We start from the raw sequence: 57671 nt of genomic DNA, 5'->3' as shown, positions 1-57671 counted from the left end.
TTTCTCTTTAATATTAAGGGGTTGTAGATATGCCTAAAGAGAGAAAAATAAAAGATGAATGGTTTAGTTGGTTTTTCGAGGTAGATGATTGGGAAGCTTATTATGGATTTGGAACTAATCAAGGAATTTATCGTAATAATGATTGGGAGTTTATATCTTATTACCAAAGACTTTCAATAATTTTGAAAGGGAAGATTGGAGAATTACCAGATAGATTGAAAATTTCAGAAGCTAAGGATATAGAACTTAAGATTTATTCAAGGTATGATTTAAACGAAGATAAAGAGAGGAGTTTTATAGGTCTTATAGATGATATGAAGGATTGTATTAGAATTAACTTATTTCTTCCTAAAGAAGCTTGTGATTTTATTTTGGGAATGTTGAATTCTAATAAAGTAAGATATGCTGTACTGAGTTCTAATAAATTGAGGTATAAATCTGGTATAGTAACGAGATTTAATTTATTAACCAATTTGGATCCAGATGAATTTTAGTATTTATCAAGTGTTATGATTTTTTAATAAAAATTCTAAAGAAGAAAATAATCTCCTTGTTTTTTTAAGAATACAAGAGTAGTCTTTTTATATTAACTAATAAGGGTTTAGATTATGGTAAATGTGCATGACGTAAAAGAAAAATTATCTATAGATGAGTGTGTTGATTTTATTATAGAGATGATACAAAGTGGTGTAATAAATATATCTACAAATAGGAATTGTGGATTTGATTTATGGTTGCCATATTTAGTTAAATGGTACTGTAATAATAATGGGATTACATTATCACAATCACCAGCTACCCAATATAGGGAATTAAAATTTTTATATCCTCAATTTTTAGACGCATTATGGTTATTAACAAATAAGGGTATTTTAAGACCTAATGAGACATCTATAGTTTCAAGTTATCAGAGTGTTAATTCAAATACATTAAATCATGGATATTCGTTAACATCTATGGGTAAAAAGTGGTTTGAAAATAAAGATGATATTTTATTTATAACTACTTCAAAATTTTCTAAAATATTTGGTGAATTTAAGGAATTATTTGGTAATGCATTTTATCAAAGATCTTTAGAGGCTATAAATACTTATGAACAAAATTTTTATACAGCAAGTTGTGTAATGACAGGTTCCGCATCTGAAGCTATATTGTTGGCAATAGCTAGTAAAAAAACTAAAACTGAAAAGTTAAATCGTGCTATTGAAATATATTCCAACACTGGGAAATTAAAAGAAATAAGAGACTGTACATTAGGAAGAACTGATAAGAATATTCAAGATATGTATGAGGCATTATCATTTTATATAAAAAAGTTTAGAGATAATGCAGCTCATGGAGAAGAAACAATAATATCTGAAAGTGAGGCTTATTTATCAATATTAAATTTATATAAGTTATCAAGCTTAATAAAAGATAATTGGGATAATATAATAAGATAAGGAGATGAAAATGATTAGTTATATATTAGGAATAATATTTTTGGGAATAGGTATGTTAAATTTATTTGTGCCAAATTCATTAATTATTGATAATTTTTTACCAATGATTGTTGGTCTACTATTTCTTATATTTGGAGTTTTGAGAGATATTGAAGTGAAAATTGAAAAGAAATTCAATGAAGAAAAGATTGGTTCTAAAAAATAAAATATAATTTAATGGGACACTGGTGGGACAGTAGAGCTAATAAATGAGAAAAAATAGTAAATATGGAGAATAAATAATAATTTTGTAAGTCTTTGATTTTATTATTATTGTTTGTTCTTGTTTGTTGTAAGTTTTTTATTTCCATGGGACTTGAAAACCGGCGTAGGGCAACCTACCGTGGGTTCGAATCCCACCCTCTCCGCCATTCTTATGTTCTCGGATTTTTTCGGGGATTTTTTTTATTTTCTTGGGATTTTAATTAATAATTTCTATTAAAAATAGATTGACATTGTTTGGAGTTGGTTTTACTATCAGCTGTATAAAGAAATTATTATTGGAGAAAGTTCATGGGAAAGAATTTAGTTGTAATACCTACTTATAATGAATTAGGAAATATTAGAGAAATTATTCAAGCTGATTTTGATTTAGGTTTGGATATTGATATTTTAATCGTTGATGATAATTCAAAAGATGGAACTGGTGAAGTTGTTGATGAACTTATCGCATCTAATAAATATAATGGTAGGCTTCATGTTATGCATAGAGCAGGGAAGCTTGGTTTAGGTACTGCTTATATTCAAGGTTTCGAATGGGGATTAGAAAAAGGATATGAAGTGTTTATTTCTCAAGATGCTGACTTTTCTCATGATCCTAAATATATTAAGACTATGTTAGAAGATATTAAAACTAATGACTTAGTTATTGGCAGTAGATATGTAAAAGGTGGTGCTGTTAAAAATTGGGGTTTGATTAGACGTATGATTTCTCTTGGAGGTTCTATATATGCTAGAACTTTATTGCTAACTAGAGTTAGAGATTTGACAGGTGGATATAACTGTTATTCTAAAAAAGCTCTTGGTAAGATTAATTTAAAATCTATTGTTTCTAATGGATATTGTTTTCAAATAGAAATGAAATGGCGTTGTGCTTTAGGTAAGCTTAAGATAAAAGAAACTCCTATTGTTTTTGAAGATAGACGTGTTGGTCAATCTAAGATGAGTAAGAAGATCTTTATAGAAGCTTTATTAAAAGTTTTCGTTATGGGTTTTTCTAGAAAGAAATTTAGAAGTATGTTAGGTAACTAACTTAATTTTTCCTTAAACGTTATTAAATTATTTCCGAAGAAGTTGAATAACATAGCAACTCCTATTCCGAATACTTGAGCGTATAACTCTACTATTTTAGAGATAGTTTTTACGTTAAGTATATCGGCTGTAAATAAAATTATAAAATCTACAATTTTAATATGTATTAGGCTAGGTATTATATAGTGGTTTGCTATAAATAGTGCTAGTAAGTTTATACTTAGAGAGGCTGTTGATATAGCCATGAATTTTAGGTAAAGTTTTTTTGAATGCTCGTATCCACGATCAGAGAATACCCATAGTTTGTTGAAGATATAGTTTGATGTTGCTGCTACTATAAATGATAGAGTGGAGCTTAGCATATAATGTAGACCTATATAATTATTGAAGATTATAAATATAATTAGGTTTATTATTGTGCCAGTTCCACCGACAATCATGAATTTTAAAAATCTTTTCATTTTATTTTAGACCTTGGTAGTTTTCTATTTCGTAAAAGTAGAAATCTCTTTGGAATTTTGAGTTATAAACATGAGTAGTTTTCTTTATTAATTTTACGTTATCATATTTAAATATTTTCTCAGGAGTTTGTTTTAATTGAGATCCTCCTCTGAAGTAAATTACGTTTTTACCAATTAGTTCTTGTGATGGATACCATAGTTGGAATTGATCACCTTTTCTATAATCCATAGAGTAGATTTTTTGTTCTGGCATATAAACGTTCAACATAGCAGTTGTTCTGTATCTTGGAGTTCCAATATATACAGGTTTGTTTTGTTCTTCATATGATTTTATTATATCTGATAAGTCTTCTGCAGCGTTATCGAATAAGTGGTGATCTAAGAAGTTTGAAGATTGTTTTAGTTTTACTCCAAATGGATGTAGGTAGAAAGTAGTACCTACTATTGTTACAAACACTGTAAATCTTAATACAAACTTATCGAATTTTCCGAATTGTTCTTTAGTACCGTAAAGACATAGTAATATTAGGTAAACTGATGCCCACCAGTTTTGCATTGATTTACCAAAGAATATATTTGTGAATGAGAATATGAATACTGCTGGAGCTATGAAATAAAATATTAATTTTCCAGTTTCAGTTTTTCTTTGTTTGAAAAAGTATGCGAATAACATTATTGGAACGAATATTCCCATAATAGCTATTTGGTTTCCAAGAAATTCTATAAAGTCCATTGGTACGAAAGTTATGTGACCTTGTCTTTGTACTAGGTGATATTGGAATGAAGCAAAATCATGGTTGAAGTTGTAAATTAAAATAGGAATAGTTCCTAACAGACCAATGAATGCACTGATATATAATTCTTTTCTTTTCCATAGAGGGTGTAATTTTTTCTCAAATATCATTGCTAATAATAAGGCTGGGTATACGAATACCATTTTGTATTTTGACATAATACCAAGTGCAGCTATAACACCTATTATGTAGAAATATTTAGGATTTAATGTTTTGTGTAGTTTAACAAAATAGTAGAATGACATTAGATAGAACATTAGGAATGGTATATCTGGAGTAAGCGCTTTTATTCCAAATGAACTTGCAATCCATGGAATGAAGTTAAAGATTGCAGTTGCATAGAAAGCACCTTTAGATGATCCATTTAATTCTTTAACTGTTTTATACAGGAATATAGATGTTATTAGGTAACACATAATTCCAGGGAATTTAATTGCGAAGCTATTCCAGCCGAAGATTTCAGTGGATAATCTAACTAAGGTTGAACTCATTAGAGGATGGTCGAAATATGATAATTCTAGCCTTGTCGACCACATTGCGTAGTAAGCCGGTCCACCGTCTAATCCTACAAATGCTGAGATTATAAGTCTTATTATTGTTAATGCTGATAGTAGTATAACAGCATTTTTTAGATACTTGTCATTTTTAATTTTTTCTAACATTTTAAATCCTCTATTTTTTTATAAAATATATTATGTAAAGATTTAATTCAAGGAAATAATAGATAATTATTTTATAAACTTTAAAAGTTTAGAATTTTAATTTTGTAATTTATTTTGAATGGACTTGTGGTTGACTTGTTACTGTATTTTGATAAATTATATTGTGTTAAAATTATAAAAAGGGGGAATTGTTATGAAGATGATAACTGCCGTTGAGTTGAAAAAAATCTATAATAAAAAAGGTGTAGTGATAATTGATGTTAGAGATGCATCTGAATTTTTTGTTGGTGCTATTCCTGGCGCTATAAATATTCCGTTGGATTCTTTTGAAGATAAAGTGTTGGAAAAATTATCAGATAAAAAAGTAGTTTTTCATTGCCAAGGTGGTGGACGTTCTGCTCAGGCTATGGAAAAAATTGAGAAGAAATTTGGTAAAGAAATTTTTGAGTTAGAAGAAGGTTTTAATTCTTGGGTTGAAGCTGGTGGAGAAATTGAAAAGAGAGTTTCTGCAGGACTTCCAGTTATGAGGCAAGTTCAAATGATAGCTGGTTCTTTAGTTGTTTTAGGTGTGGTTATGTCTATTTATAATGATGCTGCTTGGATTGGATTATCTGTGTTTGTTGGATTTGGATTATTCTTTGCTGGACTTACCGGTTGGTGTGGAATGGCAAGTTTGTTGAAAGTTATGCCTTGGAATAAAAGATAATTAATTAAATAAATTTAAAGGGAAGTGTTTTAAAAAAGATACTTCTTTTTTTATTACTTAAATTCTGTTTTTTTTAAATTATCTTTTTGTAATTTTTTGATTGCGATTTCTTTTGCCTTAGCTTCTATGTCTACGTGTAGATTTTTTATTTTTAATATCCAATCAGGAAACTCATTTTTATTTATGAAATCGTGGTGCGGTCTGGATTTTGATTGGGTAGTGTATCCATCTCTTGGTGTTGAAATATGAATTCTTTGATAGTCATAATTTTTCCAAGTTTCTTTTGCCCATTTAAAGTATTCTTTTTCATTACCATCTTTTGGATATTTTAGTTCAAAACATCTTTGGTGATGTATATCGTATATACATCTGATACCTAATTTTTTAGCAGTTTCATAAGTATCTTTTATGCTATAATTTAGTTCGTCATTTTCAATTGTTATCAAATTTAATTCTTTTTTTGTTAGGTACTTTTTTATGTTAGATATAAATCTTTTTAATGAAGCTTTTTTATCTCCATAACTTCCTCCAATATGGATGTTGATTTCTTTGCAGTTAAGTGGCTTTGCTACGAAGAAATGATATTTTAAATCTTGTATGCTATTTTTAACAACATCTTTATTAGGACTCCCGATGTTAACATGTTGTCCTGGGTGCATTGATAAAATAATATCGTAACTATTAATTTTGGATAATTCTTTTGTTATAGTTTTTAAAAAGCTTTTTTCTATTATTCCATCTTTTATGACTTTATCAAATTGAGGGAATAGATCACTGCTTACTCTATAACTTTTTATGTCGTTATTTTTACAATAGTTGATTGCCTGTTGTAATGTTTTAATATTATGTTTCCATATTTCTGTAACTTTTTTTCTAGCTGATTTAATTCCATTTTCTTTTTCTATTTTTTTAATGTTAGCGTAGGTGTAGCTTTTGAATTTTATTGGTTCTTTATAAAATAAACAACATAATCCGTATTCCATATTAATACCTTATTTTTATTATTGAATTAGGGTATATATATTTTATAAAAGTTTATTTTTAATGTGTCTATATAAAAAGGTTGTTTGTTAGTAAAATTGAGTTCACTTTTTATACGGGGAATTGAAATATTGATTGAATTGATTGTTATTTTTATAGGCTTATAATTTTCTTGTTAAGAAAAGTTTGGAGGCAATATGAATAGTAGCAAAATATACAAAGATTCTTTAAAGATGCACAGAGCTGGTAAGCCAGGTAAGTTGGAGATTTGTTTGACTAAGTCTCTTGAGGTTACTAATGATTTGTCTTTAGCTTATTCTCCAGGAGTTGCAGCTCCTTGTTTAGAAATTAAGAAAGATCCTAAGAATGCTTATGAATATACTGGTAAGGGAAATCTTGTTGCTGTAATAAGTAATGGTACAGCTGTTTTAGGTTTAGGAAATATTGGTGCTTTGGCATCTAAACCTGTTATGGAAGGTAAGGCTATTCTTTTTAAGAAGTTTGGAAATGTTGATGCTGTTGATTTAGAGTTGGATACAAATAATGTTAAAGAATTTGTGAATGCTGTGAAAGTTATGGAGCCTACTTTTTCTGGTATAAATTTGGAAGATATAAAATCTCCTGAATGTTTTGAAATAGAAAAGAAATTGCAAAAGGAAATGAATATTCCTGTTTTTCATGATGACCAACATGGGACGGCTATAGTTACTTCTGCTGCTTTAATTAATTCTTTGAAATTAGTTGAAAAGGATATTGGTAAAGTAAAAATTGTGGTTTCTGGAGCAGGTGCAGCAGCTTTGGCATGTATTGATTTGATGGTAGAGTTGGGAGTTAAAAAGAAAAATATTAAAGTTGTAGATTCTAAAGGGGTTATTTATTCTGGAAGAGAAGAGGGGATGAATAAGTATAAGAAAAAATATGTAGTTAAAACAGATGATAGAACCTTGGAAGATGCTGTTAAAAATGCTGATGTGTTTTTAGGACTTTCTAGAGGTGGAGTTTTAAAACCTAGTATGTTGAAAACTATGGCAAAAGATCCTATTGTGTTTGCTTGTGCAAATCCTGATCCTGAGATTCTTCCGGAAATTGCTTTAGAGACTAGAGATGATGTAATTATTGCTACTGGTAGGTCAGATTATAATAATCAGATAAATAATGTTTTGTGTATCCCTTATATATTTAGAGGGGCTCTTGATGTGAGAGCGAGTGAAATTAATTTGCCTATGAAGAAGGCTGCGGTATATGCTTTGGCTGAGTTGGCAAGAGAGGAAGTGTCTGAAAAGATTAAAGAACTTTATAGTTGGGAAGGTATGGAATTTGGTAGAAATTATATTTTGCCGAAACCTTTTGATGATAGGTTGTTGCCAAGAATAGCGGTGGCAGTTTCTGACGCGGCTATAAAAAGTGGGGTTTCGCAACTTTAAATTCTTGTTTTAGTCTCTGATTTATGATATTATCTTTTGAAATTATCAATACATTCGGAGAGGTTTTATGAGAAAAGTATCATTCTATACTATTTTATTATCTATGGCATTTACTGGAAATTCTAATGCGGAAGTTTCTTGGACGTTGGGAACTACAGGTGATTTGCAGAACAGTGAAGCCACGGTAGTTGCTAATATGGAATGCACTGATGGAGTATGTAATTTAAATAAAGTTGGTGATACTTTGATTACGGAGCAATTGACATTAAATGGAGATGCAGTTGTTAAAGATGTTAAAGTAATTAATATTAACGGTGTTGATGGAAAGAATTTAGTTGAAACCACAGATCTTAAAAAAACTTTGTTTCTAACTGGTGAATTTACGAATGATACTGTCGGTGAGAATGTTGATATAAATATTTATGCTGATTTATTTTTTGATGGAGATTTTACTGGAGGGGAAAGACAAGGAGTTTCTTTTGAAAATGCTATAGTAGATGGAAATGTTTCTATGTATGGTGATGTTGGATATAATGCTACTGGTAATAAACATTATGGTTTTGCTATTTATCAATCTACTGTTGAAGGGGATGTAAATAGTTATGGAAATTTTGATATAGCATCTAGTAATAATAGAGCTGCAGGTTTTTTACTTGAAGATTCTACTGTGAATGGGAATGTTAATGTTAAATCTGATATAGTTGCTGAAGCTTCTATGCACGCTACAGGAATTTTCTTTTCAACTCTTGATTTAGCTGGAGATATAGATATTAAGTCAAATATGGATTTGACTTCTACTGCAAATAATGCAAATGGAATTCATTTAAACAATAATAGTGTTATCGATGGAGATGTTAATGTAGTAGCTGATGTGAAAATGAAGTCAGAATTAACAGGCGCTGGATTTTATCCGGCAAATACTACATTTAATGGAGATGTAAATCTACATATGAATATGGATATCTTTTCTGAAAATAAATATGCTTATCCTTTGATGTTACAAACTAGTACTTTTAATGGAGATTTTTATTTCGATGGTACAGTTAATTATGAAGCTAGAAATAGTGCTGTTATGGGTTTATATATTTATAATTCTAATTTTACGAATTTTACATTGGCAGGTGATTTTAATGGTAATGGTGTTAATGCTTATGCATATTATTTTAGAAGAGGTTCTGCTACTGGAGATGTGAATATTTTAGGTGATGCTGATATAACTGCTAGAGGTGATTATAGCTTTGGTGTTATTGCGGAATCTTTTACTTTTGATAAAGGGATTAATCTTTCAGGTAATATTAAATTAAATTCTGTAAAAACAGAACCGACAGGTTATATATATGGTATTTATCTTTATTCTAATGCTAAGGTTTTGGATGACTTAAATATAAGTGGAGATATTATAATTGAAGATGCTTCAGACACTTTAACTAGAGGTATGTTTGTACAAAGTGGATCTTTTATAGATGGCGATATAAATTTAACAGGGGAAATTAGTGCTGAAAAAGGTATTGTATTTGATGATACAGCTTATTTAACAGGTAAATTTAATAATAATGGAATTGTTACAGCATCTAAATCTTCGGCTATAGAATATTATGGTTCAGATAATGTTTTTGATTATTCCGGTAATGGTAAATTAAGTAGTGCTACTTATGATATAGATATGGGGGAAGGTGATGATGTTTTAAATATGACTAATGTTCATGCTGATATGCCATCAACATTATCTGCTGAAACGGTTAATATATCTGCGTCTGATTTGGATTTATATTTAACAATGGATAATAAAGATACTTCTCTTATGAACTTAGATGGTACTACTACTTTGACTATGAGAGATACAAATATGGACACTACTGCTGAGTATAGTGCGATTACTTCTTTTGAAAAAGGTGATAATCTTGTTATTTCAACAGCAGATGCATCGGGTTCTGATTTATCTTCTTTAACATTTGATATTGAAAATTATAATATTGATGGGACTTTACAATTAGTTGGAAACGAACTTGTTTTCACTTTTGATGAAACTCCTTTCTTTGAATCTACTGAAGCTATAAGTCCTGTTCAAGCTGTTCAAGTTGACGTTGCTACGGCTGTTAGTGGTGCTGCTTCCTCTTTAAGTTCGGCAGTGTCTAATTCTTCAGTTACTATGGGAATTGTTCAAGACAGACAAGTTGCTCAGAAGAAGAAAGAGTTCTATGAAGAAAATCAATTTGCTATGGCATTTCATGTTACTTCTGACGTAGCATCAATGATTGATTTTGATGATGAAAAAGATAGTGGTGTTTGGTTACAAATTATGTCTCAAAGTGATAATTATGATGGAGCTTTGAATGCTGCTAAAAATAATATTACTTCAGCTGGATATGATTCATCTTCAACTGGTGTTACTGTTGGTTATGATACTAAGATAGATGAAGATATTTTAGCTGGTTTTGCATTAAGTTATGCATCTGGCGATGTTGATGGAAACAATAATTCTTTTGTTACAGATATGACATCGGTTCAATTAGCTTTATATGGAACTTATAAGATGGAAGATGATAGTTTCTTAGATGGTATTTTATCTTATGGTTTTGGTTCTTATGATCAAAAGAGAAATACTGGTACAGATATTGCTAGTGCAGATTATGATTCTGATCAATTATCTTTACAATTGAATTATGGAACTATTTATCAAGATGGGGATAATATGTTTTGGATGCCATTTGTTAAGAGTACTTATATAACTGTTAATCAAGATAGTTATGATGAAAAAGGAAGTGCTAATAATTTGCATGTAGAGTCTGTTAATATGGAGTCATTCCAATTAGGTGCAGGTGTTGAATTCTCTTATTTGTTTGAAACAGAACAAGGTGAACAATTAATACCTCATATTAATTTAGAATATGCTAATGAAATGGGTGATAATGCTTTGCCGATTGATACTACTATTTTAAGTACAGGTTTAGCGGGAACTTCATTTACCTCTCCAGATATGGGTAGAAATATTTTAAGAACTGGATTAGGTATGAGTTATATAAATAAAGAAGGTCATCAAATGTCTTTCGATTTTGAAAAAGAAATTAGAGAGAATTTTGACTCAAATAGTATTTATATAAAAGGTAAATATATGTTCTAAATTTAAAAGAAGATATTATCTTAAAAAAAGAGCTCCCGATAGGGGGCTTTTTAAATGTCAGCTTGTATTTTAGAGTTTTAAATTCTTGTTTTAAATTTGTTTTTGTGATATATTAATTTTATATTATCAAGGGAATTGGAGAGTTTTTATGAAAAAAATATCGTTGTATACGATTGTTTTGTCGTTAATTTCAGTAGGAAATGTTTATGCAGATGTAAATTGGACTTTAGGTACTTCTGGTGAATTACAGGATAGTACAGGTAAGACAGTTATTACTGCAAATTGTGCAGATGGTGTTTGTGATTTAACAAAAGTTATTGATGAAGCTATCGATGAGAAACTTACCTTGACAGGTGATGTAGCTGTAACAGATATTACGGAAGTTAATTTGTATGGTTATAAGGGTAAATATTTATCTGATACGGATGCAATAAAAAGTCCTGTTTATGTTACAGGTTCTTATACTAATGTAACAGATGGTATCAATCTTGATATGAATATTTATGGAGATATTAATAATTCAGGAGATTATACAGATGGTACAGGTGTTTTAACTTTTAATGATTTTATTTTGGATGGAAGCTTAAGTTATGAAGGTAGTATAGTTACGGATCATGAGAGAAACGAAGTTTATGCTTTTTATTTAGAAGATTCTAATATAGGGGAGGATTTATCTATAAAAGGTAGCTTTGAAGTAGTAGCTTATGATGATAGAGATATTGGTATTTTATTATATAATAGTATTATTGATAACAATATTAATATTGAAGGTGATATTAAAACTATTGGGCATAATCCAGCAAGTGGAAATTCTGCTTTTGGTATATTTGGACATACTTTAACAGTTAATGGCGATCATAATATTAATGTTGATTTTGATATTCAATCAAATAAAAGCCTTTCTTATGGCCTTTATTATTGGACAAAAATTAATTTTAATGGTTCTTATAATTATACAGGTGATATGAATCTTTATTCTGAAAAAGGTGGTTTTGTTGGAATAAATTTTGATGATGCAAATACACAAGGAATGAACTTTGATACAAATATAGTTGGAAAAGGGGTTCTAGGAGGTTTTGGATTTCATATGAGAAATTCAACTATGACTGGTGATTTAAATATTGATGGAACTATGGATTTGTATGCTCCTTATGTATCTGGTGTTGTGGTAAGAGATGCGACTATTAATGGAGATATTAATATAGGATCTGATATGTATTTAATATCAGAAGGAGATTCTGGATATTCTAATGCTATATATTTAAGAGGGGCTTCAGTGTTAAATGGAGATTTAAATATAGCTTCTGTTATCGAATCTTTTAAACCGTCTGAAACAGTTTCTTCTGCAGGTGTTTATGTTGCAAATACAGCTTCCCTAAATGGAGATATTAATGTAACAGGTGAAATTTATGCAGATAAGGGAATTACAGTTGCTCCTACAGCTAGCATGACAGGTAAAATAAATAATGCAGGTATTATTGAAGGGTTAGATGGACCTGCAATTGATTATTACGGTTCTGATAATGAATTAACTTATACTGGTGATGGTGAATTGATTTCTTCTACTTATCAATTTGAGATGGCAGATGGTGATGATACTTTAAATATTATTAATGCTAAGATTGATAACATTAGTGTTAACTCTGCAGAGACTTTGAATATTACAGATTCTACTATGAATTTAACATTAAATGCTGATACTAAAGATAGTTCTTTAATGCAAATTACTGGAACAACATCGCTGAACTTTACTAATACTACTTTAAATATTAATGCTGATTATGCTACTATAACTTCTTATGAAGGTGGCGAATATTTTGTGATTGCTGAGGCAGATACAATTTCAAGTGATCTTTCAGAATTGACTTTAAATATTAATAATTATGATGCTGATGGAACAATTTCTATTTATAATGATGGTTCTGGAGATCAGTTGATTTATACATTTGCAGAAGCTCCAGTTTTTGATGATGACTCTGGTGCTATAAATCCAGGGCAAGGAGCTCAAGTTGATTTAACTTCAAGTGGAGTTTTCCAATCTTCAGTTACTTCAGCAGCGGCTGTATCAGCGGCAGTTCTTGATGTTGTTCAAGGAAGGCAAATGGCTAGAAAGTATGATGACATTTTAAGTGAAAATTCTCAATTAGCTTCATTGGATGCAGTAATTATGTCTGATGCCGGAAATATTTTAGGTATAGATGAAGAGAAAAAGAATGGAGTTTGGATGCAGTTAACTTCTAAGAAAGATTCTTATGATGGAGCCGTTAAATCTGGTAATAATGGTTTAAGTTCTACAGGGTATGATTCAGATAGTTTTGGTATTACGGTTGGTTATGATCAAAAATTATCTAAAGAGTTGTTGGCTGGTGTGTCTTTAACTTATTCGATAGGAGAAGCTGAAGGAAGTTCCAATTCGTTTGAGACTGATATGGATTCATTACAACTTTCATTTTATGGTTCTTATCTTATGGATGATAGAACTTTTGTAGATGCTATTGTTGGATATGGTATTGGATCTTACGATCAAAAGAGAAATACTGGTTCTGATATTGCGAAAGCTGACTATGATAGTACTCAGTTATCTTTAGCCGCAACAGTTGGTAAAGTTTATGTTCATGGTGATAGAATGTTATTAACGCCATTTGTTAAAGGTTCTTATATTAATGTGAAACAAGATGCTTATGATGAAACTGGAAGTACTGCCAACTTGTCAGTTGAAAGTGTAAGTTTTGATAGTTTTCAAGCTTCATTAGGTATGGATTTTGGTTATGTGTTCCAACTTGATAATTATGGAACTATAATGCCTACAGCTAAGATTGAGTTGGCTAGAGAAATGGCGGACAATGCATTTGCTATAGATTCAACAGTTAGAGGTACTGGTTTGGCAGGTGCTAATTATACATCTCCAGATATGGGTAGAAGTATTTTGAGAATGGGAGCTGGTGTAACTTATCTAAATGAAAAAGGTCATGAAATATCTTTCGATTATGAAAATGAAAGTAGAGATAATTTTGATTCAAATACTTTATACTTAAAAGGTAAATATATGTTCTAATTTTTAAAAGGTTTTGAATTAGTAGATAAGCTCTCTGTTGAGAGCTTATTTATTTTTCTAATATATCTTAATAGTTGTTTTTACTATAAAATTATGTTAACATAGTTTTATATTTTAATAAAATTGGAGAGATTTTATGAGAAAAATATCTACTTATACAGTGTTTTTATCACTTGCTTTTTCTAGTCATGCTAGAGCTGATATTGAATGGATCTTAGGGACTTCAGGAGATTTACAAAATAGTAATTCTGAAGTTGTTATGAGTGCAGAGTGTGTTGATGGAGTTTGTAATTTAATAAAGACAAAAAAAGGTCGTCTTGTAGAAGAAGTACATTTGGATGGAGATGAAGCAGTATTAAATATTAATACAATTAATCTTTTTTCAAAAGATGATTCTAGTGTTGGAGATTTTTTATCTGAAGTAGTTATATCAGGAACATTTAATAATGATACAGATGGAGAAAATGTAGATATAAATATTTATAAAGATTTTGATGCTGATGGAACGATATTAGCAAGTAATACATTTATAAGATTTCTTAATACTAATATAGATGGAAATATTTATTATGAAGGTGAAATGAATGCTCGTGCTAAAAAAGATTCTACTGCGAGTCATTTTAATAGAGTTCTTTCTAGTGCTACTATTTTAGGAGATGTTACTTTAGTTGGAGATTCATATCTAGATTATAAGGGGACAGATTGGATAGTTAATAGTTATTTTTATAGAACTAGGATTGAAGGAGATTTAAAACTTTCTGGGAATTATTATACTGAAAATGTTTCAAATCAGGCAAATACTATTATGCTTAGAGATACAAATGTTTTAGGTTCATTTATGTATGATGGAAATATAGAAGTTAGATCTGGAGGTTTGGCTACTGGAGTTTGGATGTACAGAGGTTCTATTGGTGAAGATATAGTTTTTAATTCTAATATAAAATCTGTTGGTGGTAGTGCTTATGGATTTATGACACATCCTACTTTGGCAGTTACTGGAGATTTAAATTTTACTGGAGATTTTGATATTAAAGCGACAGGGGCTGGAGCAGGTTTTATATTAAATGGTTTAACGGTTGATAATGTTAATGTAAATTCTGATATGGAAGTTATTTCAGGTGAGAATTCGAGATCATTTTATTTTTCTGGGTCAACTATAAATGGGGATCTTAATTTTGATGGATCTATATATTCGGTTGCAGGAGGAGATTCTTTTGGTTATATTATGAAAAATACAAATATGGCTGGAAGTCTTTTTATTGATGCAGATTTATATTCTAAGTCTAACTCTGATGATGCAGAACTTAATTCAGATGCTATTAAAATTACAGAAACGTCTAGTGTTGGTGGAAATGTTCAATTATCTGGAAATATTAAAGCTCTTGCAGCTTCAGATAATATCGTTTCTAAGGCTTTTGCAGTTGAAGAAACTTCAAGTGTTGTAGGTGATGTCACTTATAGTTCTGGTGCTATGAATGCTGAAACAGCAGTTTATGTTGATGATACATCTTTTATAACAGGATTATTTACTAATAATGGTTCAATTAAATCTACTTTAGGTTCTGCCATAGAGTATTATGGTTCTGATAATGCATTTACTTATTCAGGTAATGGAGAATTAAAATCATCAGTTCATCAAATTGATATGGGTGAAGGTGTTGATACTTTAGATATTGTTAATGCAACTATTGAAAATATTAATGTTAATTCAGCAGAGACTTTGAATATTACAGATTCTACAATGAATTTATCTCTTACAGTGGATAATAAGAGCGGAGCTTTGATGCAAACTTCTGGAACAACAGCTCTTAATTTTACAAATGTTACTTTGAATATTAATCCTGATTATGATGCTATAACTAGTTATAATATAGGTGATACTTTTGTTGTTGCTGAGGCAGATACTATTTCAAATGATCTTACACAATTAACATTGAATATAAATAATTATAATGCTGATGGTACTTTGTCTATTTATAATGATGGATCTGGGGATCAATTGATTTATACATTCTCGGAAATTCCAACTTTTGATACAGAGTCAGGTGCTATTAATCCTGGCCAAGGTGCTCAAGTTGATTTAGCTTCAAGTGGTGTTTTTCAATCTTCAGTTAGTTCTGCAGCTTCAGCCTCTGCTGCTGTGCTTGATGTTGTTCAAGGAAGACAAATGGCTAGAAAATATGATGATATTTTAAGTGAAAATTCTCAATTTGCTTCTTTAGATGCTATTGTTATGTCTGATGCTGGAAATATTTTTGGTATTGATAAAGATAAAAAACATGGAGTTTGGATGCAGCTAACTTCTAAGAAAGATTCTTATGATGGTGCTGTAAAATCTGGTAGCAATGGTTTGAGTTCTACAGGTTATGATTCAGATAGTTTTGGTATTACCGTTGGTTATGATCAAAAGCTATCTAATGAATTGTTAGCTGGTGTATCTTTAACTTATTCAAAGGGTGATGCAGAAGGTAAATTTAACTCGTTTGAGACTGATATGGATTCAGTACAGTTATCTCTTTATGGTTCTTATTTAATGGATGATAGAATGTTCTTAGATGCTATTGTTGGTTATGGTATTGGATCTTATGATCAAAAGAGAAACACTGGTTCTGATATAGCTTCGGCAGATTATGATAGTACTCAAATATCACTTGCTGCGACAGTCGGCAAAGTTTATCTTCATAAAGATAGAATGTTATTAACTCCATTTGTTAAAGGTTCTTATATCAATGTAAAACAAGATGCCTATGATGAAACTGGAAGTACTGCCAATTTGTCAGTTGAAAGTGTTAGTTTTGATAGTTTCCAAGCTTCATTAGGTATGGATTTTGGTTATGTATTCCAACTTGATAATTATGGAACTATAATGCCTACTGCTAAAATTGAATTAGCTAGGGAAATGGGTGATAATGCATTTGCTATAGATTCTACGGTTAGAGGAACTGGTTTAGCAGGAGCAAGCTATACATCTCCAGATATGGGTAGAAGTATTTTAAGAATGGGTGCTGGTGTAACTTATTTAAATGAAAAAGGTCATGAAGTATCTTTCGATTATGAAAATGAAAGTAGAGATAACTTTGATTCAAATACTTTATACTTAAAAGGTAAATATATGTTCTAAATTAAAAAAGAAATATTATCTTAAAAAAAAGAGCTCCCGATTGGGAGCTTTTAATTTATTTATTTTCTAATCCAGCTATTAGAGTTATCAAAATATTATTTATATATTTTTTTTGATAAGCCTTGTTGAATTGCTCAGGCTTTTCTCCATAGATTAAATATCTATCTTCAATTTCACCTTGTGGAATATGTAATATTATTTTTGAGATAACTTCTGGGTCAACATCATTTCTTATATATTTTCTTTTTTGACCTTCTTTAATAAAGTTTCCAAGGATATGTATGAATTTATCAAAGAATTCACAAGTATCTTTTTGTAATTCTTCTCTTAGGAAATATATGTTGCTGAATATAACTACAAGAGAATCCCAGTCTTTTTCAGCTATTTTGAAAAATGTTTCAAAAAGAATTTTCATTTTTATTTTAAATTCTTCAAAGTCATCGGCTGGGTCTTCTATAACACTTAATATGTTTGCTAGGCATTTTTCACTAACGTTATCGATAATCTCTTGGAATAAATTTAATTTTGATGTGAAGTGGTAATTTACAGCACTTATATTTGCATCGGCAAGTTCACAAATATCTTTTACAGATGTTCCGTGAAATCCTTTTTCAGCAAATAATTTTTTTGCTATTTGGATAATTTTATCTTTAGTTTTTATATTATTATTAGTCATATTTTGCTCCTTGGTATAACTATATAATATGGAAGGTTGCTAGTCAATGGAATTTTTAAAATGTTTATTTAAAAATTTCAATTATTTTTAGTTGAATTTATATAAAAAAAGACTACTGTTTTTGCAGTAGTCTTATTAGTAAAATTTAATTAGATTAAATTAATTTCTTTCATTGCCGAAGAAATTTTATTTTTCAGCTCTTTAGCTTCTTCTTCATTCATTCCTTTTTTGAATTGAAAGGTTTTTCCAAAAATATCTGACCAGTTATAAGACGCATCTGAAAGTATGTCATAAATAGATAGTAGTTTTAAATTTTTATCGAAAGGTTTAATTTCAATAATGTTTGTTTTGTGGTTTAAAAATAGGTTGAGCTTGTATTTTATACTGTATTTATTTACTTGTCAATAAATAAGGTGTATATTTTTGAAATTGATAAAAATGTGTAATTGTGTTATTATTACTCCGAGTTAAGTTAAAAGGAGATTCTTATGATTAAAAGAAATGAAAAAGGTCGTTCTATGATTGAGATGCTTGGTGTTCTAGGTATTATGACTGTTATAGTTGTGATTGGAGTTATAGCTTCACAAAGTGTTTTCAAAAGTAATAAGGCTACGGAAACAAAAAATGATATATCTATGATTGCTAGTCATCTTAGAAAGATTTATGTTAAGAATGGTTATACTGCAGATGGTTATGTTTTAGGAGAAGATGAAACGTTCCAAACTTTATTTGTAGATAGCGGTATTAGAAAAAACTCTACAACTCCTTTTGGTGGTGTTTATGAGTTGTCGGCTATTACGAAGGATAAATTTCAATTAGCTATAACTGGTATAGAAACAGAAGATTGTAATTTACTTATGAACAATATGAATTTTTTGGATGAATATCCTGAAGTTGAAGTTGCTTGTGGTGATAAAGAAGGTGATACTCAGTTAGCTAATAAATATGTTGATACAAGTGATGGAAATTCTATTTTAGATGATATTAAAGATCCTTATAATGGATATATAGTTTCAGATGATTTACAGGAAGCTATTGATAATGCTACAGAAGCTGAATTATATAGTGCTTGTAGAACAACTTCAAACCCAGCTATTTGTGATGAGTGGTTAAAGACAAATCCTTCTCTTGCTGAATTGAAAAATGCTTGTGCTACGGGTCCAACGCCTTATGTAAATGAAAAAAGATATGATACTGCAGTTTGTAATGCCTATATATCTCAAACTAATGAAACTCATGGTAGTTTTGGAGGTTTAGCTTGGTTGTGTGAAAGAGCTGTTACTGAGGCCTGTGATGCTTTAATAACTCATCCTAATACAAAACCAGAAGAATTATTAGACGCTTGTGATATGGGTTATTCTAAGGCTGTCTGTGATGCGTGGTTGGCTACAAATCCAACAGATCAAGCTCAGTTGGCACAAGGTTGTAGAGGTGGTATTGCTTCGGCCTGTGATGCTTTTATGGCTACAGACCCAAGTACAGATTTGATATCACAATCATGTTCTCCAATATCTCAAGAGATGTGTTCTAAATTGGAAGAGTATATTGGAACAGGTATTTTAACTTCAGAAGATTTAAGTAATGGATGTAAATCTGGTAATGCCGCTTTGTGTAATGAATTATTAGCTCAAAACCCTACAGGGGAGGATTTATATTCTGCTTGTAGATATGGTAGAGGTACTAATGATGCAGTTTGTCAGGCTTATGCAGATTATGTAGATCAAAATCCAGATTCTGATGTAGCTCATGTGGATATGATTTATCACGTATGTAGATATTCAGATAATGATGCTGTTTGTGATGAAGCGTTTGAGCAATCTCCTTATACTATTAAATGGCATTGTAAAGATGCTACTGTAGGTGAAGATGCAGTTTGTAACGCTATGGCAGAAAAATACTTGTCTGGAGAGTCTCCAACAACTTCTGCTGAAGTTGCATGGGCTTGTGGATATTCTGCTAATACAGAGTTATGTAGAATTGCTTGTGAAGAAGGAAATAATTCTGCATGTTTGTCTTATCAAGCAACTAAGGATGCATTTTAATTAAGAGCTTCTTGAGAAAAAGTCCTCAGTATTTTACTGGGGATTTTTTTATTGCTTGTTTTGTTTTTAGTTAGCATTTATATTTATTATTGAGAGTGAAATTGTTGAGGTGATTTAATGAATAAATACGAATATATATTTTCTAGTAATATTGGAAATATTAGAATAGAAGTGGATGATGATAAAATTTATTTGCTAACGGGAACTGATAAAAAAATATCAGGCTCTTGTCCTAATGGATTAGCTAAGAAGGTTGAAGAAGAGGTTTCGGATTATCTTGATGGGAAGTTGGAGAAATTTTCTATTAAGACTTTTTATGATAAGACGCCTTATGTTAATAAGGTTGTTAGTGAAATTGCTAAGATACCTTATGGGCAGGTTATTACTTATAAAGATATTTCTGATAAGATTAAGTCTCATCCTAGGGCTGTTGGAATGGCGTGTGGTAAAAATCCTATTCCTTTGATAATTCCTTGTCATAGAGTTGTTGGAATGTCTGGAAAGTTGACTGGCTTTTCTATGAAAGGTGGTGTTGAGGTTAAAAAGAGATTGCTTGATTTAGAAGGGATAAAGCTTAATTAACTTGACAAATAAACTGATTATTAATATGCTTTTATCTAAATATTAATTTAAACCTGTTTAAAATGAAAAAGTTAATTGTATTTTTATTTATTGCATTTTTGTTTAATAACTTATTGGTTTTGGGGCAAAAAAAGAAAGTTGATTTTTTAGAAGCTGATAGTTTGGTTTCTTCCTCAGCTTTTAACATAGAAAGAGTAAATGAATTTGGTAAGAAACAAACTATGTATCTTACTAAGAGATACTTTCAAACCTTTGATAAGTTTAATATTTGGGAAAATTTAAATGGCTATAAGATGGTTATTTCGGGAGATGTTAATAAAGTTTTGCAGAATGGTGTTCTTGTAAACAATGTTATATTAACAGTGAAATCCTGTCGGAGTGAAAAGTTTTGGAAGATTAATGTTCCGAAAAATTCTAAAATTTTTGTTAAGGAGAAGGAAGTAGTAATTTTCTCTGAGCAGAATACTACATTCTGGAAACCAAAGAAATTAAATAAAAAAGAAAATAGCAGTGATACATAACTCACTGCTTTTTTGTTGACAAAGTGATAGTGTTGTGTTTTGTATTAGGATGAAATTACTAATTTGAATATTAATTATTTAAACCTAATTAAATGGAAACAATTGAAAAAGAAAACAATGTTGAGACATTAGATGTTAAAACAAAGACAGTTGTATTTTTAGCAGAGAATGAAGCTGCTTTTGATACATATGTTAAAATTTTTAAGGAGATGGCTCCTGGCTTGGTTAAGCCTTTGCCAGTTTATCTTCCCAGTGAAATTAAGGAGGCGAAGAAAGCGCCTTTGGAGAAATGGCCAGAGGTTGTTTACCCTTTAATAAAATATTCTTTACATAAACTTGAAGGAGAAGCGTTGGATGCGCCTATTGTTCTTTGTTCTAATGATTTGGGCTTGTTGGAAGACTTGATTATTGAACAGGATACGGCAAATCTTATTTCATTGAAGCAATCAATAACAGACTATCTTGAAAGGGTAGAGCCTTCGTTTGAAGCTTCACTGGCAATAGTTGCCACTAGAAATTTTATGAATGCTTCAGGATTTTTAGGATACTTTGAAGATGGCATAGATTCATTAGTGAATTTCACCGATGATCAGAAAGAAAACATAAATAGTTTTATTTATGACTCATTGGTGCCGGGTAAAGAAATAGATTCATACAAGTTTCTTTCAGTCATGGATTCGCTGTCTAAGACTTCAGGTAAATTATTTGTTATATGTGCTTGTCGTCTTATAACCACTTTTATGGAAAGAGAAGGGTATTTATCTGAAAAAATTGACGGTATTAAAACTTTGGCTGATGGAACCGTTTGGGTAGATACCATTCGGACTGTAGCTGCTTCAACTATAAAAGAGTTGGAAAGTAGAAGTTAAAGATTTCTATTCTTATAGAAGAAGATCTGCATTTTATGTGGGTCTTTTTTTGTGTTTATGGGAAAATAAATTATGGATTTTTAATGCAGTTGTTAGTATAATTTGTTTTGTAATTTATGGAGGTAAGATATGAGTTCTAAGAAAGAGCAATTAGAGATTTTAAAACAAGAAGCTGAGAAGTGTAGAGATTGTGAGTTGGGTGGGCTGCGCAATAAATTAGTATTTTCTGATGGAAATTCTGATGCTAGAATTGTTCTTATTGGAGAAGCTCCTGGAGCAGAAGAAGATAAGACAGGCTTTCCTTTTGTTGGGAGAGCTGGGAAGTTGTTGGATGAATTTTTGAACTCAGTTGGAATTACTAGAGAGAACGATATTTATATCATGAATACGTTGAAGTGTAGACCCCCGCAAAATAGAGATCCTTTACCTTCTGAAAAGGTAGCTTGTAGAAAGTTTTTTGATAAGCAGTTGGATATTATAAAACCTGATATAATTTTGCTTTGTGGTGCTGTTGCTATGAAGTCGTTGATGGAAGGTAAATTAGCTATAAGTAAAGTTAGGGGACAATGGTTTGATGGTCCTGGTGGAGCTAAAATGATGCCTATATTTCATCCTTCTTATTTGTTGCGAAATCATAGGGTCGTTGAAGGTAGTCCTAGATGGTTGATGTTTGAGGATATGAAAGAAATTAAAAGAGTTTATGATGGGGTAGAATAGATAGGAGTTAGTTTTTTGCTTTTTTCACTAGATTGACTTTTGGTTGAATTTTTAGTAATATATTTATATGTGGAAAAAGGAGGAGAATTATGGCTACTAAAATTATAATTGGTCCAGGGAAATATATTCAAGGACCTAATGAATTAAAAAATCTAAAAAAATATACGAAAGATTTAGGGAAAAAGATTTTCGTTATTGCTGATGAATTTGTTAAAGGGATGACAGAAAATACTGTGTCATCTGGTTTTGCGAAGAAGTCAGATTTTGTTTATGAAACTTTTAATGGAGAGTGTTCTAAAAAGGAAATTGATAGATTAAAGAAGATTGCTTTGGATAAGAAATGTGATTGTATTGTTGGTATTGGTGGAGGTAAAACTCTTGATACTGCAAAGGCTATTTCTTTTTATATGAAAGTTCCTGTTGTTATTGTTCCGACTATTGCTTCTACGGATGCACCTTGTAGTGCGTTGGCTGTTTTATACACAGAGAAGGGTGTGTTCAGTAAATATTTATTATTACCTAATAATCCTAATATTGTTTTAGTTGATACTACTATTATTGCTAAGGCTCCTGTTAGATTGTTAGTTTCTGGTATGGGAGATGCTTTGGCAACTTATTTTGAAGCTAGAGCTACTTATCGTTCTAATGGTAAGGCGATGGCTGGCGGTACTCCTACTTTGGGTGCTATGGATTTGGCTAAGTTGTGTTATGAAACATTATTATCTGATGGTTTGAAAGCTAAGTTGGCTGTTAATAAAAAAGTTAGTAATTTAGCTGTGGAAAATATTGTCGAAGCTAATACTTATTTAAGTGGAGTTGGTTTTGAAAGTGGTGGCTTGTGTGCTGCTCATGCTGTTCATAATGGTTTAACTGCATTGAAAGGAACTCATGAATTCTATCATGGTGAAAAAGTTGCTTTTGGAACTATTGTTCAGTTGGTGTTGGAAAATGCACCTATGGAAGAAATTAGAACAGTTATTGATTTCTGTAAGAGTGTTGGGTTGCCAACTAGTTTGAGTGATTTGAATATCGCTGATGCTTCGAAGAAGGATTTGATGGCTGTTGCTAAAGCGGCTACTGCGGAAGGTGAGACTATTCATAATATGTCGTTCCCAGTTACTCCGGAATTAGTTTATGCGGCTATTGTTACAGCTGATCAATTGGGTTCATAGATTCAGTTGTTTTGTGAAAAGAAAGGCGGCTTTTATGGGTCGCTTTTTTTGTTTTTGGATCGATTTATTGTGAATAAAAACTTAGTTTAAATTTTTATATTAATTTAATGTAATTTTTTTAAATCAATTCTTGATTATTTGAGTGCTGAGGAGTATACTTTTTTCAAAGAAAATTAGGAAAAGGAACGTGTTGTTATGGCTAAGAATTCATCATCGGATTTATCTATTGAAAAAGTATTGTTTGCGGGAGCTGATAAGTTAAGAGGAGCTATTGATCCATCTGAGTATAAGTATGTTGTTTTAGGGCTTATATTTTTGAAATATATATCAGATTCATTTGAGATTAAGTATAATACTCTTGTGGAAGAAGGTTATGGTTCAGAAGAAGATAGAGATGAATATTTAGCAGATGGTATTTTCTTTTGTCCTGAGATTGCTCGTTGGAGTTATATATCTAAATATGCTAAGTCAGATGACATTGGTGAGATAATAGACAATGCTATGATTGCTATAGAAAAAGAGAATTCTAATTTGAAAGGAGTTCTTCCTAAAAATTATAATAGAGCCTCGTTGAATAAAAATAACTTGGGTGGTTTGATAGATCTTTTTACCAATAATATTTCTTTTGGAGATTTGAATGAAGAAAAAGATGTGCTTGGAAGGGTTTATGAATATTTTATTTCTAATTTTGCTTCTACGGAAGGTAAAAGAGGTGGGGAGTTTTATACACCCAAATCAATAGTTAAAACACTTGTGGAAATTATTAAGCCTTACAAGGGAAAGGTTTATGACCCTTGTTGTGGTTCTGGTGGGATGTTTATTCAATCTGAGAAATTTACTGTTGCTCATGGTCATAGAGTTCAAGATATTTGGATACATGGTCAAGAGTATAATGAGTCTACAAGAAGACTTTGTTTGATGAATTTGGCTATTAGAGGGATTAATGGAAATATTGGAGAGAGTTCGGATGACACTCTTAGGAATGATTTACATAAGACTTTAAAAGCGGATTATATTTTGGCTAATCCACCATTTAATCAAAGTGAGTGGGGGCATGATATATTGGCGAATGATGTTAGATGGTCTTATGGTTTACCTCCTAAAGGAAATGCTAATTATGCTTGGTTGCAACATATGATACATCACCTTAATCACAATGGAGTGGCAGGTGTAGTTCTTGCAAATGGTTCAATGTCTACGGCTACTAATGGTGAATTGGAAGTTAGAAAGAATATGATTAAAGATGGGGTTGTTGAAGCTATAGTTGCTTTGCCTGGGCAGATGTTTTTCTCTACTCAAATTCCAGCTTGTTTATGGATTTTGAGAAAAGGTAGAAGTGCTGAAGAGAAGAAAAAGACTTTGTTTATAGATGCTAGAGAAATTGGGTTTATGGCTGATAGAGTTCATAAAGAATTTACTGATGAGGATATAGCTAATATTTCTACTACTTATGATAAGTGGAAATCTAAATCTGTTAGTGCAGGATTGTCTACAGGTTCAGGTCTTTTTTATGATGCTAAAACAACAAGGGTAAAAGGACATGTTTTGGTTAAAGATGATTATAAAGACATTGCTGGTTTTTGTAAGTCTGCTAGTTTAGAAGAAATTGAAAAGAATGATTGGGTTTTGACTCCAGGTAGATATGTAGGTATTGCTGAGAGTGAAGAGGACTCAGAACCTTTTGAAGAGAAGTTTCCACGACTTTTAAGTGAGTTGAAAGTTCAGATTAAAAAAGAAACTGATTTGAATGAAGAGATTTTAAAACAAATGAGTAAGGTTGAGGTGTAGTTATGAGAGATCTTAAAACAAATATTTACCATTATTTAAGAAAAAATCATATAGGAATTATAAGTATATTATTGACTGTATTAACAATGGTTATAAGTTTTTATCCTAAAGAAAAAATAAAGCCAAATAAATTGATTATTGGTAGTTCTTATAGTTATAAGTTAGATGATTTTATATCTTCAGATTCTTTGAAGTTGTTATCAAATAAGAAATTTTTTAATGTAAAAGATGTTTCTTCAAAGATTATTTATATAAGGAATATTTCTGCTTTAGATATAGCTAAAGATGATTTTATTAACTCTATAACTCTTTATGATAAAGATAATAGAATAATAAATGTAGAAGCTTGTTCTGATGTTTATTTTAAGAATAAAAAACCAGATGATTTAACAAGAGATAATATCGTATGGAAAAAGAAAAAAAATTGGATGCTAGAACCTTTTTATTTAAAGGCTGGTAAGGATTTTTGTACATCTATTTTGTATAAAAAACTAGATGGAAAAGAACTTGATATATCCGTTAAGGGACTTATTAAAAATTTTGATATAGAATATTTTGAAAATATAGATAGTTGTGTTAAAAGTTTTGAAGAGAAAAATACTTCTATTTGGAAGAAATTTTTAAATATTTTTATAGTAGAAATTCATCTTTTTGGAAAAGGTGTTTATATTTTCATATTGATCTTTTCAATTTTACTTATCAACTATGTAAATACTTTTGTAAAAAGGTATGGATCTTTTCAAATAGAAAAAGGAGGTATTTATAAATTTTTGTTTATGCTTCTAATTTTATTAGCGATAGCTGAAAGCTTGACTTACTTGTTACTTATTACAGAGTATAAAAAATATAGTAAATTTGGAATTACTATTAGTCCACTTGTTTATCTTTTTGTTATTTTACTATTTATATATTTGTTTTATGTATTATTTAATAAATTTAAAGGGAGAAGCAAGTAATGATACAAGTTTGTAAAAAGTGTAGTGCTAAAAATTTAGTTAAAGAAGATTCTTGGGGTGATGGAATGGGGTCTACAGAGAATGAATTAGTGTTGTGTGCTAAGTGTGGTTATAAGATGGGAACTATAAGAACATCAGGTGTTGTAAATACATTTTTAGTTGAAGAGGAAAAATAATGATTAAGTGGATTGAGACAACACTAGGTGATGTTTGTGATATAAAGCATGGTTATGCTTTTAAAGGAGACTTTATTACTTCAGAAAAGTTTAAAAATATACTTTTAACTCCTGGTAATTTTTCTATAGGTGGAGGGTTTAATTCTAAAAAATTTAAGTATTATTCTTCTGATGATTTTCCTAAGTCTTATATTTTAAAAGAAGGTGATTTACTTGTTTCGATGACAGATCTAAGTAAAAAGGCTGATACATTGGGGTATCCTTTAAAAGTTCCTAATAGTAATGAGTTTGTTTATTTACATAATCAAAGACTTGGTTTGGTGGAAAATCTTAATTGTGAAAAAATTGATAAAGAATTTCTTTATTGGTTAATGAGAACTTCTTTTTATCAGCGATATATTGCTAATGGAGCTACAGGTAGTACAGTGAAGCATACTAGTCCTTCTCGTATATTACAGTTTTCTACTTTTATCCCTGAGGATGTGGAGATCCAGAGGGAGATTGCAGGGGTTTTGTCATCGCTAGATGATAAGATTGAATTGTTGCAAGAGCAAAATAAAACTCTAGAAGAATTAGCTCAAACTATCTTCACTGAAACCTTCATTACTAACCCAAATTCAGATTGGAAAGAAGGAGTGTTGGATGATGTGTCAGATTTTAAAAATGGTTATCCATTTTCTAGTAAAGAACTATCTAAGGATAAAGTTGGAATACCAGTTTTAAAAATGGGAAATATTTTAAAGGGTGGTGGTTTAACTTTAGAAAAATTTGTTTCTTATTTTGCTGGAGATGTTTCTAATAAAATTTCGAGTAATTTTGCTGAAAAATATGATATATTAATGTGTATGACAGATATGAAATCTTCAATGAACTTACTAGGACATACAGGTATTATGTTTGAAGATAAAAAATATTTAGTAAATCAACGTGTTGGAATTATTAGACCTAAAAATGGTTATAATTATTTTTTAAGTATATTAACTAATACGTCAGAATTTATAGAAAATTTGAGGGGGCGCTCAAATAGTGGTGTTCAAGTTAATTTATCAACTTTTGAAATAAAAAATTCTAAAATTTTAATACCTGATGAGGGGAGTATGAAAAGGTTTAATGAAAAGGTTGAACCTATGTTTGAAAAGATTTCTGCTAATATTAAGCAAATAGCAACTCTTAAAGAAACTAGAGATACACTTTTACCAAAACTAATAAGTGGTAAAGTAAAACTAAAAGGAATGTAGAGATGGTTAAGGTTTTAGATAATAAATTTGCTATAGAAGATTATATAGAAGGTGTTAAATTTCGAAATTATGATCATGGAGTTTTAGAAGATTTTGTTATTGATGATATAAAAGAATTAGTTTTGAAGTTTTCTGAAAGAGATCCTGTAGTGAGGATGTATAGAGGTGTTACAGCTAATGTTGTTTGGTTTTGGATTAGAGGAAATAAATATCTTTTAACTTAATAATGGTTATCTTGAGTTGAAAAATAGAAGTCTAAAGGATGAGAAAATTTTAATGAAGATTAAAGATAATACTAAAGAGTTTAGGAAATTTTTGAAAGGATTTTAAATAATGGATTGGGCAACTATTTGGACTATGTTTTTTGGAGCTTTATTTGCTGTTCTAACAGGTTTTTTAAATGAAATTTTAAGAGAGTTTATAAATTATAGGAAAGAGAAAATAAATAAAATCAAACTATTAGAACAAATATCTTTTGATTTGGAGAATATGGTTATGTTTATGAATACATCCCATGATGTTATAGAAAGAGATGGAAATATTAATAATTTATTAGATGTTATTAAACCATCTTTCTTGATAGAAGATGTTAGGGTTTTATATGATGTGAAAGTTCCAAGTGTTGTAGGTGTTTATCAGGATTTTCAATTTCATTTAAATGCTATAAATGATTATGTTCTTAATGATAATTTTGATAAAAATGCTATACTGTCTCTTTCATCTGACTTTAATAAAAATATAAAAAAAGAGTTAAAGATGATAAAACTAATACTTAGGAAGAAGGAAAGTAAAAATGCAAAAAGATAATTTTAAAAATCCGTTTAATGAGCAGATGGTAGAGGATTATGCTATTGGTATTTTTCAAGATAAGGGATACCAATATTTATCAGGAGAAGAGATTAATCCTTTAGATGAAAATGGAAGTTGTTTGAGAAGTGATTTTGATATTGCATATTATCTATCTATTTTTAGAGATGTTGTTTTTAAAATAAATTCTGATTTGTCTAGTGAAGTTATTGAAGAAGCTATTAATGAGGTTATAAGAAGTAAGCATACTAATCTTGTTCAAGAGAATAAGAGGATTTTCCAGTTATTAACTGGTGGGGTTAAGATAAATCATAAAGATAGAACTTTGACTGTTAGGTTAGTGGATTTTGAAAATGTTGAGAATAATTCATTTGTAGTTTCTAATCAGTTAATTTTAAAAGAGCATAATAAGCATAGAAGACCTGATGTTATGATTTATTTAAATGGTTTGCCTATTTCTATGATTGAGTTTAAAAATCCAGCTGATAAGAATGCTACTTTGAAGAATGCTTTTAATCAGTTGGAAACTTATAAGAGGGAGTTTCCTCAAGCTTTTTATTTTAACCAGTTTAATATTATTTCAGATGGATTTCATAGTAGGGTAGGTTCTTTGTCTGCGGGTTATGATAGATTTAATCCATGGAGAAGTGAAGATGATGATAAACTTGAATTTGAAATTGAAGGATTGATTAGGGATTTATTTGATAAGAAGAAATTGTTACATTATATTAAGAATTTTGTGACGTTTATAAATTCTAAAGGTAAGGATGTTAAAATCTGCGCAGGGTATCATCAGGTGAGATGTGTTAATAGTTCGTTAGAAGCTATTAAAAAGGCTGTAGATGGTGATAAACGAGGTGGTTTGGTTTGGCATTCTACAGGTTCAGGGAAGTCTTTTTCTATGATGTTTTTAGCTGGGATGATTGAGAAGGATTTGAAATTGGAAAATCCTACGATACTTGTTGTTACTGATAGAGTTGCTTTGGATTCCCAATTGTTTAAGACATTTAGTTCTGGAGAGATGATTTTAGGTTCTAAGCCTGTTAATATTCAAAGTTCAGGTGAGTTGAAGACTAAGCTTGAGGGTATTAAAGCAGGTGGTGTTTATTTTTCTACATTGCAAAAGTTTGGTATTGATAAGAAGGGTAGATCAGAGTTGGTGTTTAAAACACTTTCAGAAAGAGATAATATTATTGTTATGGTTGATGAGGCTCATAGATCTCATAATGGTATAGATGATGGTTCTGCAAGATATTTAAGAGATGCTTTTCCTAATGCTACATTTATTGGGTTTACAGGAACTCCAATAGAGAAAGGGAATAATGATACTAGAGCTATTTTTGGTGATGATAATGATGTTTATGATATGGCTCAGTCTGTAATTGATGGAGCTACGGTTCCAATTAGATATGAGGCTCGTTTAGCTCAGGTGAAGTTGAATGATGATAAGATATCTGAAATAAATAAGTTATTTGATGAGATAGAAGGCATTACTGATTTAAGTTATAGTGAGAGTTTAAAAAGTAAGAATGCTAAGTTGGAAGCTATTTTAGGAAGTCCTGAAAGATTGAAGTTGTTAGCGAAGGACATTAGTAAGCATTTTGGATTAAGAAAAGAGGTTTTGCCGTTTTCTAAGGCGATGATTGTTTGTTCTACTAGAAATGTTGCTGTTAAACTATATGAAATGTTAGTTTCTCAAAATCCAGAATGGCATAGTGATGATGTTGATAAGGGTAAAATAAAGATGGTTTATTCTTCATCGGCTTCTGATAGTGAAGATTTGCTGAAATATAAAACATCTTCTGCAGATAAAGAGGTGATTGCTAAGAGACTTGAAGATGAGAATGATGAATTAGACTTTATCATAGTTTGTGATATGTGGTTGACAGGATTTGATGCTCCTCCAATTAATACAATGTATTTTGATAAGCTTATAAAAGAACATAATCTTATTCAGGCTATTGCTAGGGCTAATAGGGTTTATAAAGAAAAACCAGATGGCTTGATTGTAGATTATATTGGTATTCTTGGAAATCTTAAAGATGCATTGGCTATATATTCTCCTAGAGATAAAGGAGTTGTAGGTGAAAATATTAGAGAGAAGGCTGTTGATACTATGATGGCTAAGTATTCTAATATTTCTGATTTATTGTTTGGATTTGATTATAAGGATGAGTTGTTAAGGGCTTATAAGAACAATGATAGCAAGATACTTTTTAAGTTGAAAAAGGACTTGTTTAATTTTATTGTTGGTTCGGATGATAAGGAAAAGAGTAAGCAGTTTGTTAAATGGACTACTGATTTTCAAAAGTCTTATAGTTTGTGTGCTACTACTGATAAAGCTGAAAGTATTAGGTATGAGTTAGTATTTTTCTGTGCAGTTAAAGAGTTGATTTTGAAAAATACCAATATTTGTAACGAAAGAAAGCTGAAGCTTGAGGATATTAACACGAAGATAGGAAATCTTGCTTCTCAAGCAGTTGAGGGGGTTAAGATATTTGATCTTCTTGATTTGGCTAGTATTAACAAAAATCAGATAGATATCTTTTCAGAAGACTTTTTAAATGAGATAAAGAAGTTTAATAATAAAAACTTAGCTTTAGAGATGCTGAAGAAACTTATTAGTGATGATGTAAAAGAAAGAGCTAGACATAGTGTCATTGAAGCTAGAAATTTTGGTGAGATGTTGAAGGAGCTTGTTTCTAGATATCATAATAATCAAATAGATTCTACTCAGATGATAGAAGAGCTTATTAATTTGAGTAAGCATATTGCTTTATCTGATGAAAAAAAGAAAGAACTGGGTTTAACAGACGAAGAAATACAGTTTTATACAGCACTAGCAGATAATAAGTCTGCAGTTGAAGTTATGGGTGATAATAAGCTTAAGGAATTAACAAAAGCTCTTGTATTTAGATGTAAGAGAAGGGTTAACTTTAATTTCTTAGAAAGAAGTGATGTTCAAGCTAGATTAAGGGTGGAAGTTAAGAAGCTTTTGAAAGAGTTTGGTTATCCACCTAATATGGAAAAATTAGCAATAGATAATGTTGTAAAACAAAGTATGCTTATTGGTATGAATATAGTTGGATAATGTTGTGGAAAAAATTAATAAATCAAATAAGTTTTAAGTTTTTGAAAATATTCATAGTGGTTTTTACTAGACATATCAAATAGAAGTGTAATGAATGTAGATAGAAATATTTTGTTTGAGGAAGATGTTTTTATAAAAGCAGATTATGAAAATCTTCAAGAAATTTATGATAAGATTGATGAAAATTATAATTTATTGGAAGTTTTAAAGGGAAGTTTCTATAGTTAAGTGAATTGATAATAAAATTTGAATAGCTTTTTATAATTTTCCATTATTTTCTCTCTTTTACTAGTTGTTTTATTTATGTTTTGCATCGGTGGAATTGAAGTTTATCAAGGGAAATCTGGTTAGTCTACTAAACTTTACAAAATAATTGAAAAATATTTTCTTTGACTTTTTTATGTTTTAAATCAATAATATTTTGATCATTTAATAATTTAAATTATAAATGATTTTGCAAGGGACTCCATATCTATCTCGGTCCCTTGTTTGATTTATATGACGGGTAAAATATTGTTAGGAAATAATTCCTTAAAGTTGTAATTTTATTATATTGTACATAAAGTGATTGACTTTTAATATAAATTTATATTAGACTTTTTTATTATTATAAGGGGAAGTGTAATATATGATAATCGTTAAAAACTTTGTAGAAGAGTTAAAAGATTTAAATGACATAGATAGTATGTCTAAATTATTTTTTCAGTATCTTGATAAATATATAGGAAGATGTTATGTCGCATATCTAAATTTTGATGATTCTGATACATCAGATTTTCAACCAATTTATAAGTCAAATTATCCTAAAGAGTGGATTGAATATTACTTGGGAAAGAATTTATTCTCAACAGATCCTGTTGTTAAAATGGGAGTAAAAGAATGGGAGCCATTCTTATGGGAAAAGACAGTTAAGACTAAAGAGGATAGAGAATTCTTTGATATTTCTTCTAAGTTTGGTATATCTTTAACAGGTATGTCTATACCAGTTATTTCTGATAAAAAAAGAAAAGGGTTGATAAGCATTTATTCTTATTTGTCTGAAGAAGAGTGGGGAAAAGTTTCTTTTGATGTTCTTTATGATCTTCAGATTATGTCAATATATTTTCATCAAATAGCTTCAAACTTTATAAATTTTAAGACTTCAATATCTAAGGTTAAATTAACTCAGAGAGAAAAAGAGTGCTTAAAGTGGATTTCTATTGGAAAAACTTATTGGGAAATATCAAAAATTTTAGATATTAAAGAAAGAACAGTTTCCTTTCATATGAATAATGTTAAGTCTAAGCTTGGAGTTTATTCAAATACTCATGCAGTTGCTAAGGCTTTATTGGAGAATATTCTATAATAAATTTCAATTATACCTGTAAGAAGTGTCAGTTACTTTTTAAAAAAGGATAATATATTCTTATTTTATAACTAAGTTAAATTTTTTAAATTATGAACGAGAAGGAAGTATTATTTAAGGTAATTGCAACAAAATCTAAGGATGTTGAAAATTTTTTACAAAAATTAGTTTGCGAATGTGAGTTGACTGAAAAAGAAGAAGTTTTAAAAGAAATGTTAAGCTTGAGATATAAAATTTATATTGAAGAGTTGAGCTGGGTAGAAAAAAACAAATTTTCTAACTTTGAGATAGAGGTAGATGAATTTGATTCTCAGGATGATATAATTCATTTAGGTTTATTTGAAGGTAATGAAGCTGTTGGTTATATAAGGCTATTAAAGCATAGGTATATGATTAACGAGATTTCATCTTTTAATAAGATAATAAAGTCAATAAAGCATATTCCTCAAAAAAGGGAAATGGAGAGTACTAGATTTTGTATTTCTTCAAAAGCGGATCGATTAACATCCTTTTCAAGGATACTTGTTGGATTAATCACGGTGTGTGTAATGAATGGAGTTGTTTCTATAACAACATTATTGGAAAGTATAGTTAGGTTGACCGCTTATAGGAAAGGTTTACCAGTATTGCATACATTAGGAAAAGGAGGGATTAACAATTTACCTGTTGAAATTGTTAGTTTTTCAATGTCAGAAGATAATTTAGAAAATATTAAATCTAAAAATCCCAAATCTTTAAAAGACATCAACAGTTTTAAATTTGAATTTTTTATGGATGAAAGTGTTAAATTTCTTTCTTTTAAAGAAATTTGGCAAAGTATCAAAGGAGGAAAATAATCTCTTAGTAACTTGGTGGTTGATATTAATTCAATCACCAAGCCTAAGTTTTAAAATTAAAAGTAAGGATAGTAATTAATTCTTAATTTAATAGAAGGGGAAATAATATGAAAGATAATATAAATATAACAATTCCTGATAATATAGAAGTTCTTCAAGATATAGAGGAAAATATTTCTAAAATTGATTTTTTTTCTAACTGTTTTTCTGCGTCATTTATAAATGATGATAAATTTGTTTATTGCAATATTTATAAGGCAGATAATAAGGTTATTATAGCTCCAACAGTTTCTATAAAGAACTCAAAGGAAAATAGTTCGCTGTTAGTTACAATTACAAACTATAAAGAATATAGGGATATTACTTTAATAATAGAAAATGCAGATCATTCTATAAGTTTTAAAGAAGGTAAAAATATTGGAGATGATGTTTGGGAATTTAAGATTAAAAAAGAAACAACATCTTTAGAGTATGTTATGAACGAAATTGATAAGGAACAAATTCCTATAACATTAACTGTTATGGGTAGGAATAAAGTTTTAGATAAGAATTTTGCGACTACATGTGATATAAATCTGTTTGGTTAAGAAGGTTCAGGAGTATAGCATATTTTTAGCATCTTTAGGAATATATTGTTAATTTTCTTATTTATTGGAGTTTTTAAGAGGAAGTTTCTATAGTTAAGTGAATTGGTAATAAAATTTAAAATATTTTCACTAGTTTTAAAAAATCTTTAAAAGTTGAAATTTGATACAAAAAAAGCTTCCTTTCGGAAACTGTCTAACTCTTTGTTTTCTCTAGGAAATTAAATGGTGGGTGCTACAGGATTCGAACCTGTGACCGATTGATTAAAAGAAAATATTGATGAGAGTTAGTCTCTAACCTTGAACTTTTGTAAATCTTTGATTTTATTGTGTTTTTAAGATTGTTTTGTTTTCTGTATTTTTATCTAAAGTATATATGAGTATATATAAATCTATATAAATATAACAATAATTCTTAAAAGTTTCTTAAAAGTTATTACTTATGTAATGACTTCTTTATTATATGCCTTTTATGTGGTGAGATTACGAACTAAAACTAATTTTTTATAAATACTTTTAATGTCGCATATGTGATGAATTTAAGTATTAAAGGAGAATTAGAAATGGCTTCAATTGTGTTGAATAAAAGTAATTTAGAAAAGGTAATTAATAAAGTTAAAGAAAGTGGAAAGAATGTGACTTACTCATGTTCTAATGCTTCTAGTCTTTATGTTAGAATTGGAAAGAGAGATGTATTATTCTTTGTAGATAAAAGATTTAAAGGAATTGATTATAGAAAAGACATAGGGCATTACCCTTATATCTCTATAAGTCAGGCTAAAGATGATTCTGCTAAGATTTTAGCAGATATATTAAATGGAAAATATAAAAGAAATGATTTGGGTAATAAGGTTGTAATGAGATTTGATGATTTATTTAATTTTTATTATGAGAAACATGCAAAACCTAATAAGAAAAGTTGTGAACATGACAAGCAACTTTATAATGCATATGTAAGACCTTTTATGGGAAAGAAGAAGGCGGATAAAATTGATAAGGATTTAGTATTAAGAGTTTTGGATAATGTTAGAAAGACTAAGAGTGTTTTTAATCATATAATTTCTTTATTAAGTAAGGTATTTAATGTTTTGATAGAGAATAATTTGATGAGCGAAAATTATGTTAAAGGGATATCTAAATATCCAGTTAAGGGAATAACAAGATATTTAAGTGATGCAGAGTTAGCATCTTTAAAAAGAGTTTTAAATAGTGAGAAGTATAATGGACATTATATTAAGTTATTTACTTTAATAGCTTTAAATACAGGTTTAAGAAAGACTAATATATTAAGTATATTAAATGAAAATATTGACTTTGAAAAGGGTAATATATTTATTGAAGATACTAAGAATGGAGAAGGTATAACAGTTCCTATATCAAATGAAATTATGGAATTGATAAGAGAATATCAGGCTTCTTGTAAAAAGCCTTGTAAGTATCTATTTTATAATAGATGGTATAATGGATATATCACAGATCCTAAAAGGTCTTGGGGAATACTTATGGATGACGCTGGTATTAGTGGTTTTAGAATGCATGATTTAAGACATACCTTTGCTACTTATTTAGTTAAGAATGATATTCCTTTATCTAAAGTTCAAAAGGCATTAGGTCATAAGACTATTTCTATGACTTTGAAATATGCTCATTTGAGTAATAGTGATATTAAAGATGATATATTAAATACAGTGAGTTGTTTTAATATATAAAAGGTATGTAAATTTATATTAATATATGGTAAGGTATTTATACAGGAGATAATAATGAAAATTAAAAGAGATACATTAAAAATTACGTTAAAAGCTTTAGTTAGAAATTTTAGAAATAGAGATACTCTTGTGGCTTATATTTCTGAAACGGGAGATAAGCATAAAAATTTATTAAATTTATATGGTAATGATAATCAAGAGAAGCTTTTTTTTCTAATTATAACAAAAAAATTTACAACGTTAGAAGTATTAAAAGAGGCTAGGAAACGAATTAATTTAGTAAACCCTAAAAATGTTATAATAGTTTTAGAAGATAGAAAAATAGATAAACGTGTTAAATTAGACAAGGTTACTTCTGATTTTTTAAAATTTTATGATAAAACAGTAAATAGAATTTATAAGAGTTTATTTTCTAGGGGTGGAAGTAAAATTAGGGTCGTTAGATTTAAGACTAATGAAGGTATTATTGAATCTTCAGCTCCAGAATTAATGAATGTAATTGAAAAAGCAATTGTAGATGATAAAAAGGCAAAGAAATTAGACAAACTTTATAAGAATGAAGATAATGTATGGAATATGACTCCAGATGAATTTCTGAAGTCATTGAAGTAGTTTTGAAATTAAAATCACTTATATAGATATTTTTATATATTTAAACTATAGGAGTTTCTTCTACTTCTATATAAAATTTATTTATTATATCTAAGTATTTAATCCAAAGTTCAGCATATTCACCTATTGATACTCTAGATATTTCTTTTAAGTGAAATTTATCATTCATCATTTCTTGATAAGTTTTTAATTTAATAGTTAAATCTTCTTCGCTTAAATATGTTTTTTTGTTTAGAGGATGATTTAATAATTGATTAAAATAATTTTTAATATCTTTAATTTTTTCTAAGTTTGTGACTTTATAAAATTCAGTTATGGTAGAATTGAATAGGCGTAGCCATTTTGGAGCATTTTTATTTAGTTTAATTAATGTTTTATCTGATTTTGAATCATCATTATAAAATTTAGCTAATTTATTTTTTATAGAAGAGATTAAAGTTTCATTATTTTCCTTGAAAAAATCTTCTCTTAATAAAGAAGCTCTATAAATATTTATTTTTATTGGCTCTTTAAGAAATGATGTTAATAAATATAAATTCATTTGTATTAAATCTATAGAGGAATCAACTTCCATTATTTTAAATGATTTATTTAATATTTTTTTAGAAATTGTACTTTGATTCGAGTTGAAATCTTTAATTTTCTGTCCAGAAAATTTATATTTTAAATATTCATAATCTTTGTCTTTAAAAACTTCTCTTAAATTTTCTATTATTTCAAAAAATTCTTTTTTATTTTTAAATTTATTAAAAATATATTCTCTTAGGTGACCTTCTGATTGTAGCTTTTTCTTTTCTATAATTTTATTAGATATATGAAAAGGTATGGTGCTAATTTTATAAATAAATTTATCTATCAAATTAAATTCTTCGAAATTTTCACTTTTATAATTCTTTAAATTATTAATTATAAGCTGAGAATATTTTTTTAAGTAATTTTTATTATATTTTTTATCAAAAAGTAGATTGAAAACTAAAAATTTTTCAATAAATTCTTCATATAATCTATATGTATTTATTTTTATAAAATTTTCAATTTTATTTTTATATTTTATATCATGAAACATTAAACTTGTTACATAGTTTTCACTATTAATATTTTTTATTAAATGATAAGTTGAAAAAGAATTTATTAATTCACTTCTATAAATTTTATTTATTAGTTCTAATAATTTTAAATTATTATTGGTTTCAATTGTAAAATCTATTCCATTATCAGAGCTTATAAATATATTTTGTTTTTTAAGTATATTTTGAATTTTTTCTAAATTAGAAATACTAGTTTCTATTATTGGATTTTTTTTATGATCTGTTATTATATTTTTTTTATCTTTTCCCCTTATTAATAAAAGAAATCTCTTAGATTTTGAAATTACTATATCATATAGTTCATTAAGTAATTTAAAAAATTCATCTCCATTATCACCAATAAATATTAAATTATATATTTCTGGATTATAGTAATGAAGGATTTCAGATAAAAATATATTTTGATAGTTTATTTCTTCATTGTAGTATAAATGAAAAGGAATTAATTCTAAATTTATTTCAATGTTGTTTATTATGTTTTTTATATCTCTTGGATTGTCTTTAACAAAGGCTAGTAAAATATCTTTAAGAACATCTTCATTTTTATTAGTCATGTTAACTTCCTCTTTTTGTCAAATTAAGATTATTATTTTTTACTAAAGTTGTTATTAAATTATATTTATCCTTATGCTCCATTTTTATATATAATTTATAATTTATATATTTTTCAAAGAAATCTTGTGAATATTTCTCATTTTCTTTATAAGATAATAATTCTGTCATTTTTTGAGTATCAAATAAATATATTATAATGAAGTTCTTATTAAAATTTTCTCTACAAACTTTAAATAAATCCATTAAATATTTGTGATTTGTAATTCTATCAACATCATCTATAAAAATTATATTTTTTTTAGTTTCATCTATTAAATCTGAAGGTGATATTTTGATAAATCCTTCGAAAATTTTATATGGGGATTTTGAATTATAATATAGTGCTGTTAAGGTAGTTAATTTAAAACTTTTAATACTAGTAAAGTATATTAAAATTATAAGAGATGTAATATAAATAATATTGAAATAAATACTGTTAAAACACAGCTGTCCGTTAAAAATTATATTTAAAAAATTACATGTTGTTTTATATGCAGATGAAGGGAAAAGAAAGATTTTTATGAGTATTGATAATGTGAAAAGATAAATTAAATTTAATGTAAAGATATAGGAACTTTTTTTATTTTTATATATAATTTTTTTTAAAATCCCTAAATTTAATTCTTTAGAATTTCCGTATTTAGATGCATCGATATCTAATATATTATAATTTTTAGATATTTTTTTATTTTCAATGTCATCAATAAATAGTTTTTTTACTGATGATTTTCCTATTCCCCACTTTCCATCTATTTGTAAAAAACCACCACCAGCTTCAGAATACTTTAAAATAGCTTTTTTTAAAGGTTTTAAATACCTTTTATAATTTAGTAAATCATTTTCTGATGAAGTTATAGGTTCATCTTTTATATGCATAGGTTCTTTCATTTTATATCTTTCCCAATTTTTTATAAATATGTTGTATCAACTAAGAATAGTAATTGCAAGAGTTTAATGCATTTAAGAAAACCTTCTTAAATATACTTTTTATTTGAATTTGTTTTGAAAATATATTATAATTTATTCAGATTGAGTATAATACTCGATTGGGGTGTCGTAACCTCTAAATACACGGTCATGAGCAGTGTCTGAAAAGATGAAGACCGAAATCAAAAAACTGCCTTCTTTGTTCTTAGGGACTGGGAGGCAGGGTTATGTCCAGGCGTAAGCTAAAAGCCCGCACTGTTGTATTTCAGTTACGAACTCCCAGTCCACTAGTATTTTACTCGTGGATTTTTTTTTATATAAAAGGAGTAAAATTATGGACAATATAAAAAAATTTAACTTAAAGGCATTTATATTTCAACCTATGTATTTTTCAGGTTATGGAGAATTGTTTATAGCAAATACTATGTTATGTTTATTTACTTTACTGTCAGTAATAGGATTTATTTTGCAGATTGAAGGATATGTAAACTTTGCTTTTTATGAAATAATTTTATATCTTTTATTTGGTTTTTATTCAGCTATTAAAGCAGAAGATGCTATTGATTATAGAAATAAATTTAATATATTTAAAGTAATATTTTTTGTAGTAATTAGTCCTATAGTGATATTATTGTCGGCACTTATAATTTTATGGATTATTAATAGAAGATGGGGATAATAAGATTGTTTTTAGGTAGAGATAGTTTAGATTGGAAAAAGAATATTAACGATTTAAGGTTAAAAGACTTGTCCCCTTCCGAGAAAAAATTGATTTCTAAAAATATTGCTTCAACTTGGTTAAAGATAGAAAATGATGTATTCTTAAAATTAACGAGAAAACTTGAGAATACATCAATATCTTTAATCAAAACTGAAGATAGTTTAAAAAACATTGAGAGCTTAGTGAGAACTAAGTATAAATTAAAATCCACTTACTATATCTTAAATAAAAATAAACCTTCAGATAAACAAGGTAAAACTAAGATTATAAATGAATTAGATATTCTCCTTAGACGACAAACTATTTATATAATTAATTCAGAAGGTCAGTTCAAAGAAATAACTGACCTTCATAGAAATTTTAATAAATATGCTAAAGTTGTTAAAAAAATTTTTTATAATTTAAGAAATATCAATTTCTAGATCCGACCTTTCATTAGAAAATAAATTTCTTCCTGTTAGATTTAAATCAAAAATTCTATTTTCAAAATTCCATATAATACTAATTTTATAATTTCTTTTTTTAAAATCATCTATTATTTTACTCGTTGTCCCACTAAGATATTGAGTTGCTATTAAAGTTGGGTAGAAATGCTTTTTTTTCTCAAAATTATCTGGCAGTTTTCCCTTTAAGAAAAATGGTTGTAGTTCATGAACTATACCAACAAACTGAGCTAATAACATAGGATAAACTACTAATTTTTTAACCTCTATAAATGTTATTAAATCTTTATTTTTTATTGCTTTAATAACACCTTTATCCAAAGAAGAAAGCTCTTCTACTTTTTTTGAATTACAAATTCCAACGTCAACAACATAAACTCCATTTTCATTATATCCATCATAAACTGATAAATTAGAATGAATTTCAAATTTAATATTATCTTTTTCACATGTAAACCAAGAAAAATTATAAGGATTACCTCTTGCTCCCATTTTGACTTTAAAATTACCATTTTTTAAATTTTTTGTAGATACTAAATATCCATTATTTTTATAATATTCTGCGGTTGTAGCTAAAGCACCTATTTCTAATATAGCAGTTTCTCTTTTAGGAATTTCTTCAAATTTAGATTTATGCTTTCTTATAAATTTTTTTAATTCTTTAGTTATTTTATTTAAATCCATGTTATAATTCCTCATAAAGTATTTCTAAAAGGTTGGAAGGTGAAGACGAATAAATATAATGATTTAAATCTAACTTTAAAATTAAAGAGTCAAATTCCATTTCTAATTTAGATAACTCTTTAAATTCCTTAGATGATTTACTATAGATCTTTTTTCCTGTTTGAAAGCCAAAATTATTTTTTATATCTTTATTAGATATAGATAAGCTATTACTTAAAATTAAAATTTGAGTCTTTATAGTTGCTTTTATTTTTCTAAGTAATATTAAAAATAAAAATTTATCAACAATTTCTTTATTTATATTTTTTTTTGAATTATTAATGAATGGTAGAAAGATTTCATCTAAACTATTTTCTATGGATCTCATATATCCATCTATATTAGTTTTTAAATTAAGAGGCAATTCACTTAAAATATCATTTAAATATTTATTATTTATCATATTAATTTTCCTCATATATAAAATTTTTCCAATTTTCTGGAAAGTTTTTATTTTCTATAACTGATTTAGGTATTGCTAAACACAATAAATATTTAGGACGAGAAGCCGCTACATACCAATTTTTTATTCTTTTAAAATTATTTTTCCCAAACTTTTTATCATCATTTTTATAATTTCTTTTTTCAATAATTTTCTCTATATCAAATCCATCATTTTCAGTCGTTAAAACTAATGTAGCATTATGAGTTTGTCCTTTAATTCCATGAATTGTATCAAACTTAATTTTAATATTATCTTCTTCATAAATATTATTTATATGATCATTATCATCAATATCTGAATCTTTAAATTTAAAATACTCTTTATTAATATCTATATTAATAAAATCTTTAATTATATTTAATTTTTCTTTCCATAATTTTTCACTTTTTTCAAGACTAATTAATTCAAATAAAATTTTATTAAATTTAAACAATTTATCTTCTGATTTTAAAAAATTCTTTAATTGAGATGTTGTTTTAATATTCTCCAACAAAGAATTTTTAGCTAACGTATCTATTATAAGATCATAATATTCTTTGAAATCATTTTTTTCTTTTATTTTTTTCTCAATTAAATAAAAACAATCTATCCAATACTTAGGACGAAAATTTTTTTCTGATTTCTTTTTATCATAAGTATCCAAATATTTTTGTATATGAATTTTATCTTTATCTTTACCTGATGCTCCAATAGAAAAATATTTTATTTGACCATCTTTATCAAAATTAAAATCTTGAACTTTATCTGAAAAGGTTTCTTTAATTATTTTAATATATTTATTTTTAATATCTATTAATTCATTTCCATAGTTATCCGCTCTATCGTTTTGCTTTTCATAGGATATATTAATAGGTATTATTTTAATAACAGTATCTTTTCCCATTACACCTACAGCATTGCTTTCAATATTATTTTTTGAAAATATTTGAAGTAAATTTTCTATATTTGAACCTTTAAAACGATAAGAAGATAACATGTCTAAATTTGGAAGAAGCCCTCCAGCTAAATAATGACGAGAATTTTGATTAAAAGAATTTTCTTCATTATCATTTTCAATATCATATATTGATTGATTTGGATCCCCAATTCGTTGAAATATAGAATGTTTGGAAAATAGTTTTTCTAATAATTCATCTTGAGTTTTAGTATTATCTTGATATTCATCAATAAAACAAATTGGAAATCTTAAGGATATAGCTCTTACTAAATTAGGATGATTATAAATAATTTCATTAAAGAAAGCATAAAAATCTTTATAATAAAATAAACCTCTTTTACAGCATTCATTTTTATAATTATACAAATCATCTATATGAGAAAATATTTCCTCAAATTTTAAAAGAGTTAATTTTCCATTATTAAATGTATAACAAAAATCAGACTCTTTTATTTTCCCCTTTCTATTAAATGTTTCTAAAAAATATGATATTGGATATATATTTTTATTTAATTTCTTTTTAGATTTTTTGTTATGTACTTCTTTAAAAAAAGCATTTATATCAAAATTTTTATATTTAATTACATTTTTATTCAATAGTTCTAAATTAGATTCTTCAACAATTCTTGATAACTTCCAATGTTGAGATTTAATATATGGTATTCCTCCAAATTTATTTACAAATTCTTGTATAGTTCCAACAAAATGAGGAAAATTTTTAATTTTCTCTATATGATCTAATTTTTTTAATATTTTTAATATTTCATCTTTTGCTGTATTTGTATGGGAGAGAATACACATACCATGATTTTGGTTAGGTAATTTTTTCCAATTATCTAAAAGGCATGCTATTTTTATTCCAAGCATAGTTGTTTTACCAGCTCCAGGAACCGCATGTATATCCAATGTATCAAGATTTTTTATAAATTCTATTTGTTTTTCATCAGCTACTAGATTTAATCTACTTAAATAGCCCATAATTTGTTCTTCATTAATCTCTAAAATATCTTTCATTATATTACTCTTCATTTAAATCTTTTCTACAAGAATATTTTATAGCCTCCGTAATATATTTAGGTAAACCAGACAACATACAAGAATTTAAAGCTGAAATATCACATTCTTTACATTTTAAACAAGCATCTATTTTAGACTCTAATTGTTTTGATAAGAAATATGCAATATCTGTTTTATTTTTTATATTTTTATAACTTTCTTTCATTGTATCATGAGAAGAATAATCGAAATCTTCTACTATTTTTAAAAATTCATCCTTCAAAGAAGAGTGAAATATATCAATTTCTAAAGATCTATAAGCTGAAATAAAATTTTTAACATTTCCTTCAGATTTTTCCCTTTCTGCTCTATACTCTTTCAAATCATAAGTTTTATAAGTTCCATCATGCTTCTTTTTAGCTCTTACTGAAGTTAAATTGGAATCTTCATCACAAAAATATCTATGTAAATCTAAATCCGTTACTACAGATATAGGTATTTTTATCTTTTCACTATCTTCATTTGATCTAATAAAAATATCTGAAAATCTAGAAAATCCAACTCCGTTAACATTAACAATTGCAACGCCATAGTCTTCTAAATTATAACCTATAGCCTTAGCTATTGACGGAATCAGTATTTCCTCACTAGGTCCTTCAACCATTAAAATACCTTTAGCAAAAAACATATTAGATTTAGTAATATCTAGAAATTTTTGCAAATAAATATAATCTTCTTCATTTAGTTTAGTTTCTTCTTTTCTTAACGAATACATTTCTATTTTATTATTTTTATGAGTTGATAAAATAATTTTTCCAGGATTTACTTTAGATGCTATATTAGGAGAATGTGTAGTTATAAATATTTGAATTTTATTTTTAAATTCAGAATTTAACATTTTCATTATATATGATAGAAATTTCATTTGAAGCTGAGGATGTAAATGAGCCTCAGGTTCTTCAATAATTAAAAATGAAGAAATATCTTCTTCTTGATTTAATAAAAGCAATTCTGCAGCTATATACAAAGCATTTTGATAACCTAAACCTTGTTTATCCATACTAGAAAATTCTAAATTTAACTTTTCCAATAATCCCTTATATAAAATTTCTTCTCTACCTTGGGATAAAGAAACTTTAGATGTTAAATTTTCTTCTTTCTCAAAAATAAGATTTTCTAAATGAGATCTTATAATTTCTAAATATTTTTCAGATTTTTGTGATTCTTCAATAGTATTATTGAATTTTTTAATATCCTCATTTAAGGTAGATTTTGAATCATCCTTTAAAAAATTATTTAAAATATGAGATAGTCTAGAATATCTTCCTGAAGATAATTCTTCTTCTGCATCTCTTAATGGTTTTAAATATGTTGAATATATTCTTTCTCTAACATCTAAATCTAATGAAATATTAGCATCAAATCCAGCCCTAATTTCTTTTCTTATATAATTCATACGATTTCTATTTTTTTTATCGGCAAACAATGTTAAATAAAAATTTATATCACCATTTTCTTCATAAGTTAAATATTCTAATAAAATAGATTTTTCTGTATCTGTAAGATTTTCAAATTTTAACTTTATAAGAAATTGATTTTCAGAATTATAAAAATCTTCTTCTTCAATTTTAATAAAAGAGGTTGTTTCTAAAGTATATTTTATAGCATCCATAATAGCTGTTTTACCAGAATTATTTTCACCTATAAATATATTTATATCAGAATTCAAATTTAAACTTAAACTTTGAATACCTCTAAAATTTTTAATTTCAATATTAGATATATACATAACACTACCTATCCTTTAAATTTCCTATTTATACACTAGCACTTTTAAATAATAAATCAAGAATAAGAAAGTTTTAAGAAAATAATACTATTAGGTTTTTCTCTAACCCTCCTTATAGATAATTTCATTCCAAGGGATTATGTTAGAAAAGTCTGTTTTGTTATTTATATTAGGGATTTCCTTTAATAAGTAGTTATATAGGTTGTGTTTATCGTAGATATCATTAATGACTATTGTATTAAAGCCATTAACCTTGTTTTCTTCGCCAATATTATTAAAAACAATATTATATACTAGCGTCTTCTTAAATTGTTTAAGAGCAAAAGTTAATTCTCTTGCAAACATTTTAGCATCTAAGAGATTACTATTTAATAATATATGACAATGATTATGACCTCTAGTTTTTCCACTTTCAATAATAAGAAAATATTTAAGTTCTATAGAATGTAATTTTTTAATCCAATTTTTTCCATATTTGAATTTATAATATTCTATAAATATCTTTTTAACATTAGCTTTTATTTTTTCATTACTTAAATTACTATCATTAAATGATATAGATATAAAAACCTTTGGTTTTATTTCATCAAAGAAGTTTATAATTTCATCCTTATAGGACTTCATGATAGCATCATTGATAAAATCATGTCTTGTGTTTTTATTATTATTTTTAATTTGATTTTGAATGAAGTTATTAAAATCATTATTTGATGTGTTATTAGTAATTTTATTAGTGTTTAGTGATTTATTATTTAACATTGTTTTTAATCCTTTTAATTTATGTTTTTTATATAGTTTTAAATATCTAAGGTTTTTCACTTGATATTAAGTTTCTTTTGAACGATTTAAAATAGCCCTTAATGAATATGCTCAAGATCAGGCTATTTATTTAAATCTATGTAATGAGTAATTTTGTTTATTGTAGATCCCTAATAAAAATATCTAAAAATTTACTGTGGTTGAAATAAAGATTTTTACCATTGTTATCTAATATTAATATTAAAATATTTTTTTCATTTTCTAAGTTTGCAAAAGTATTAAAAATTTCTTCTTTTATTTCGCTTAAACCAACTATATTAATACCTGATAAAACTTCTTTATCTTGAAAAATTATTATTTTATTTGAATCTAATTTATTATTTTGAGAAAAGAATTCTATTCTATTTAAGATATAATGAAAATATAAATTATCTAACGGTAGTTCATTATCGTTTACTTCATAATCCATATTAGATTTTGAATTAAACAAATAGCTCTCAATATCACAATCGTAATTTTTATATTTTAATAAATATTTTATTGTTTTTTTAATGTCTATTAAATCACGACTTTTTCTAAAACTAATTTTTTTAAAATGAGATTCTAAAATTTCTTTAATTTTATAGTTTAAGACTATTGCATGATCAACTTCAGTATATATATCTATTAATGGATTTACGTTTTCATAATTTTCTTCATTGTAAAGTTCTTCTTCGTTTATTTTTTCTATTTCTTTATGGTTTTCTAGTGTAATGTTTATATTTTTCATAATTTATTTCCTTTTTTTTATATTGAAATATAGTTGTTTTTTATAAAATTATTTATATCTTCTAATTTATATCTAATAATTTTATTACTTATTTTTATGTAATTTATTCTTTTTTCAATTGTGTCGTTACATCTCCATTGTTTTAGAGTGTTTGGTTTTATACCTAAGATTTCGGCGGCTTCTTCGGTGTTTAGTAATCTTTCTTTATTAACATTCATTTGTTACCTCTTTAAGTTAATGTTTTTTATTTAATTCGCTTTTTGAAAAGTCGAATATTGTTTAGAATATCGTCATATAAAGTGTTTATTTATGGTTAAATAAGTGTATTTATGTTTTTTATGTGCGATACATATTTATTTATAAAAAAGTTGGTTTTGTTCATAATCTCACCATAAATAATTTTTATTTATAGTTAAATAAAAGTATGTATATTTTTTTATGTGCGATATATATTTATTTATAAAAAAATGAGTTTAGTTCGTAATCTCATCATATAGGTTGTAATTAATTTATATTGTTATATAATTATTTATAATTTTATATATGGAGGAAATTATGAGTAAACATGATGATTGGCTTGTTAGTTATAATGAATTAAAGGATTATTACGAAAGAAAAGGTGAATTACCTTCTTCTAAAGAGAATAAGAAGCTTTATAACTGGTATAATAGGTATGTTAATGCATATAAAAATGGTAAGTTATCTAAAGAAAAATATGATTTATTAAAGGGATTTATTGAGTTAAAAACAGGTAATTTTGAAAAGTTGAGATTTTTTATATATAAAAATAATAGAATGCCTAATAAGAGATCTGAATGTAAGGAAGAGAGAAGCTTGATTAACTGGTTATATTCTTTAAAGAAGTCTTCTGATAGAACTTTAATAAGGAAGGTTAGAAATTTATCTCATATAACTAATATGTTTTTTACAGGGATGAAAATTCAAGATTATTTACCTTCTTATGAAAAGTTACTAGATGAAATGATTTTAAATTATAAAAAAAGAAAAAAGTTTGATGAAAAGGATGCTTTGATGATTTTTAATTTTTTATCAATAGAAATGAACTCTAAGAACTCTAAAGGTGTTTTAAAGGATAGACTTGAAAAAATGAAAAAAGATTTTTTTGAGTTTTATGTTTTAGTGAAGAAGTAAAAAATATTAATAAAGGTAAGAATAGATGGATAATATGCAGTTTATAAAAAATATGGAAGCAATGAAAAAAAATTTTGATTTATATAAGCCTAAAATGTTTCAAACATTGGAAATGTATAAAAAAACTTTAAATGTATATAAACCTAAAATACTGCAAGCATTAGAAATGCACAATAAATATATTGATGATATAATGTCATCTACAAAATTTCAAAACTTTTTTAGAGATCTTTCAGACTTTAATAGTTATTTTGTAAATCATATAACAAATATAGATTTTAATAAATTAAAAGGTAGGGTTTTATTTTCAACTATGAAAAATAATTTATGGGTTATTATTGATAAAGGGCTTTTTTTACAAATGCAAACTGATATAAATTCTATTTCTGATGAAAATTTTGAAGAATATATTTGTAATTTTTATTTAAACAATAATTGTGAAAATTTAAACAGGGTTATTTCAGAAATTAAAGATTGTGGTATAAATGAAAAGAGATATAATATTATTCAAAATTCTTTAAATATTCTTGTTAAAAATAAAGATGAGAAAGGTGTTTGTGAAGTGATTATCCCTACTATATTAGCACAATTAGAGGGAGAGAAAGAAGATTTATTGGATATATTAAAAGAAGGTGGAATTTTAGATGAGGCTATTAAAGAATTAGATATAAAATTAAAAAAAGAAAAACTTTCAAAATCTCAAATTATAGATGTAGTTAATCATCACTATGGATTTGGAAATTCCCTATTGTATTCAATAATAGAAAAAAGTGTGTTTTTACCTGGTAACAAGATTAGAGATCTTAAAAATGGAGAATTAGAAACAGAACTTAAATTAGAAAATTTTGATTTATTTAGGAATAAAATTTTACATGGAGATAAAGATTATCTTGATTATGGAACTAAAGAAAACTTAGTAAGATGTTTTTTATTTATACATTTTATATCTTTTTTAATTAAAAAAGCTAAGGATAATGTGAAAGAGTAGTTTTTCTCGTTTGTTTTCATGATTAAGTGATATATAATATAATTATTATAAAATTGTGAAGAGGTGTTTATAAAAAAATTAAAGTCTTAAAAGTTTCTTAAAAGTTATATTTATGACGAAAAAAAATCAGCCTATGATTCGGCTGTATATCTTTGTTTTATCTAAGAAATTAAATGGTGGGTGCTACAGGATTCGAACCTGTGACCGATTGATTAAAAGTCAATTGCTCTACCAACTGAGCTAAGCACCCATCTTTATAATTCTCAACAGTTAAAGCTAATTTAATAACTCCTTTCTGAACTGTTTGAAAGTAAATATACTCATATAATTTTGAAAGTCAATACCTTTTTTAATATTTTTAGTACTTTTTTTGTAAACCCTTGTAATTTTTCCTTTCTTTGTATAATTCGTCGCTAAACCCGCTCCTCATTAACTTTGAAAACGGAAAAGTTTCAACTATTTTATTTAAAAAAATAATATTTTTATATATCGCCCCTTGTAATTTTTATTATTTTATTAAATTTCCTAGTTGTCATGGTTTAGGAATAAGTATTCTAAAGTAAATATAGTAATATTTTTTCACTTTTCTTATTTATTTTTTAGTGTATTATATTTTTATGGATAAAGAAAAGATAATATCTACATATAATTCTATTGCAACTGATTATGAAAAGGCCTTTTCAGAGCCTTCTTTATATATTTCCGATTTTTTGAAATTTTTATCTCCAGGAGATAAGATTTTAGATCTTGGATGTGGACCTGGGCATAATTCTATTTATTTATCGTCTTTGGGATTTGAAGTTGTTGGCGTAGATCTTTCTGATAAAATGTTGGAATTAGCTAGGAATAAGAATTCAAAGGCTACTTTTATCAAAAAGGATTTATCTAATTTGGATTTTGAAGAGAATTCTTTTGATCATGTTATTGCAGCATATTCTATTTGCTATTTGCCTAAAGATGAAGTTTTATCTTGCTTGAAGAATTTATCTGGGATAATGAAGACTAGTGGAATAGCTTTTATAAAATTGCAGGAAGGTGCTTCTTCAGAAATTACTGTTCCTGAACCCTTTGACGAGAAGCTAACTATAGATTTGAATGTTATTTCTTTTGATGAAATAAAAGATTTATTGAGTAAGTCTAATTTTTCTATAATAAAAACTTATTTAGATAAGAAGGAAGTCGATGAAAACTTTTCTGAATTAAATGAGTTATGTATCATCGTTAGGAATGATAAATAACTCTTATATCTCTGCGGTTTTTATAGTAGTTGGCTTGCGGTTGCCTTCTATGTCTAGAAGTAAGAAGCCGTTTTTATCTAACCCGATGAAAGTTCCTGTTAGTGTGCGTAACATACCTTTAATTGAAATTTCTTGTCCAAGCTTGAAATAGTTTGCTTCTAAGTGCATATCTGTAAGGAAATATTCGAAGCCGTTTCTTTTCAATATTTTGATGTTTTTAAGAAGTTCTTTTCTATATAGTTTTGTGAATTTTTTGGGAGATAATCTGTATCCGAATTCTCTTAGTGATCCTGCTGATATATCGCCGTTGATACCAGAGAATGTTTTCTTTGGAGCTTTTTTAAGATTTAATCCTATTCCGATTATTAAGAAGTTCTCATGTCTTTCGCAAAGGATACCACCAAGTTTTTTGCCTTGTATCATTATATCGTTAGGCCATTTACTTTCTATTTGTAATTTACCTTTAGTTCTTTTTTTAAGAGCTTCTACGGCAGAGTAGCAGGCTATAAGACCTATTGTTTGGATTTGTTTTTCCAATGATTTGGTGATTTTATGAGACGAAGAAAGATATAGATTTCCTTTTTCGGATTTCCATTCTACTTTTTTCTTAGCTGTTTTACCAGATGTTTGTTCTTTAGCAATTAAAAATAGATTGTTTTGGGCAATACCTTTAATGGTTTCGTTGGTAGATTGAACCTTGTCTTCAATTATTATTTTGCTAAATATGTTAAACATTTTTTACCCTTTAAAGTTTCTTGCTATAAGGAAGGTTTCAACAGAGCCTTTTCTTGATGAAGGAGGTTTGAAATGTCCTACATTTAAGAATTTTGTTTTTGCTAGTTTAAGTAGTTCTGGAGATGCCCCACCTTGGAATACTTTACATACGAATGTTCCACCTGGTTTTAGATTGTTTATGGCAAAATCAAGTGCCATTTCTGCTAGAGCAATAGTTCTTATGTGGTCTGCTTGTTTGAAGCCTGTTGTGTTTGCAGCCATATCTGAAAGGACTACGTTACATTTAGGCGTTTCACCTTCTTCTGTTTTAGATATCTTTCTAAGGGCTTCTTCTACGGCATTAAGACCTTCGTTTGATGTGAAGTCTCCTTGGATGATTTCTGCACCTTCAACAGGTTTAACTTCTAGCAAGTCTATTCCTGCGACATTTCCTTTTCCGCATGTTTCTACGGCAACTTGAAGCCACGAACCTGGGGCACAGCCAAGGTCTATAACTGACATGCCTTGTTTAAGTATTCTGTACTTTTCGTTTATTTCTAATAGTTTGAAAACGGCACGAGCTCTGTAGCCCATTTGGTGGGCCTTTTTCACGTATGGATCGTTGATTTGTCTGTTAAGCCATTTTGTAGATGACGACTTTCTACCACGAGATGTTTTTACGTGAGTTTTTCTTCTTAAATCTTTGTTACCTATTTTGTCTTGCGTTCTCATTTTTATTCCATTTCTTCGTATGATGTGGCGTTGTTAAATGGTGGATTACAAACTATGAATGTTTTTGCGTTATTATATCCTGTAATGCAGTGTTTCACACCTTTTTCTATTATTGCCATTTCATCTTTTTTAAGAGTGTATTGTTTGTCTTCTTCTGTGATTTTTATTTCACCTTCTATAACAAAAATTAGTTCATCAAAACCGTTTGTTTTAGTTCCAGATGAACCGTTGAAAAAGGCTAGAGCGCCGTCTATGGAGAATTTTGAGGGTTTTGTAAGAAGCTCATATTCTTGTATTTTAATAGAGCCTTCTCCCATAGGGAATTCTTTTGAAATTAGAGTATCTTTTGGGAATTTCATATTACGTTTCCTTTTTGCTCTCTCAAGCGCTTGAATTATCTGCTATTCTTGAAAAAATACTTGATTTTATTAAAGTGTTCGTATAGAGTGTATATACTTTTAATTAAAAAATAAAGAAAAAGTTTTTTACAACACTTATAAGGAGTTAATAATATGTGTCTATGTAGATTGTTTTCTTGCAATAAAGCAATGAAAAATAGAATTAAAGTTTTAAGTGAATCTTTAGAAGAGTTCGGTTTAACTGAAATCGAATACAAAGGTTTAAGAGTTTCAAGAGGTGGATCTGCTTCTGCTGCACCACAAGTTTGTGCGCCAGTTGTTAACACTCAAGTTGTTGCTGATAAAAAAGAAGAAGCTGTAGAAGATGATTCTGCTATCGATATGTCTAAAGCAGTTAAATCTCCAATGGTAGGTGTTGCTTATACTAAACCTGATCCAGACTCTCCAGAATTTGTTAAAGTTGGTGATAAAGTATCTGAAGGTACTACTCTATGCTTAATCGAAGCTATGAAAACTTATAACCCAGTTAAATCTGACAGATCTGGTACAGTTAAGAAAATCCTAGTTAAGGGTGGTGACTCAGTAGAATTTGAACAACCTTTATTCATAATCGAATAAGACATCGCGAAGCGATGTAAAGGGCTTTGGGAATTTTGAATATCTGTTCTCGATAAACAATTATCTTAAGTACTACTTGTACTCTGCGAAATTGTTTTCGTAAATATTTAAATAAAAATAACCAAACCTTTGTGTTTGAACTTCTCAGGGAGAAAAAGTTAAAAAGTAATTTCGCTAAGAATGTTCTTGGTGATTTAAAAAGGATAAAATGATGACAGTTAAAAAAACTGCGATAAATAAAGTTTTAATTGCGAATAGAGGTGAAATTGCTCTTCGTGTTATTAGAGCTTGTAGAGAAATGGGAATTAAATCTGTTGCTGTTCACTCTACTGCAGATAAAGATGCTATGTTTGTTAAGATGGCAGATGAGTCTGTTTGTATTGGTGGACCTCTTTCTAAAGATTCTTACCTAAATATGAATGCTATTATTTCTGCTGCTGTTATTACAGGTGCTGATGCTATCCATCCAGGTTATGGTTTCTTATCTGAAACTCCTGATTTCATTGCTATGGTTGAAGAACATGGTATTGAATGGATTGGTCCTAAATCTGAAACAGTTAGAAAAATGGGTGACAAAATTGAAGCTAAAACTTCAGCGATTGCTGCTGGTATTCCAGTAGTTCCTGGAGATGCTGAATCTGTTGATACTTTAGAAGATGCTTTGAAAAAAGCTACTGAAATGAAATACCCAGTTATCTTAAAAGCTAGATCTGGTGGTGGTGGTAAAGGTATTAAAATCATTCATACAGAAAGTGATATGAAAGAACTTTATCCAATGGCTAGACAAGAAGCTAAAGCGAATTTTGGTGATGATGTTGTTTATATGGAAAAATTCTTACAAAATCCAAAACATATTGAAATCCAAGTTATCGCCGATAAACATGGTAATGTGTTAACTCTTGGTGAAAGAGATTGTTCTCTTCAAAGAAACCAACAAAAAGTTATCGAAGAAGCATTAGCTCCTACTTTGACTGATGAACACAGAGAAAAAATCTATGCTATCGTTAGAAAAGCTGTAAAAGAAATTGGTTACTACAATGCTGGTACAATTGAATTCTTATTTGAAAATGATGAATTCTACTTTATGGAAATGAATACAAGAATCCAAGTGGAACATACAGTTACTGAAATGGTATTTGGTGTTGACTTAATTAGAGAGCAAATTAGAGTTGCTGCTGGTGAAAAGTTAGGTTATTCTCAAGATGATTTAAAACCAACTTGTCACGCTATTGAGTTCAGAATTAACGCTGAAGATCCAGAAACTTTCACTCCTTGGCCAGGTTTAATTAAGCATTATCATGCTCCTGGTGGATTAGGTGTTAGAGTTGACTCTGGTTTATATTCTGGTTACAGAATTCCAAGTTGTTATGACTCTATGATTGCTAAGCTTATTATCTCAGCTCCAACTAGAAAAGAATGTTTCTCAAGAGCTAAGAATGCTTTAAAAGAATTCGTAGTTGAAGGTATTAGAACTAATATTCCTTTGCACTTAGAATTGTTAGAGCAAAAAGATGTTATTAAAGGTGAATTTGACCAAAACTGGTTAGGTAAATACCTTGAAAAGAAAGCGAAAGCTAAGGCTAAGAAAAAATAATAACTCTTTTCTTTAAATAAAAATCTCAGAGGTGAAAATCTTCTGAGATTTTTTTATGTAATAAGCTTTTTATTTTGATAAATTTGATTGAAATATTTCGAAGTTTTTAATCTTTTATTTTAAATAAATCAATGATTTAGCGGGTTTTGTATTTTTCTCTTGATGAGGAATTTATTCATTAATATAATTTTTGTTAGGGAATTAATATTTAAATAAAAATTTAGAGATGAGAAGAATTGAATCTGAAGGGAAAGATTACAAGGATGCATCTTTAGAGAAATTAAAGTCATTTCAAAACTATGTAGGGGATAGAGTTCTTGTGGAGTTTACTTCTGATAGTAAATTTGATTTTAGTTCTGAAGATGCTTTGGAAAAGATTTTGGAGAATGGATTTGGGCCAGAGCTATTAAGTTTGCTTTGTAGTAGAGCTAACTTTGCTAGATTGGTTTGGCAGAAGACAAAAGAGGATTTATCTCTTGCAGAAGAGGTTTTCCTGAATTTGTTTGATGTTACTGAAGAGCCAGTGATGGCTTAATTCTGATTGAAAGAGAGTCATATGTGGCTCTTTTTTTGTTGATGTTTTTTTATTTGTATGGGATAATATTCCTTGACGTTACTTGTAAATAGATTAAAAGATGGAAAGAAATTTAAACCTAGAAAAAGAAAAGAGTGAATTAGCTAAAAAACAGAAGAAAATAATAGATGCGATAGATCATTTAGAAAAATATAATAATGATAAAATCTTTTGGAGGGCTTCTGGAGTTGATTTGAATTTGAGAGAATTTGTATTGTCTGATAATACATTGACTTCTCTCTCAGAAGATTTGGAGTTATTCTGGAGGGAAAGAGATGAAATGTTATCTGTAGAAGATAGAGATTTTTTGTCTACGATTCCTCATACTGAGCCTAATTAGGCTCTTTTCTTTTGCATTTTAGCCTAAAAATATTTTTTTGTTGACAAAGTTTGTAAAAACTGAGATAATTGTTATCTCGAAAAAATTTAAATCTAAGAAAAAAATGAGAAATAATTTAAACCTAAATTCAGGACATGCATCTGATGATGCCACTGTTTTATTATCAAAACCTAGTATGCTAGATAGTTTAAAAGAAATCCAAGTTTTTTGTGGAGACAGGTTAAAGGTGATTTTTCCGCCTAGACCTGGAGTGTCTTTCAAAAGTGGTTCTTTAGTAGAGGAAATTCTATCCGATGGAAAAGGTGTAGAATTTATTAACTTATTAGGGGACAAAAAACATCTATCTATCTTATCTTGGGATAGAAGGAGCGAGCGACCGACCAGAGAAGAGTTGGAGAAACTTGATCTAGTTGATAAGGTTTGTTTTGATATTTTAAGATGATTTTTATCATAAAAAAAAGGGCCCTTTGGGGGCTCCTTTTTTATATTTTACCATAGTGTTTTTCATACTCTTCAATATTGTTGAAGTAGAGGGGAGTTTCATCATCTTTTTTTTGATGGCTTCCTTGGATTTTTGGAGGTTCTTTTAGTTTTTCTCTAATTTGAATTAGTTCTTTTCCAAGTTTTCCTTCTCCTATTTCGTATTCTTTATCTATTTCCCAGAATTGATCTGCTAAAAAATCTTTAGCTATAAGTTCAGCTTCTCCTGTTTTTAATAAAAGTTTTTTAAAATATTCGTTATAAACGAATTTTTGATTTAGGAGATTTCTCATTATTTCAATTCTATTTTCTTTCCAATTTTCCTTGGTTTCAATAAGACCTTTCATACTCATTTTTTTTGCTTCGAAAGGTGTCATTTTGGAAAGTTGAATTTGAAAATCCTTATCATCTGATTTGCTAGCTATATAAGCGGTTGTTATGCAATCAAAAGAAATACCATTGTATTTTACTTCTAAGTTTATATTGGCTTTGGTTCCATCTGGAAAATAAGGGTAGGAATTTGATAAAAAGCGAAATTCTTTATCTATGAAATTGCTTATGATGTTGTTTTCGTTTGTATTATTCATCGGGTTTAAATTTAGAGATTTACATTCTTTTTGAAGAAATTTTAAGATTTATTTCTTTTAAAATCAAGTGTTTTGTTGAGCTTTGGTTTGAATTATGTTATTATGCGTGGACGTTTAATATGTAAAAGATGTAATATGTTTTTAAAAAATTTAAACCTAAGAAGACATTTGATTTTTATTAATGGAGATTCTGATGAAGATGATGAGCTGCCTGAGGGAGTTGAAATTTGGGATTTTTATAATAGAAAATATTTAGTTAATTTTGAAGGGCCAGCTTTGGTCCTTTTTCTTTTTATAAACATATGTTTTTTCGTAATTTTTTACTTGCAATTGGTGGGGGACAATGTTATAAATACCGTGATTTCTAATATTTTTTGGAAATCGTAATCGTATTTATCATTCTAATGTATGCTAACCAAATCTTTTAGGCAAGGTCCGCACTAGCGATAGATACAAAATGAAACACACTTTCAGTATAGAATTTTTTGTTGGCTTTCATCCGTTGGAAGGCACAGAAAACCTAGAAGTTAGAGGGTGAAAAATTAAAGGAAAATTAAAAATGCCTACTATTCAACAGTTGATTAGAAGTCCTAGAAAGGATAAAATCAAAAGAAGTAAAGCTCCAGCTATGCAAGGTAATCCTCAAAAAAGAGGTGTTTGTACTAGAGTTTATACTACAACTCCTAAGAAACCAAACTCAGCGATGAGAAAAGTTGCCAGAGTTAAGTTAACTAATGGATTTGAAGTTATTGCTTATATCCCAGGTGAAGGCCACAACTTACAAGAGCACTCTGTAGTTCTTATTAGAGGTGGTAAAGTGCGAGATCTTCCAGGTGTTAGATATCACGTTCTTCGTGGTACTCTTGATACTCAAGGTGTTGCTGATAGAAAACAACGTAGATCATTCTACGGTGCAAAGAAACCTAAATCATAAGAAGGGGATTAAGTATGTCTAGAAAAAGAAAAGCTGCAGTAAGAGAAATTACTCCAGATCCAAAGTATCAAAACGTTACAGTTGCTAAATTTATCAATAGCATTATGCTTGATGGTAAAAAAACAGTTGCTGAAAAAATCTTTTACGATGCAATGGATATGTTAAAAAATAAAGGTAAACAAGCTAATGAACTTGAAACATTCTTAGAATGTGTTGAAAAAGTAAAACCTTCTCTTGAAGTTAAATCAAGAAGAGTTGGTGGTGCTACTTACCAAGTTCCAATGGATGTTAGACCTGCAAGAAAAGAAACTCTAGCTATCAGCTGGATGACAGCTGCTACTAGAAAAAGAAGTGAAAATACTATGGCGGAAAGACAAATCAAAGAGAAAAAG

Annotated in this window: 56 protein-coding genes, 1 tRNA gene and 1 pseudogene; 40 read left to right on the top strand and 18 right to left on the bottom strand. The window is 28.2% G+C overall.

What is annotated here, in order from left to right; genetic code table 11:
- Nucleotides 1-29: 29 nt before the first annotated feature.
- From N4A44_04630 to N4A44_04615, 4 genes are all read left to right on the top strand, one after another.
- Nucleotides 30-494 (top strand): hypothetical protein, encoded by a 465-nt coding sequence (locus N4A44_04630; GenBank protein MCT4552927.1) that lies wholly within the window; start codon nucleotides 30-32, stop codon nucleotides 492-494.
- A gap of 114 nt (nucleotides 495-608) precedes the next feature.
- Nucleotides 609-1442: a hypothetical protein gene (locus tag N4A44_04625; protein ID MCT4552926.1), complete on the top strand. Its 834-nt coding sequence runs from the start codon at nucleotides 609-611 to the stop codon at nucleotides 1440-1442.
- Between the two features lie 10 nt (nucleotides 1443-1452).
- Nucleotides 1453-1647 carry a hypothetical protein gene (locus tag N4A44_04620; protein ID MCT4552925.1) on the top strand — a complete coding sequence of 65 codons (195 nt, stop codon included), beginning with the start codon at nucleotides 1453-1455 and terminating at the stop codon, nucleotides 1645-1647.
- Nucleotides 1648-1994: 347 nt separating this feature from the next.
- The gene (locus N4A44_04615; GenBank protein MCT4552924.1) at nucleotides 1995-2732 is read left to right on the top strand and encodes a polyprenol monophosphomannose synthase; all 738 of its coding nucleotides are present in this window, start codon (nucleotides 1995-1997) and stop codon (nucleotides 2730-2732) included.
- Here the strand turns inward: N4A44_04615 and N4A44_04610 are convergent.
- Complete coding sequence (locus N4A44_04610; protein MCT4552923.1) at nucleotides 2729-3193, bottom strand: GtrA family protein; 465 nt, start codon at nucleotides 3191-3193, stop codon at nucleotides 2729-2731. The two genes, N4A44_04615 and N4A44_04610, sit on opposite strands and share 4 nt — an antisense overlap.
- Nucleotide 3194: 1 nt before the next feature.
- Complete coding sequence (locus N4A44_04605) at nucleotides 3195-4649, bottom strand: glycosyltransferase family 39 protein (GenBank protein MCT4552922.1); 1455 nt, start codon at nucleotides 4647-4649, stop codon at nucleotides 3195-3197.
- Between the two features lie 193 nt (nucleotides 4650-4842).
- Between N4A44_04605 and N4A44_04600 the strand changes: the two genes are divergently transcribed.
- The gene (locus tag N4A44_04600) at nucleotides 4843-5355 is read left to right on the top strand and encodes a rhodanese-like domain-containing protein (protein MCT4552921.1); all 513 of its coding nucleotides are present in this window, start codon (nucleotides 4843-4845) and stop codon (nucleotides 5353-5355) included.
- Nucleotides 5356-5408: 53 nt separating this feature from the next.
- On the opposite strand, the gene uvsE is transcribed toward N4A44_04600, so the two are convergent.
- A complete protein-coding gene (gene uvsE / locus N4A44_04595; GenBank protein MCT4552920.1) occupies nucleotides 5409-6338 on the bottom strand; it encodes a UV DNA damage repair endonuclease UvsE in 930 nt (309 codons plus the stop codon).
- A gap of 231 nt (nucleotides 6339-6569) precedes the next feature.
- Between uvsE and N4A44_04590 the strand changes: the two are divergent.
- The 4 genes and pseudogenes from N4A44_04590 to N4A44_04575 all read left to right on the top strand — a co-directional run bounded on the left by N4A44_04590 (nucleotide 6570) and on the right by N4A44_04575 (nucleotide 17057).
- Nucleotides 6570-7751, top strand: a pseudogene (locus N4A44_04590) (NADP-dependent malic enzyme).
- Between the two features lie 76 nt (nucleotides 7752-7827).
- Nucleotides 7828-10881 (top strand): autotransporter outer membrane beta-barrel domain-containing protein, encoded by a 3054-nt coding sequence (locus tag N4A44_04585; GenBank protein ID MCT4552919.1) that lies wholly within the window; start codon nucleotides 7828-7830, stop codon nucleotides 10879-10881.
- Between the two features lie 148 nt (nucleotides 10882-11029).
- Entirely contained in the window at nucleotides 11030-13936 is a 2907-nt protein-coding gene (locus N4A44_04580) for an autotransporter outer membrane beta-barrel domain-containing protein (protein MCT4552918.1), read from the top strand.
- A 136-nt stretch (nucleotides 13937-14072) separates the two neighbouring features.
- Nucleotides 14073-17057, top strand: a complete 2985-nt coding sequence (locus tag N4A44_04575) for an autotransporter outer membrane beta-barrel domain-containing protein (GenBank protein MCT4552917.1) — start codon at nucleotides 14073-14075, stop codon at nucleotides 17055-17057.
- A 55-nt stretch (nucleotides 17058-17112) separates the two neighbouring features.
- Here the strand turns inward: N4A44_04575 and N4A44_04570 are convergent, their stop codons facing one another.
- On the bottom strand, nucleotides 17113-17733 hold the full coding sequence (locus tag N4A44_04570) for a TetR/AcrR family transcriptional regulator (GenBank protein MCT4552916.1): 621 nt from the start codon (nucleotides 17731-17733) through the stop codon (nucleotides 17113-17115).
- A gap of 488 nt (nucleotides 17734-18221) precedes the next feature.
- Here N4A44_04570 and N4A44_04565 point away from each other — a divergent pair, with 488 nt between their 5' ends.
- From N4A44_04565 to N4A44_04475, 19 genes are all read left to right on the top strand, one after another.
- Nucleotides 18222-19775 (top strand): hypothetical protein, encoded by a 1554-nt coding sequence (locus N4A44_04565; protein MCT4552915.1) that lies wholly within the window; start codon nucleotides 18222-18224, stop codon nucleotides 19773-19775.
- A gap of 117 nt (nucleotides 19776-19892) precedes the next feature.
- Nucleotides 19893-20357 carry a methylated-DNA--[protein]-cysteine S-methyltransferase gene (locus tag N4A44_04560; protein MCT4552914.1) on the top strand — a complete coding sequence of 155 codons (465 nt, stop codon included), beginning with the start codon at nucleotides 19893-19895 and terminating at the stop codon, nucleotides 20355-20357.
- A gap of 62 nt (nucleotides 20358-20419) precedes the next feature.
- Nucleotides 20420-20878 (top strand): hypothetical protein, encoded by a 459-nt coding sequence (locus N4A44_04555; protein MCT4552913.1) that lies wholly within the window; start codon nucleotides 20420-20422, stop codon nucleotides 20876-20878.
- A gap of 92 nt (nucleotides 20879-20970) precedes the next feature.
- Nucleotides 20971-21747: a hypothetical protein gene (locus N4A44_04550; GenBank protein MCT4552912.1), complete on the top strand. Its 777-nt coding sequence runs from the start codon at nucleotides 20971-20973 to the stop codon at nucleotides 21745-21747.
- 129 nt (nucleotides 21748-21876) lie between these two features.
- Entirely contained in the window at nucleotides 21877-22464 is a 588-nt protein-coding gene (locus N4A44_04545) for a uracil-DNA glycosylase (GenBank protein ID MCT4552911.1), read from the top strand.
- 89 nt (nucleotides 22465-22553) lie between these two features.
- Nucleotides 22554-23636, top strand: coding sequence for a glycerol dehydrogenase (locus tag N4A44_04540; GenBank protein MCT4552910.1), 1083 nt, complete (start codon nucleotides 22554-22556; stop codon nucleotides 23634-23636).
- A gap of 195 nt (nucleotides 23637-23831) precedes the next feature.
- On the top strand, nucleotides 23832-25424 hold the full coding sequence (locus N4A44_04535) for a type I restriction-modification system subunit M (GenBank protein ID MCT4552909.1): 1593 nt from the start codon (nucleotides 23832-23834) through the stop codon (nucleotides 25422-25424).
- Nucleotides 25425-25426: 2 nt separating this feature from the next.
- Entirely contained in the window at nucleotides 25427-26380 is a 954-nt protein-coding gene (locus N4A44_04530; GenBank protein ID MCT4552908.1) for a hypothetical protein, read from the top strand.
- Complete coding sequence (locus tag N4A44_04525; GenBank protein MCT4552907.1) at nucleotides 26380-26556, top strand: hypothetical protein; 177 nt, start codon at nucleotides 26380-26382, stop codon at nucleotides 26554-26556. Before N4A44_04530 ends, N4A44_04525 begins: the two co-directional genes overlap by 1 nt.
- The gene (locus tag N4A44_04520; protein MCT4552906.1) at nucleotides 26556-27794 is read left to right on the top strand and encodes a restriction endonuclease subunit S; all 1239 of its coding nucleotides are present in this window, start codon (nucleotides 26556-26558) and stop codon (nucleotides 27792-27794) included. Before N4A44_04525 ends, N4A44_04520 begins: the two co-directional genes overlap by 1 nt.
- 2 nt (nucleotides 27795-27796) lie before the next feature.
- Nucleotides 27797-28018, top strand: coding sequence for a hypothetical protein (locus N4A44_04515; protein ID MCT4552905.1), 222 nt, complete (start codon nucleotides 27797-27799; stop codon nucleotides 28016-28018).
- Between the two features lie 109 nt (nucleotides 28019-28127).
- Complete coding sequence (locus N4A44_04510) at nucleotides 28128-28601, top strand: hypothetical protein (GenBank protein ID MCT4552904.1); 474 nt, start codon at nucleotides 28128-28130, stop codon at nucleotides 28599-28601.
- The gene (locus tag N4A44_04505) at nucleotides 28588-31692 is read left to right on the top strand and encodes a type I restriction endonuclease subunit R (GenBank protein MCT4552903.1); all 3105 of its coding nucleotides are present in this window, start codon (nucleotides 28588-28590) and stop codon (nucleotides 31690-31692) included. Before N4A44_04510 ends, N4A44_04505 begins: the two co-directional genes overlap by 14 nt.
- Nucleotides 31693-31782: 90 nt before the next feature.
- Nucleotides 31783-31920, top strand: coding sequence for a hypothetical protein (locus N4A44_04500; protein MCT4552902.1), 138 nt, complete (start codon nucleotides 31783-31785; stop codon nucleotides 31918-31920).
- Nucleotides 31921-32320: 400 nt separating this feature from the next.
- On the top strand, nucleotides 32321-33037 hold the full coding sequence (locus N4A44_04495; protein ID MCT4552901.1) for a LuxR family transcriptional regulator: 717 nt from the start codon (nucleotides 32321-32323) through the stop codon (nucleotides 33035-33037).
- Between the two features lie 92 nt (nucleotides 33038-33129).
- Complete coding sequence (locus N4A44_04490; protein MCT4552900.1) at nucleotides 33130-33873, top strand: GNAT family N-acetyltransferase; 744 nt, start codon at nucleotides 33130-33132, stop codon at nucleotides 33871-33873.
- A gap of 107 nt (nucleotides 33874-33980) precedes the next feature.
- Entirely contained in the window at nucleotides 33981-34460 is a 480-nt protein-coding gene (locus N4A44_04485) for a hypothetical protein (GenBank protein ID MCT4552899.1), read from the top strand.
- Nucleotides 34461-35020: 560 nt separating this feature from the next.
- Nucleotides 35021-36166, top strand: a complete 1146-nt coding sequence (locus tag N4A44_04480; GenBank protein ID MCT4552898.1) for a site-specific integrase — start codon at nucleotides 35021-35023, stop codon at nucleotides 36164-36166.
- A 54-nt stretch (nucleotides 36167-36220) separates the two neighbouring features.
- On the top strand, nucleotides 36221-36778 hold the full coding sequence (locus tag N4A44_04475; protein MCT4552897.1) for a hypothetical protein: 558 nt from the start codon (nucleotides 36221-36223) through the stop codon (nucleotides 36776-36778).
- A gap of 40 nt (nucleotides 36779-36818) precedes the next feature.
- Here N4A44_04475 and N4A44_04470 read toward each other — a convergent pair whose 3' ends face one another.
- Both N4A44_04470 and N4A44_04465 read right to left on the bottom strand, forming a co-directional pair.
- The gene (locus N4A44_04470; protein MCT4552896.1) at nucleotides 36819-38420 is read right to left on the bottom strand and encodes a hypothetical protein; all 1602 of its coding nucleotides are present in this window, start codon (nucleotides 38418-38420) and stop codon (nucleotides 36819-36821) included.
- 1 nt (nucleotide 38421) lies between these two features.
- On the bottom strand, nucleotides 38422-39348 hold the full coding sequence (locus tag N4A44_04465; GenBank protein MCT4552895.1) for a P-loop NTPase fold protein: 927 nt from the start codon (nucleotides 39346-39348) through the stop codon (nucleotides 38422-38424).
- Between the two features lie 373 nt (nucleotides 39349-39721).
- Here N4A44_04465 and N4A44_04460 point away from each other — a divergent pair, with 373 nt between their 5' ends.
- Both N4A44_04460 and N4A44_04455 read left to right on the top strand, forming a co-directional pair.
- Nucleotides 39722-40066, top strand: coding sequence for a hypothetical protein (locus N4A44_04460; GenBank protein ID MCT4552894.1), 345 nt, complete (start codon nucleotides 39722-39724; stop codon nucleotides 40064-40066).
- Nucleotides 40057-40530 (top strand): hypothetical protein, encoded by a 474-nt coding sequence (locus N4A44_04455; GenBank protein ID MCT4552893.1) that lies wholly within the window; start codon nucleotides 40057-40059, stop codon nucleotides 40528-40530. Before N4A44_04460 ends, N4A44_04455 begins: the two co-directional genes overlap by 10 nt.
- Here N4A44_04455 and N4A44_04450 read toward each other — a convergent pair.
- The 7 genes from N4A44_04450 to N4A44_04420 all read right to left on the bottom strand — a co-directional run bounded on the left by N4A44_04450 (nucleotide 40510) and on the right by N4A44_04420 (nucleotide 47187).
- On the bottom strand, nucleotides 40510-41235 hold the full coding sequence (locus tag N4A44_04450; GenBank protein MCT4552892.1) for a hypothetical protein: 726 nt from the start codon (nucleotides 41233-41235) through the stop codon (nucleotides 40510-40512). The two genes, N4A44_04455 and N4A44_04450, sit on opposite strands and share 21 nt — an antisense overlap.
- Before the next feature lies 1 nt (nucleotide 41236).
- Nucleotides 41237-41677 carry a hypothetical protein gene (locus tag N4A44_04445; GenBank protein MCT4552891.1) on the bottom strand — a complete coding sequence of 147 codons (441 nt, stop codon included), beginning with the start codon at nucleotides 41675-41677 and terminating at the stop codon, nucleotides 41237-41239.
- A gap of 1 nt (nucleotide 41678) precedes the next feature.
- Complete coding sequence (locus N4A44_04440; GenBank protein MCT4552890.1) at nucleotides 41679-43670, bottom strand: UvrD-helicase domain-containing protein; 1992 nt, start codon at nucleotides 43668-43670, stop codon at nucleotides 41679-41681.
- Nucleotides 43671-43674: 4 nt separating this feature from the next.
- Nucleotides 43675-45441, bottom strand: coding sequence for an AAA family ATPase (locus N4A44_04435; GenBank protein MCT4552889.1), 1767 nt, complete (start codon nucleotides 45439-45441; stop codon nucleotides 43675-43677).
- 102 nt (nucleotides 45442-45543) lie between these two features.
- Nucleotides 45544-46200, bottom strand: coding sequence for a hypothetical protein (locus tag N4A44_04430; protein MCT4552888.1), 657 nt, complete (start codon nucleotides 46198-46200; stop codon nucleotides 45544-45546).
- A 157-nt stretch (nucleotides 46201-46357) separates the two neighbouring features.
- Nucleotides 46358-46969 carry a hypothetical protein gene (locus N4A44_04425; GenBank protein ID MCT4552887.1) on the bottom strand — a complete coding sequence of 204 codons (612 nt, stop codon included), beginning with the start codon at nucleotides 46967-46969 and terminating at the stop codon, nucleotides 46358-46360.
- A 17-nt stretch (nucleotides 46970-46986) separates the two neighbouring features.
- Nucleotides 46987-47187 (bottom strand): helix-turn-helix domain-containing protein, encoded by a 201-nt coding sequence (locus N4A44_04420; protein MCT4552886.1) that lies wholly within the window; start codon nucleotides 47185-47187, stop codon nucleotides 46987-46989.
- A gap of 337 nt (nucleotides 47188-47524) precedes the next feature.
- On the opposite strand from N4A44_04420, the gene N4A44_04415 reads away from it, so the two are divergent.
- The gene (locus N4A44_04415) at nucleotides 47525-48121 is read left to right on the top strand and encodes a helicase associated domain-containing protein (GenBank protein MCT4552885.1); all 597 of its coding nucleotides are present in this window, start codon (nucleotides 47525-47527) and stop codon (nucleotides 48119-48121) included.
- A gap of 25 nt (nucleotides 48122-48146) precedes the next feature.
- Nucleotides 48147-49109 (top strand): hypothetical protein, encoded by a 963-nt coding sequence (locus tag N4A44_04410; protein MCT4552884.1) that lies wholly within the window; start codon nucleotides 48147-48149, stop codon nucleotides 49107-49109.
- A 174-nt stretch (nucleotides 49110-49283) separates the two neighbouring features.
- On the opposite strand, the gene N4A44_04405 is transcribed toward N4A44_04410, so the two are convergent.
- Nucleotides 49284-49359: transfer RNA gene (locus tag N4A44_04405), tRNA-Lys, on the bottom strand.
- 367 nt (nucleotides 49360-49726) lie between these two features.
- Here N4A44_04405 and N4A44_04400 point away from each other — a divergent pair.
- The gene (locus N4A44_04400) at nucleotides 49727-50347 is read left to right on the top strand and encodes a class I SAM-dependent methyltransferase (GenBank protein ID MCT4552883.1); all 621 of its coding nucleotides are present in this window, start codon (nucleotides 49727-49729) and stop codon (nucleotides 50345-50347) included.
- Between the two features lie 3 nt (nucleotides 50348-50350).
- On the opposite strand, the gene N4A44_04395 is transcribed toward N4A44_04400, so the two are convergent.
- Genes N4A44_04395 through N4A44_04385 form a run of 3 tightly spaced genes read right to left on the bottom strand, consistent with a single transcriptional unit; the run spans nucleotide 50351 to nucleotide 52152 of the window.
- Nucleotides 50351-51082 carry a biotin--[acetyl-CoA-carboxylase] ligase gene (locus tag N4A44_04395; GenBank protein ID MCT4552882.1) on the bottom strand — a complete coding sequence of 244 codons (732 nt, stop codon included), beginning with the start codon at nucleotides 51080-51082 and terminating at the stop codon, nucleotides 50351-50353.
- A 3-nt stretch (nucleotides 51083-51085) separates the two neighbouring features.
- Nucleotides 51086-51793, bottom strand: coding sequence for an RlmE family RNA methyltransferase (locus N4A44_04390; protein ID MCT4552881.1), 708 nt, complete (start codon nucleotides 51791-51793; stop codon nucleotides 51086-51088).
- A gap of 2 nt (nucleotides 51794-51795) precedes the next feature.
- Entirely contained in the window at nucleotides 51796-52152 is a 357-nt protein-coding gene (locus N4A44_04385; GenBank protein ID MCT4552880.1) for a cupin domain-containing protein, read from the bottom strand.
- Nucleotides 52153-52305: 153 nt separating this feature from the next.
- Between N4A44_04385 and N4A44_04380 the strand changes: the two genes are divergently transcribed.
- From N4A44_04380 to N4A44_04360, 5 genes are all read left to right on the top strand, one after another.
- The gene (locus N4A44_04380) at nucleotides 52306-52770 is read left to right on the top strand and encodes an acetyl-CoA carboxylase biotin carboxyl carrier protein (GenBank protein ID MCT4552879.1); all 465 of its coding nucleotides are present in this window, start codon (nucleotides 52306-52308) and stop codon (nucleotides 52768-52770) included.
- A 211-nt stretch (nucleotides 52771-52981) separates the two neighbouring features.
- Nucleotides 52982-54364, top strand: coding sequence for an acetyl-CoA carboxylase biotin carboxylase subunit (gene accC / locus N4A44_04375; GenBank protein ID MCT4552878.1), 1383 nt, complete (start codon nucleotides 52982-52984; stop codon nucleotides 54362-54364).
- A gap of 226 nt (nucleotides 54365-54590) precedes the next feature.
- Entirely contained in the window at nucleotides 54591-54899 is a 309-nt protein-coding gene (locus tag N4A44_04370; protein MCT4552877.1) for a hypothetical protein, read from the top strand.
- 100 nt (nucleotides 54900-54999) lie between these two features.
- Complete coding sequence (locus N4A44_04365; protein ID MCT4552876.1) at nucleotides 55000-55278, top strand: hypothetical protein; 279 nt, start codon at nucleotides 55000-55002, stop codon at nucleotides 55276-55278.
- A gap of 103 nt (nucleotides 55279-55381) precedes the next feature.
- On the top strand, nucleotides 55382-55720 hold the full coding sequence (locus N4A44_04360; GenBank protein MCT4552875.1) for a hypothetical protein: 339 nt from the start codon (nucleotides 55382-55384) through the stop codon (nucleotides 55718-55720).
- A gap of 40 nt (nucleotides 55721-55760) precedes the next feature.
- Here N4A44_04360 and N4A44_04355 read toward each other — a convergent pair whose 3' ends face one another.
- On the bottom strand, nucleotides 55761-56345 hold the full coding sequence (locus N4A44_04355; GenBank protein MCT4552874.1) for an NADAR family protein: 585 nt from the start codon (nucleotides 56343-56345) through the stop codon (nucleotides 55761-55763).
- Between the two features lie 559 nt (nucleotides 56346-56904).
- On the opposite strand from N4A44_04355, the gene rpsL reads away from it, so the two are divergent.
- Together rpsL and rpsG are read left to right on the top strand one after the other, a co-directional pair.
- Entirely contained in the window at nucleotides 56905-57279 is a 375-nt protein-coding gene (gene rpsL / locus N4A44_04350) for a 30S ribosomal protein S12 (GenBank protein MCT4552873.1), read from the top strand.
- 14 nt (nucleotides 57280-57293) lie between these two features.
- The coding region (gene rpsG / locus N4A44_04345) for a 30S ribosomal protein S7 (protein MCT4552872.1) at nucleotides 57294-57671 on the top strand (378 nt) is incomplete at its 3' end.

It is taken from the genome of Alphaproteobacteria bacterium, from assembly GCA_025210155.1.
GTDB lineage: Bacteria > Pseudomonadota > Alphaproteobacteria > Rs-D84 > CASDRH01 > JAOASE01.
This window is presented reverse-complemented; position numbering and strand designations above follow the sequence as displayed.

Bases quoted from the DNA above. Each gene is read 5' to 3' on its own strand.
- N4A44_04410 (MCT4552884.1), top strand. From the start codon at position 48,147: ATGGATAATATGCAGTTTATAAAAAATATGGAAGCAATGAAAAAAAAT.
- N4A44_04425 (MCT4552887.1), bottom strand. From the start codon at position 46,969: ATGAAAAATATAAACATTACACTAGAAAACCATAAAGAAATAGAAAAA.
- N4A44_04390 (MCT4552881.1), bottom strand. From the start codon at position 51,793: ATGAGAACGCAAGACAAAATAGGTAACAAAGATTTAAGAAGAAAAACT.
- N4A44_04620 (MCT4552925.1), top strand. From the start codon at position 1,453: ATGATTAGTTATATATTAGGAATAATATTTTTGGGAATAGGTATGTTA.
- N4A44_04540 (MCT4552910.1), top strand. From the start codon at position 22,554: ATGGCTACTAAAATTATAATTGGTCCAGGGAAATATATTCAAGGACCT.
- N4A44_04475 (MCT4552897.1), top strand. From the start codon at position 36,221: ATGAAAATTAAAAGAGATACATTAAAAATTACGTTAAAAGCTTTAGTT.
- N4A44_04400 (MCT4552883.1), top strand. From the start codon at position 49,727: ATGGATAAAGAAAAGATAATATCTACATATAATTCTATTGCAACTGAT.
- N4A44_04535 (MCT4552909.1), top strand. From the start codon at position 23,832: ATGGCTAAGAATTCATCATCGGATTTATCTATTGAAAAAGTATTGTTT.
- N4A44_04545 (MCT4552911.1), top strand. From the start codon at position 21,877: ATGAGTTCTAAGAAAGAGCAATTAGAGATTTTAAAACAAGAAGCTGAG.
- N4A44_04520 (MCT4552906.1), top strand. From the start codon at position 26,556: ATGATTAAGTGGATTGAGACAACACTAGGTGATGTTTGTGATATAAAG.
- N4A44_04395 (MCT4552882.1), bottom strand. From the start codon at position 51,082: ATGTTTAACATATTTAGCAAAATAATAATTGAAGACAAGGTTCAATCT.
- N4A44_04605 (MCT4552922.1), bottom strand. From the start codon at position 4,649: ATGTTAGAAAAAATTAAAAATGACAAGTATCTAAAAAATGCTGTTATA.
- N4A44_04500 (MCT4552902.1), top strand. From the start codon at position 31,783: ATGAATGTAGATAGAAATATTTTGTTTGAGGAAGATGTTTTTATAAAA.
- uvsE (MCT4552920.1), bottom strand. From the start codon at position 6,338: ATGGAATACGGATTATGTTGTTTATTTTATAAAGAACCAATAAAATTC.
- N4A44_04485 (MCT4552899.1), top strand. From the start codon at position 33,981: ATGAAAGATAATATAAATATAACAATTCCTGATAATATAGAAGTTCTT.
- N4A44_04625 (MCT4552926.1), top strand. From the start codon at position 609: ATGGTAAATGTGCATGACGTAAAAGAAAAATTATCTATAGATGAGTGT.
- N4A44_04565 (MCT4552915.1), top strand. From the start codon at position 18,222: ATGATTAAAAGAAATGAAAAAGGTCGTTCTATGATTGAGATGCTTGGT.
- N4A44_04600 (MCT4552921.1), top strand. From the start codon at position 4,843: ATGAAGATGATAACTGCCGTTGAGTTGAAAAAAATCTATAATAAAAAA.
- accC (MCT4552878.1), top strand. From the start codon at position 52,982: ATGACAGTTAAAAAAACTGCGATAAATAAAGTTTTAATTGCGAATAGA.
- N4A44_04550 (MCT4552912.1), top strand. From the start codon at position 20,971: ATGGAAACAATTGAAAAAGAAAACAATGTTGAGACATTAGATGTTAAA.
- N4A44_04380 (MCT4552879.1), top strand. From the start codon at position 52,306: ATGTGTCTATGTAGATTGTTTTCTTGCAATAAAGCAATGAAAAATAGA.
- N4A44_04570 (MCT4552916.1), bottom strand. From the start codon at position 17,733: ATGACTAATAATAATATAAAAACTAAAGATAAAATTATCCAAATAGCA.
- N4A44_04480 (MCT4552898.1), top strand. From the start codon at position 35,021: ATGGCTTCAATTGTGTTGAATAAAAGTAATTTAGAAAAGGTAATTAAT.
- N4A44_04630 (MCT4552927.1), top strand. From the start codon at position 30: ATGCCTAAAGAGAGAAAAATAAAAGATGAATGGTTTAGTTGGTTTTTC.
- N4A44_04525 (MCT4552907.1), top strand. From the start codon at position 26,380: ATGATACAAGTTTGTAAAAAGTGTAGTGCTAAAAATTTAGTTAAAGAA.
- N4A44_04420 (MCT4552886.1), bottom strand. From the start codon at position 47,187: ATGAATGTTAATAAAGAAAGATTACTAAACACCGAAGAAGCCGCCGAA.
- N4A44_04415 (MCT4552885.1), top strand. From the start codon at position 47,525: ATGAGTAAACATGATGATTGGCTTGTTAGTTATAATGAATTAAAGGAT.
- N4A44_04435 (MCT4552889.1), bottom strand. From the start codon at position 45,441: ATGTATATATCTAATATTGAAATTAAAAATTTTAGAGGTATTCAAAGT.
- N4A44_04450 (MCT4552892.1), bottom strand. From the start codon at position 41,235: ATGGATTTAAATAAAATAACTAAAGAATTAAAAAAATTTATAAGAAAG.
- N4A44_04365 (MCT4552876.1), top strand. From the start codon at position 55,000: ATGGAAAGAAATTTAAACCTAGAAAAAGAAAAGAGTGAATTAGCTAAA.
- N4A44_04490 (MCT4552900.1), top strand. From the start codon at position 33,130: ATGAACGAGAAGGAAGTATTATTTAAGGTAATTGCAACAAAATCTAAG.
- N4A44_04510 (MCT4552904.1), top strand. From the start codon at position 28,128: ATGGATTGGGCAACTATTTGGACTATGTTTTTTGGAGCTTTATTTGCT.
- N4A44_04515 (MCT4552905.1), top strand. From the start codon at position 27,797: ATGGTTAAGGTTTTAGATAATAAATTTGCTATAGAAGATTATATAGAA.
- N4A44_04460 (MCT4552894.1), top strand. From the start codon at position 39,722: ATGGACAATATAAAAAAATTTAACTTAAAGGCATTTATATTTCAACCT.
- N4A44_04370 (MCT4552877.1), top strand. From the start codon at position 54,591: ATGAGAAGAATTGAATCTGAAGGGAAAGATTACAAGGATGCATCTTTA.
- N4A44_04575 (MCT4552917.1), top strand. From the start codon at position 14,073: ATGAGAAAAATATCTACTTATACAGTGTTTTTATCACTTGCTTTTTCT.
- N4A44_04465 (MCT4552895.1), bottom strand. From the start codon at position 39,348: ATGAAAGAACCTATGCATATAAAAGATGAACCTATAACTTCATCAGAA.
- N4A44_04470 (MCT4552896.1), bottom strand. From the start codon at position 38,420: ATGACTAATAAAAATGAAGATGTTCTTAAAGATATTTTACTAGCCTTT.
- N4A44_04360 (MCT4552875.1), top strand. From the start codon at position 55,382: ATGAGAAATAATTTAAACCTAAATTCAGGACATGCATCTGATGATGCC.
- N4A44_04355 (MCT4552874.1), bottom strand. From the start codon at position 56,345: ATGAATAATACAAACGAAAACAACATCATAAGCAATTTCATAGATAAA.
- N4A44_04560 (MCT4552914.1), top strand. From the start codon at position 19,893: ATGAATAAATACGAATATATATTTTCTAGTAATATTGGAAATATTAGA.
- rpsL (MCT4552873.1), top strand. From the start codon at position 56,905: ATGCCTACTATTCAACAGTTGATTAGAAGTCCTAGAAAGGATAAAATC.
- N4A44_04385 (MCT4552880.1), bottom strand. From the start codon at position 52,152: ATGAAATTCCCAAAAGATACTCTAATTTCAAAAGAATTCCCTATGGGA.
- N4A44_04530 (MCT4552908.1), top strand. From the start codon at position 25,427: ATGAGAGATCTTAAAACAAATATTTACCATTATTTAAGAAAAAATCAT.
- N4A44_04615 (MCT4552924.1), top strand. From the start codon at position 1,995: ATGGGAAAGAATTTAGTTGTAATACCTACTTATAATGAATTAGGAAAT.
- N4A44_04430 (MCT4552888.1), bottom strand. From the start codon at position 46,200: ATGTTAAATAATAAATCACTAAACACTAATAAAATTACTAATAACACA.
- N4A44_04610 (MCT4552923.1), bottom strand. From the start codon at position 3,193: ATGAAAAGATTTTTAAAATTCATGATTGTCGGTGGAACTGGCACAATA.
- N4A44_04495 (MCT4552901.1), top strand. From the start codon at position 32,321: ATGATAATCGTTAAAAACTTTGTAGAAGAGTTAAAAGATTTAAATGAC.
- N4A44_04555 (MCT4552913.1), top strand. From the start codon at position 20,420: ATGAAAAAGTTAATTGTATTTTTATTTATTGCATTTTTGTTTAATAAC.
- N4A44_04505 (MCT4552903.1), top strand. From the start codon at position 28,588: ATGCAAAAAGATAATTTTAAAAATCCGTTTAATGAGCAGATGGTAGAG.
- N4A44_04585 (MCT4552919.1), top strand. From the start codon at position 7,828: ATGAGAAAAGTATCATTCTATACTATTTTATTATCTATGGCATTTACT.
- N4A44_04455 (MCT4552893.1), top strand. From the start codon at position 40,057: ATGGGGATAATAAGATTGTTTTTAGGTAGAGATAGTTTAGATTGGAAA.
- N4A44_04580 (MCT4552918.1), top strand. From the start codon at position 11,030: ATGAAAAAAATATCGTTGTATACGATTGTTTTGTCGTTAATTTCAGTA.
- N4A44_04445 (MCT4552891.1), bottom strand. From the start codon at position 41,677: ATGATAAATAATAAATATTTAAATGATATTTTAAGTGAATTGCCTCTT.
- N4A44_04440 (MCT4552890.1), bottom strand. From the start codon at position 43,670: ATGAAAGATATTTTAGAGATTAATGAAGAACAAATTATGGGCTATTTA.